Here is a 57,671-nt window from a genome sequence, read left to right on the forward strand (position 1 = left end):
CTTTTCTGGTGTTCTGCTTTATGCAGCTTTTACTTCTGCAGAACTTCCTGAATTGATGCCAATTGCTAATATAGCTAGTGTTATCAGTACTCTAGTCACTTCGCTTACCTGCATTGGTGAAGCATATAAAAACAATCGTTTTTATGTAGTTTGTACACCTTGGATCGTCTTGGTTGCCATTATCCACTGCTTGATTTATATCCAAACAGCACTAGGTATTTATCAAACGACGATCAATTGGTCTACGATTTTATTCATTATTATTTTGATTGTTATTATCAGTTACAATCTGATTGACCACATTCTGAACACAGATAAAGACCGAAGACAAGTAGATTTCTTAAAAATCAAAAACGATTTGCTGGAACAGCATTATGAGCAACTTCGACAGCATATCCAAGAAGTAAATACGCTTCGTTTAGAATTTGTTCAGGAAATGGAAAATCTGCAAGACTTAATGCATACGGATCAAGTAAAAGCAAAAAAATATGTGGAAACAATCTTGGAAGAAGCAAAAAATTTTGAAATGCTGTGTTCTTTTTGCAATCATCAGATGACAAATCTGATTTTCGCGCGCTATCAACAGTTAGCTGCTAAACGGAATATCCAGATCACCTTCCAAGCAGAACTTCCTGAGGATCTTCCTATCAAAGATGATGATCTAGCCCAGCTTTTGATTCATGCCCTAGAGCATTCCTTTAGAGAAACTCATGCCATCGAAAATCCGCTGTATCGAAAAATTCATTTGTCGATACACGAACAAGAGGATCATTTCATCATTTGTTGCGAACATAGTGCACATTATGATACGAATATATTCAGTCGAGGTATCACAGAAGAATTAGATGATCAGGAACGCTTTGATTTGATGATGATGAAAGATGTGGCAGATCGTTACACTGGAACACTAACGCAGGAAAAAGATACATTGATTGATCGAATCACTGTTCAGCTTTCCCGAAATTACTCGAATTCTATATAAAAAAGCAGTGGGATCCAATACATAAGGATTCCGCTGCTTTTTGTTTTTAATAAAGTAAGGTAAGCAATTCTTCTGATTCTATCGCACCAAAATATTTTTTCACATCAATTTGGTCAACTATTTTTGATAGAGATTCTTTATCATATTTCTGTCCCACCAATTTTTTTTCGACATCAGAGATATCTCCTAGTCCGAAGAAATCACCAAAGATTTTTGCTTCTTTAATCATTCCTTCTGATACATTCAAGTGGACTTCGATCGAACCGATAGAGAAACGTTTTTGACGAGAGAAATTGAAATCTGGGGACTTTCCGTAATTCCAATCCCAATTTCGGTAATATTCTTCAGAGATTCGATTGATTTTTTTCCAATCTTCGTCGGTCAATTCGTACGTTTTTACTTCCTCTACTGATTCTACACCAAAAATTTTCAACAAGATTTCTTGACGAAATTCTTCCGTTGTCATTTTTTGTTTTTCTTCGGGAAGAAACGGTTTGATATTCGTCACACGAGAACGGATCGATTTGATTCCTTTTGATTCGATTTTGTCTTTTTTTACTTTTAATGCATTGACTACTTCATTGATATCAGAGTCGAACATGATCGTTCCATGAGCAAACATTCGGCCATTGGTAGCATACATCGCATTACCGGAAAATTTCATACCATCAATGACTAAATCATTTCGGCCTTTCAACTCAGCCCCGGCAACACCCAATTCATGAAGTGCTTGGATGATTGGTTGTGTTACTTTCGCAAAATCACGGAAGGAATCACCATCATCAGGCATAATAAAACTAAAGTTCAAATTCCCAAAATCATGGTAGACAGCTCCGCCTCCGCTTAGACGGCGGACCACATGAATACCATGTTCTTCCACATAATCTCGATTGATTTCTTCAATCGTGTTCTGATTCCTACCGATGATGATTGAAGGTTCATTGATATAAAAGAGCAAAATGGGTTCATCTAATGGCATTTCTTGCAACAAGTATTGTTCAATTGCTAAATTGATTCTTGGGTCGTGGTTTTCATTTGGTACAAAAATCATGTTCTTCCTCCTAAATGTCAAACACTTTGTCAACTGCAGCAAGTTCTACATCTATCCCTTTACCTGCTGCTTTTTGCGCTTCATTTTTCAATTGTTCTAAGTCGCCAAACTGAGGTAGATGGGTAAGTACAAGTTTCTTTACGTTAGCTGATTTCGCCAGTTCTCCAGCTTCTTTTGAAGTGAAATGTGCATGATGATGTTCATTTCCTTCAAATAGATAGGTATCTGCTAGAAACAAATCAGCCTCTTTCGCAAAATCAGCGAAACTTTCCAAATAACCTGAATCTCCTGTAAATACGAATACTTTCCCCGTTGCTTCTTCTACGATTCGCATGGCGTAACATACTACTGGATGGATTGTTTCCATAAAAGTAATCAGAAAAGGACCAATTTTTAATTCTTCGGCTTCAAAATAAGGATGTCCTTTTGAGACATTCGCCATCGTCAATTCTTCAAAGTGGACAGAATCTTTTGTGTGCCCGTAAATTGAAAGCAATGTCTCCGGATCTCTCTTGGGATGAAGTTGCCAGTAATACTGTAATACACCAAGATCAGCAATATGATCATGATGATAATGGCTAAGGATCACAGCATCCAAATCAAGTGGATCAAGATGTTCTTGTAATTTGATCAGCGTAGCACTACCTGCATCAATCAACAAGTTGAAACCGTCAGATTGAAGTAAATAACCTGTTGTCCCTTGATTATTATAAGGATACGCCCCTAAGCAGCCTAAAACAGTTAATTTCATCATACATTCCCCCTCAAAGATTTATCCTACCACAAAAGTTATTTTTCTAATGAATGAACTGCTTACAGATTAAGCAAAATAGGCTTCTGGACCACCTTTTTCAATCCGTGCTTGTTCATAAAATTCTGCAACTGATACATTCACATAAACGATGACCCACAAAAGACCGATGAATAAAGCGATTGCCCCTAACAAATACCAGCCGATAAAAGATAGTTGCAACAAAATATACGTACCGATTCTATCTTTCAATAAGAACCAGCCATATTTTAAGCATTGTACGACCGACAAATCAGGATAGTCGAACTTCGTCCATGCAGCAAATTGGAACAATCCGCCAACGATGCTCATGATAAGTGCTGAAACAAAAATCATCCCTACCATTGATAAAACAAAGCTGATATCAAGAAAATCTCCTGGCATGACATCCGTAGGTACCGTACTTGAATTGAAAAGCAACTGCGTATAAGCACTCACTCCGCTGATTAAAAACATGGGCAGAAAGATCAAACTATTGAGCAACCAGTTGATGATTGAATTAATCAAATTGATGACAAGTATCGAACCAAAATATTTTTTTTGGAAAACTGAAAATAGAAGATTGCTTTTTGGTCTGCCACCTCGTACAACTACTAACGCAATATAAAACAATGCATAGTTGAATGCGAATAAAAGCAAATTATTGACTAGAAAACTCAATAGGTTTTGCTGCATGCTTTCTTCCGTAAAAGGACTGAAACCGTCAAAAAAATTCTGTATGACGCTTGTGAACAATATGGATAAGAAAACAAGCCAAGCATTGATTCCCCATTGATTCTCTAAAGAAGCTCGCGCTTTTTTTCGATATTCAGAAATAGGCATTTTATTATTCATTATTCATAACTCCGGATTTGTTCAACTGTTTCACTATCAAGCCGTTTCACTAACTCAGTAACTAGCTTCACTGTATTCAAATAATCATCTTCATGGATCACTGATGTGTGGGAATGCAAATAACGAACAGGAACAGTAATGGCTACAGAAGGAACACCGTCTCTTGTCAAATGCATTTGTCCTGCATCCGTTCCACCGCCAGAGATCACTGTATATTGGAATGGGATAGCCATTTCCTCTGCTACATCGATAACGAAATTCAATAATTTTTTGTGCGGAATCATCGATGCATCAAAAATCAAAATCTGTGGACCTTTTCCTAAAATCGAATCTGCTTCTTTTGGTGTCATTCCTGGAGTATCACCTGCTGTACCAGTATCTAAAGCAAAAGCAATATCCGGATTTACAAGGTGCGTGCTTGTTCGAGCGCCTCGCAAGCCCACTTCTTCTTGCACATCGCTTCCTGCAAATAAAACATTTGGATGTGCTTCTTTAGATAGATTCTCCAATACTCGCAAAGAAACAGCTGTCCCTATCCGATTATCCCATGCTTTTGCCAGTAAATATTTACTGCCATTCATTCGTTTGTATTCAATATATGGGGTGACCATATCTCCCGGACGTATGCCCCACTCTTTGGCTTCTTCTTGGTTTGATGCGCCGATATCAATAAACATATCTTTGATTTCATATGGTTTATTTCGTACCTGAGGTGTTAAAACATGCGGTGGTTTTGAACCAATTACCCCGTGAATGATTTTTCCTTCTCGTGTTTTGATTTCCACTTGTTGAGCAAGCATCACTTGTCCCCACCAGCCTCCAAGTGTTTGGAACTCCAAGAAGCCTTTTTCGGTTATTTTTGTTACCATAAAACCAACTTCGTCCATATGACCAGAAATAAAGACTTTTGGTCCTCCGCCAGCGCCATGCTTAGCAATCACACTGCCTAATCCGTCATAAAAAATATCATCAGCGAATGGTTTAGCATATTCTCTGAATACTTCTCTTACCTCTTCTTCATTCCCAGGTACTCCTTTTGCAGAAGTCAAATCAATTAGTAGCTGTTCTTCTTTTGTATCCAAATGTTTTCCCCCATTTCTATATTCATATTGTGATTATACCATTGCTTTTGTTTTTTGTTCAGGCAAACTTGGTATTTTTACTGTTTATTTCAGAATATTCTAAAATAAATAAAACAGGCAGATATCCTCCACCTGTTTTATTTATTTTAATCGTAGTTTATCTGGTACTTGCTGTTGCCAAGCTTTGCTGAAAAAAGCATCATCGAGATGGTACCTACTAGGAAGCTGGTTTTCTTCTAAAAACGGTCTAATCTGTTGATCTGCGGCCAGCCAGCCTTTCCACCCTAAATGGATCGTATCTTCCATAAAATAATTGGTACCAGCTTGATTGACAAAATCAGCTATTCGATTGAATCCTTGGCTATTTAATTGAAATTTGATTTTTTTGGCAAATCCTTGTAGCATTTCTTGAGATAGTCCGGTATAATCGCTCCATTTCTCGTTGACCGGTGGAATGATAAACAACACTTCATTATGGTTTTTTGCTAATTGATCCAAGATTAGCTGAAAATCAGAAAATTCTGGTGAAAAACGATAATCCCAATTTTTTTGTGACTGTTTGAGTTCTGGCTCGTGGGATCGGATACGATGTGTATAAAAATCGTTTTTCAAACCAAATGGATTATTTGTCGTTTCTTGTTTTCCAATCTCATCTGCCAAAATGGATAATTCTGTTTCTTGATAGTGGTCTGGTAATTGTTTTGATTCATGATCGATTTTTTGCTGACGATCTTTCAAACCGATATCACTGAATATCTCATCCTCACGCTTCAACATGTTCCATTGGCTGTGCAACTGATCCAAAGAATCAGGTAAAGGTAACTTTCCTTCTTTAATCGTTTGTAGAATTCCTGTCAGCGTATCGTTCTCTTTTACTTTTGAAAAAGTTAATAGTCTTCTAGCTAAATAGCGATCAGCTGATGTAACTTTTTTCAATGAGAACAACCAATCATAGGTCTGAAGTTCAGAATAGTAAGTGTTGAAATAATCTGTTTTTACACCATCTTTTACAAACCATTGAGGCGAGATGATAAACACCACTTTTTTGTTTTTCAAATCATCCCCTGCAGATCGCATCATCATATATTGACTTAATGATTGTGTTCCCGGCGCTCCTAGCAAGAAAGGACGATAACCTCTATCATATTTTTCAGCCAAAACAGACGGATGAAATGGACTGATCCTGCTTAATTCACTCGACCCAAAAAAGGGGATATATTGTTTTTCAGACAAAGCTTTGTTTTTTATTGCATCGCCCTTTAGTACATTTGCTGACATAGATGAAGACGCTCGCTTGATTACTTCCGGGTTATCAATATTTACTCGATAGGAAGAAGTGAAGAATAGGGCAAGCAGACCAAAAGCGAGAACAACAGGTCCAAAAATAGCAAAGAGTTTCTTTTTCATACTCAACCCTTCAATGCAGTTGCTTGTTGAATGATTTTATTCGGTGTGCGCCAATCCTCCCGCTCGAATTCAGAGACTGGGACTTGGATATCCAACTCTCCGTCTAGCTCGACTAATAATTGCACAGATGCTAAAGAATCAAGCAAACCTTCATCAAATAGATCAATATCACGATTTTTTCTTACTTCATCTGTTCCTGTTATTTCTTCTAAGATTGATAAAATTTGTTCTTCCATTTTCCTTTTCTCCTTTGTTATATAAATTAATATGTCACTATTCGTTAGCTAAAAAAAAGTTTATCTAAAAATCCTGAAAAAATCAGGAAGCTGAAACATACCGCTTGAAATGTCAAAAATACGGCTACGCCATGCGTAAATTTGTTAGAAGGCAACTGATCTTTATGCTTCTTCTTAAATCGGATCCATGCATCTGTCAGACAGATCAGACAAGCATGATACAGACCGTATACGATGTAGTACCACGTCAATCCATGCCAGACACCCATTAGAAGAAACAAAGCGAAATACCCGATATTTGACATCACGATCTTGCTTTTAAAGATTTTTTTCTTCATCATGAAGAACATCAACCGCATATACACGTAATCGCGGAACCAAAAAGACAAGGTCATATGCCATCGATTCCAGAATTCTTTGATATTCCATGATAAAAATGGTTTATTGAAATTGATTGGCGTCTGATACCCCATCATGTAGCTTGTACCGACTGCGAACAAACTGTAACCTGCAAAATCAAAAAATAAATACATGCTATACACGTACATGTAACCCACTAACGCCCATGAAATCCCACCATGCTGTAATGCGATGCGCCCTACTGCAGGGAGCAGTACTTGACCAAAATAATAACCGATAATGAACTTATATAAAAAACCGACAAAAATATTTTGGACGCCTTTTCCCAAGAGATCAACATATTTATCACGAACAGGTGGATGGAGCTGATCCTTTTCAAATCTCCTATAACGATCGATGGGTCCAGAAGATATTGTCGGGAAAAACAGCAGAAACTGGATATAACGAAATGGATTATATACTTTGATCATGCCATCTCTTATTTCCATGATCATTTGCACAGACTTAAAGGTTAAATAAGAGATTCCTAAAAAACCAAGTAGCGATGCTTTTCCATGTTCAAAAAAAGGAGTCACTTTCGTTAAAAACAGTGGAATTATTGCTAAAATAACGGCGGCGTAAAACCATCCTGTTTGATTTTTCCTTTGCCGGTGAACAAAATAGCCCCATACAAGGATTGTCTGCCAAAAAACATACCCAATCAGCGCCGCTCCCTGTTCCCAATAAGTACCTCCAAAGCTGACAAATAAAAAGAAAAGTGTCACCACTGATTGATAAATTGGTAATCTTTTTTTCCATATCAGTAAAGATAGAACGATTGGTATAAGCGCAATGGCTAAAAGAAAAAAATAAAACGGCTCTGCGTAAGGGATCATATGAGGAAACATCATTCAGGATTCACCTCAGCTGTTAATTTTTTTCGATCAATTTTTCCATTTACTGTCTGAGGCAGCAAATCGACATAATGGAACTTCTGAGGAATCATATACTCCATCACAACTTGCAGTAATTGTTCTTTGATCGATTTGGTCAGTTGAAAATCCGGTTGTTTCGTTGTGTTTTCTAATACGATGAAAGCAACAAGCTGCTGCACTTTTGTTCCTTGATATTTTGGTACGACAACGGCTTGTTTGATCCGGGAGTCTTGCAACAGATAATGTTCGATATCCCCTAACTCGATCCGGTAACCATGTAATTTGACTTGCTGATCCATACGGCCTTCATAAAATAAAAGCCCGTCTTCATCCAACCTTCCTGCATCCCCTGTATGGTAACTTGCTAAGTCATTTTGACAAAAGAACGCAGCTGCTGTTTTTTCTGGATTGTTCAGGTAACCTTTTGATACGCTTGGCCCTGCAATAATGATCTCACCTGTTTCTCCTTTTGGAACAAGTTTGTCTTCTTGGACAATAGAAACTTTGGTGTCTTTTTTTACATAGCCGATCGGTAGTCGGTCATATTTATCTAGTACGTGCTGATTAATCTGGATACTTGAAATAGCCACAGTTGCTTCTGTTGGGCCGTAAGTATTATATATCCGTGCATTTGGGAATCGATCAAGTAGTGTTTCTGCAGTTTTTTTTGTCAATTCTTCTCCGCAAAATAAAAACATGTCCAATTCTGGTACATTTTCTCCATTGAAGGTAGGCTCCATCAAGCAAATATCCATAAAAGATGGAGTAGAAACCCAAATATTCAACTTCAAGTTAGGCAATGTCGCGAATAATTGACGAAAATCTTGAATAACTGCTTTATTTAACGGCTTCAGCATTCCACCAGAAACTAATGCAGGATAAATAGAAAATACCGATAAATCAAAAGAAAATGGTGCTTGGGCTAAGAAATGCATACCAGGCTTGATCCCAAAGTCTTCCATCGTCCATTGAACAAAGCTGACTAGATTATCATGACTGATTTGTACGCCTTTTGGTTCTCCAGTAGTACCAGAAGTAAAAATAATATAAAAATTTTCTGTACCTTTTACGCTGTTTCTGGGATAAAATTCTACTGGTATCTTCTCGATTTCTTGAAATTCTTCTTTTGTTACGACAGGAACAGAAGGAATGTCTTCTATCCAATTCCCAATACTGATGACCATAGATGGTTTAGCCACCCGAAAGATCGACAGGATACGTTCTTTGGGTGTGTGTTCTTCAATTGGCAAATAGGCATGACCAGATTTGACAATTCCTAGAAATGCGACAATCATCTCAAATTCTAAATTACCAAAAACGACGATTGGTCCATCCCCTTCTACCTTTTCTTCTAAATAATAAGCAAGTGCGTCTGATGCTTGTTTCAATTCTCCAAAAGTATGCATCTCATCCGCCTGATAAGCAATTCGATCAGGTTCGCTTATTCCCCAATCATCGACTGCTTCAATAATCGTTTTGATTTCCATACTCTTCCTCCTAAAATTCGTTATAGATAAATGTTCCTCCTTGAATATTTTTATAGTGATACAGGTAGATCAGGAACAGCAGTACCGCACTATAAAAAATTGTTCGAATGATGAATTTTCCCCAATAATTCAATTTTGGATTAGACCACCATTTGTTCATTGGATTCCCTCCTCATATAACCTCACACAAAGTGTAACGAATTTTGACAAAAAGAAACATGTGTCTAGCTTACAGAAACCGTTTTTTTACTAACAGTTTTGTCACATAGCTTTTATAAAAATAGCACATCAAAACACTGCTTTTTTCTTTATAATTTCTAGTAATTTTAAAAAATATAAAAAATAAAGAGGTTGTGACAAAAAGCGTGTCACAACCTCTTCTTCCAAATAAACGGTGTGTAAAAGCTTGCATCTGCGGTAATAAGTCCAGCTAAATCAAAAACATGGGAAACTATTTTTGCTTGGCTGTTTCTTATTACTTGATGCAGGACAGCTTTTTCACAATCTCTTCTTTAAACGGTGTTTAAAATTTAGTACTTTTTATTATCTTGTCTTATTCCGCCTGTCATTCCTCGATAATCCGACAATATAACTGACTCGTAATGACATAAAGCAAAAGATAGATAAGGATCAATAAGCCACTGACAAGATAAGCCAACCAATAATCGGCAGTTTTGATATACTGAGTGAAAACATTGATTGCAAATACTGCATGAGTGATTCCTAATATCATGGGTGGAAAAAAGGTAAGTGCGTTTTGCTCGAAAATCATCCTTCTAATTCTTCTTTGTGGTATCCCCAGTTTAGTCAATAGGTGATAATTTTCTTTTTCTTCCTCTGCTTCTGCTAATTGTCGAACGGTCAGAATACTGCCAGTAGCAATAATGACGATCATTCCGACAAACAGTGTGACAAAAATATTGATACCAATCCGCCGGTTGACTGCACGCAATTTTGAATAGCTGGAGGAGAAGTTCAACCGAGAACCTTCTTGACTAAATTGCGCTTCCTTCATTTTGTCATCTGGCAGTTTCTTTGTACTAATTTCTCCTTGCAGACGCCCATTTACGATATCATAAGAATAATAAATAGCATTGAGCCACTTTATCGACATTTCACTGCTCAGTCGTTCATCTATCTTTTCATTATTCTCACCTGACACATCCACATTGACTACTTGATAATCTACACCTTTTGCTTTTTCAAAAACGTTATCATCCACGACTAGTACAGGACTTAGATATACCATCGTTTCGTCACCTAATACACTTGGAAGCATTTGTTGAATCTTCAACTCTTGATTATCTGGCAATCCAATACTAGAACCATATAATGAAATATTCCGGAAAAGAGTTTGCATTTGATCAAGCAAAACAGTATAGTTAGGAGATTTCAAAGAAACGTTTGGCAAATCCGGATTAACTTTTCTGAAGGCTTGATATTCTGTTTCTGTGATCAGATTAGCAGTTTGAAACATAGGTTCTTCGAGATCTGGTCTGTAGATACTACCTATGACTTTATAATGCAAGGTGATTTTTTTAGTTATCTTCTGTCCTTCCTCTGCCAGAATAGGCTTGATTTTTTTTTCTGTCTCGACATCAAACTGATAGTCCATCGGGGAGGATACTTTCTCCTGATACGATAAAATAGTAGAAATACTAGCCGTACCGCCAATCGTCATTAAAGAAATTCCAAGAATGACTGTAATTAGAGAATTCGTCCGCCAGCTTTTGAGCAGGTGCACTTGTGTATTACCTATTATTAAAAAATTGATCCCATAGTAATAGAGCTTCCATTTACTCAATATGATCAAAAAGAGTCGAAATGTATAGCAGAAAAACAAATAAGTACCAATCACACAAATGAAAAAGATCAGAAAAGGCAAAAAGAGAATGAATGTCTCAAGGTAATGATGACTGATCATCCATGAAGTGATTTCTCTAAAATGACTAGCCCCAAAATATCCGCTCGTTAAAAGCAATAACCCAATGACAGCGAGTAATCGATGCCTTGTTCTGAAACGCATCGTTGAACTATCTGCTTGTTCTTTTTCTCCAAAACTTCGAATCATCGGGTAGCGCCAGATTTTCCATATCGAATACACAGATACTGCTAAAAGGATGATGAAAAAAGCAAATAAAGTATCTGCGACTGATGGAATGGAGATAAAAAACGGACTATTAAGATCCATATCCATCATTCGAACCAAAATCATGGAAAAGAGTTTGGAGAAAATAATGCCGAGCAATATCCCAAAAATACAGGCAAATAACCCAATTATCATGATTTCCAATACATATATACCTGAAATTTGTAGTTTGTTCATACCAAAAAGTTGATAGATACCTATTTCTTTTTGTCTTCTATTCAAAAAAAATCGGTTGGCACTGAATACGAAAAAAAGTAAAACGACAGTAATGATCAGTCCGCCAAAACTCAATCCGCCATCTATCGAAGTATCTGGACTTGCTCTTCTAACTAAAGATTGATCATAGGTCATTGCGCTGAATGAATAATAAATCATCACGGATAAAGTCAAACTGAAAAAATAAACAAGATACCCTCGGGACTGCCGAAAAAAGCTTTTGACGGCTAATTTATACAGCATTCATTTTTCCTCCTCCACCAATCGTCGCCTGCATGTCGATTACTTTTTCAAAGAATTCTCTTCTTGTCCCTCTTCTCACAACTTCTGAAAAAATCACGCCGTCTTTGATAAATAAAATTCTGTCACAGTAGCTCGCTGTATATGGGTCATGGGTGACTAACAAGATTGTCGCTTTTTCTTTTTGATTCATAGTCTGTAAATAATTCAACAATTCTGTGGCCGACTTCGAATCTAGAGATCCAGTTGGTTCATCTGCAAAGATTACTTGTGGCTGAACAACAAGGGCTCTAGCGGCTGCAATTCGTTGTCGCTGACCGACAGAAAGCTCATCTGGATATCGTTTTAGCAGTTCTTCTATATTCAACAATTGAGCTACGTGTCTTACTCTCTTTTCCATCTCTTCCTTAGTCATCCGTTCAACTGCTAGGGGCAATAGGATATTGTCTTTTGCATTTAAAGTATCGATCAAATTGAATTCTTGAAAAATGAATCCTAGTTTTTTTCGGCGAAAGTCACTGAGCTCACTATTTTTCATTTTTGTGATTTCTTTTCCTTGGATCAAGACACTACCCATCGTAGGCAAATTGATCGTGGATAAAATATTCATCAACGTCGTCTTGCCTGCACCGCTTGGACCCATGATCCCAACAAATTCGCCTTCTTCTACTGTGAATGAGATATTATCTAAAGCTTTGACGGGAGAAAGTTTGCTACCGTAGCTTTTACTGAGATGTTTCACTTCGATCATCTTTTCCAATTCTTCTTCTCCTCTTTCATTTCTGTTTATTTGCATAGTAGCATATCTACGAACAATTTGCTCTTATGTTTTTGTCACTTTTTCTTAGCCCAAATAAAAAAATTTTATTCAATTATTTTATTCAGCTAAATTAAATATGCAAAAAATAAATCCATCAACTACAAGTTTTCACTTTTTTTCACAATAAAATATACACTACATATAGTATAGAAATCCAATTATACAGCGGATTGAATACTATATATAGCCGATAATTAGTTGCTCCTTCCTAAATTTTGTTTTATGATAGACAAGAACAATTTAGCAGGAGTTGAAGATAATGAAAGTAAATTATGAAGAGAAAACAGTCGTTACTCAGCAACCAGAGGCACACCAGATGAAAGTTATCAAACGAGATGGCCGCCATGTTGATTTCGATGAACAAAAGATCAACGAAGCACTAATCAAAGCTGAAAAGAAAATTCACGGCTCATTATCCCCACTTACTTACGAAAAAATCCAAATGATTGCAGACTTGGTTGTCCAAGAAATCAAAAGCCGGTTTGCTGAAAATGTCAAGATCTATGAGATTCAAAACATCGTGGAACATATCTTATTAGAAAAAAACGAATATGAATTAGCAGAAGAGTATATCAATTACCGTACAAAACGGGATTTTGCTCGCAGTAAAGCGACAGATATCAACTTTTCGATTGAAAAACTAATCAACAAAGACCAGACTGTCGTGAATGAAAATGCAAATAAAGACAGTAATGTTTTCAATACACAGCGTGATCTAACAGCCGGCATCGTCGGAAAATCGATCGGACTGAAAATGTTGCCGCCACATATAGCAAATGCCCATCAAAAAGGTGATATCCATTACCATGATTTGGATTATCATCCTTACACACCGATGACAAATTGCTGCTTGATTGATTTCAAAGGTATGCTGAACAACGGTTTCAAAATTGGAAATGCGGAAGTGGAATCACCTAAATCTATCCAAACAGCGACAGCACAAATCTCACAGATCATTGCTAATGTTGCGTCAAGTCAATATGGTGGCTGTTCTGCCGACCGAACAGATGAATTGCTGGCTCCTTTTGCAGAATTGAACTATAAAAAACATCTAAAAGACGCGGAAGAATGGATCGATTCGCCAGAACGCCAAAAAGAATATGCAAAAGCAAAAACCAAAAAAGATATCTTCGATGCTATGCAAAGTTTGGAATATGAAATCAATACCTTATTTACTTCAAATGGGCAAACCCCTTTCACTTCATTAGGGTTTGGTTTGGGGGAAAATTGGTTTGAAAGAGAAATCCAAAAAGCGATTTTACAGATCCGAATCAATGGATTAGGGAGTGAAAAGCGAACAGCTATCTTCCCTAAACTGATCTTCACTTTAAAAAAAGGTGTAAACTTAAACCCTGAAGATCCTAATTACGACATCAAACAACTAGCATTGGAATGTGCAACGAAACGAATGTATCCTGATATTCTGAATTACGACAAAATCGTCGAATTAACTGGAAGTTTCAAAGTACCTATGGGCTGTCGTTCATTCTTGCAAGGATGGAAAGACGAAAATGGTCAAGAAGTAAATGTCGGACGAATGAATTTAGGTGTGGTTACATTGAATTTACCAAGAATCGCGATCGAATCAAAAGGAGATCAGAACAAATTCTGGCAGCTATTGTCTGACCGTTTAGAAATCATGAAAGATGCGCTTCTCTATCGTGTAGAACGTTGTAAAGAAGCCATTCCAGCAAATGCGCCAATCTTATACATGTATGGTGCTTTCGGAAAACGTCTTTCACGTACCGATTCTGTCAATGAATTATTCAAAAACCGCCGAGCTACTGTATCATTAGGCTACATTGGATTATATGAAGTTGCTTCAGCTTTCTTCGGTGGCGAATGGGAAACAAACCCAGAGGCAAAAGCTTTCACACTTGACATCGTCAAAGAATTAAAAGCCAATGCGGATGCATGGGGTGATGAATACGGTTATCATTTCAGCGTCTATTCAACACCAAGTGAAAGTCTGACTGATCGTTTCTGTCGTTTAGATACAGAAAAATTTGGTATCATCGAAAATATCACAGATAAAGAATATTATACAAACAGTTTCCACTATGATGTACGTAAAAACCCAACGCCATTTGAAAAATTGGAATTTGAGAAGGATTATCCAAAATATTGTTCAGGTGGATTCATCCACTACTGTGAATACCCTATGCTCCAACAAAACCCGAAAGCCTTAGAAGCTGTATGGGATTTTGCATATGATAAAATCGGGTATCTTGGTACGAATACGCCAATTGACCATTGCTATCAATGTGGTTTTGAAGGTGATTTCAAACCAACAGAACGAGGCTTCGAATGTCCAGAATGTGGAAATCATGACCCAAAAACATGTGATGTAGTCAAACGTACTTGTGGTTATTTAGGAAATCCACAAGCTCGTCCGATGGTACATGGACGCCACAAAGAAATTTCCTCACGTGTGAAACACATGAAATGAGGTTGTGAAAAAGCTGTCCTGCATCAAGTAATAAGAACAGCTAAACAAAAATAGCTCCTCATATTTTTCGTTTAGTTGGGCTTATTACCGCAGATGCAAGCTTTTGAACACCGTTTATTCAGAATAAGAGGCAGTGACAAATCTTTTTTCACCACTCTCTTTCGATGCTTTGTACCTTTGAACGCTCTCTATCAAAATAAGAACAAGCTTTTTTTGAACAATGGATTTAGGTCGGTTTGTTCTTATTTATGTGGTCGAGTAGATTTTATCTTCAATAGCTATATCTTTGAACCTTAAATGAAAGAAGTTTTTTTATGAGAAATCCAAAACCAAAAGAATGGTTAGCAAAAGACTACAGTCAAAACTATATTGCTGACTACAAACCGTTTAATTTTGTCGATGGTGAAGGTGTCCGTAACAGTCTTTACGTTAGTGGCTGCTTATTCGCCTGCGAAGGTTGCTTCAACAAAGCGGCGCAAAATTTTCGATATGGCAAACCATTCACACCTGAATTAGAAGAACAAATCATCGCTGACTTGCGCAACGATTACGTACAAGGACTGACTTTATTGGGCGGCGAGCCTTTTTTGAATACAGATGTTTGTTTGCAAGTCGTACGACGTATCCGAAAAGAGTTCGGTACGACAAAAGATATCTGGTCATGGACAGGCTATACCTTTGATGAATTGTTACAAGATTCAGAAGATAAATTAGAACTCCTTTCGCAAATCGATATCCTTGTTGACGGACGCTTTGAATTGAGCAAACGTGACCTAAAACTACAATTTCGCGGAAGCAGCAACCAGCGAATCATTGATGTCCAAAAATCTTTAGAATCCAACCAAGTTATGATTTGGGAAAAATGTACGGATGCAACAGAAACCTATGAACAAATCAAAAAACAAGACTTGATATAAAAACAGCTTTGAGAGAGAAAACGGATTTCCATTTTCAACTCTCAAAGCTGTTTTTATATTTCTTGATTTCCCCATAACGGAAGGACGATATTTTCATAGTTCATCGGGTCAAGATTCGTCAAGGTGATTCCTAACAATCGGATCCCTTTTTCTACTCCCAAGATTTCCTCCCATATAAGACTTGCTTGATAAAAGAGCGCTTCTTTTTTATAGATGTATTCTGGCAATGTCACTCTTTTGGTCACAGTAGAATAATCCGTGTACCTGACCTTCAAAACCACTGTTTTCCCATGTTTTTGGACTCTTCTCAGTGCTTCTTCTACTTTTTCAGCTAGTTGGCGCAACTGAGCCAGCACGGCTTCCTCCGTTTGCAATGGCTGTCCATACGTATGCTCTTTTCCCACAGATTTTCGCTCTCTTGTAACATTTACTGGAGAATCATGGATTCCTCTCACTTTACGATAAAGAGAATAGCCCATTTTTCCAAAATTTCGAATCAACATCATTTCTGTGCATTCATATAGGTCTTTTCCTGTATAAATCCCTAACTCATGCATTCTAGGTACAGTTTTCTTTCCTACTCCATGAAATTTTTCAATTGGCAAAGCTTTTAAAAATGGCACAGCATCTTGAGGTGCAACTACTGTGATCCCTCTAGGTTTTTGATAGTCTGATGCTAATTTGGCCAAAAACTTATTGTAACTTACTCCCGCAGAACATGTTAGCTGGACTCTTTCCCAAATATCTGCCTGGATCATTCGGGCGATTTTGATGGCTGACTTGCAATTGATTTTATTTTCGGTCACATCAAGATACGCTTCATCGATACTAACTGGTTCCACAATGTCTGTATAATGATAGAATACTTCCCGTACTTGTTTGGAAATCTCGCTGTATTTATGATGGTCGCCAGGCTTAAAGATGGCTTGCGGGCAAAGTTCATACGCTTTTTGTGCACTCATTGCTGAATGAATTCCGAATTTTCTTGCTTCATAATTTGCCGTAGTCACTACTCCACGCCCACCAGTGTCATTGGGATGTCTAGCAATTACTAATGGGTGCCCACGAAACTCAGGATGATCTCGTTCTTCAACAGAAGCGAAAAAAGCATCCATATCGATATGAATGATTTTTCTTGATGTATCATTATGTAAAGGAAATTGCAGCTCCATCATCCTCACCTCTTAGCCATTATACAGGAACGTTCGTTCGCGTTCAAGAGGTTTGAGAAGTTAGTAGCTGTTTTCCACATTGCCGCTTCATTGTATACTACTTATACTATTTCAGTCTAATTCGTGATATTGACGGTAAACTTCTTGTTTTTTCAGTCCATTTTTAAGCGCTACTGCTTTGATAGCAGCATTTGGCTTTTCGCCTGATGCAATCTTTGCTTCTACTTGTTCTTTTAAGGATCCCTGCTCTTCATCCACTTCTGTCCCTGTCGTTTCAAACAAATTTCCTTCTACAAGCAGACAACATTCCCCCTTTACTGGATGTTCTTCGATATATGCAAGTAGTTCTTCTGTACTTCCTCTAAGGTATTCTTCATGGATCTTTGTCAATTCTCGACACAAAACGACTTGGCGATTACCAAAAATGTCTAAGAAATTCGTCAACGTAGCTGTGATCCGATAAGGTGACTCATAGAAAATCAGCGTAGCTGTTTGTTCTTTTAGCTTTTCCAATGTTTCTTTCTGTTCTTTTTTCTTGCGTGGAAGGAAGCCATAAAATAAAAATGGTTGAGGCACTAGCCCTGAAGCAATCAAAGCCGTCATCCCAGCTGTAGGTCCTGGGATAGAGATCACAGAAATCCCTTCTTTTATGCAGGCTAAAACTAGCTCATGTCCAGGATCGCTGATGGAAGGCATTCCTGCGTCACTGACTTGAGCAATCGTTTTTCCTTCTTTTAACAAAGCAATCAATTGAGGGACACGTTCTTTATAATTATGTTCATGTAAACTTTTTTGGGGCGTAGGAATCTCGAAGTGATTCAATAATTTTTGTGTATTACGCGTATCTTCGCTTGCGATAAGGTCTGCTTCTTGTAGCATACGAACACTTCTGTAGCTCATATCTTCTAGATTTCCGATTGGCGTCGGTACAAGATATAAATTCCCGTATACTGGATTTCCTTTGAAACTTTTTTGATTATACATCTGTCACAATCTCCTTAATAAAAAAACTGGAGCAGTCTTTCTCCGCTCCAGTCTCCTCTTGTTATTGATCATCGACCGCTTTCGCGATAGATCACTTCTAGACAAAACGCACAAGGCTCGTCATTGTCCCGTCTTGATCCATATAAATCGTAGCAGACATGGAAGCCTTCTTCATAAATTTTTTCAAGATTCATACGAGACTTGGAAAGTTCTTGCTTCACATTTTCAGCTGGAGCTTGTGCAACTTGGTTCAATTCCCGAAGATGTTCTCGCAAACGTTGATTTTCCATCTCCAAAGTCGTATTTTTTTCTACGATTTCATGCAAAGCATGCTTCATTTCAACAAGTTCTGTTAATGTATTTCTCAACTCTGATTCTAACTGATTCAATCCGTCGTATAATGATCTCTTATCCATTTATCTCACCTACTTGGATAAATTCTTTCAATTCATCCCATTCATATTCGACAGGATTTTCCCGTCCAGTCAGCCGAATACTAACGATACGGCTAAGCAGATTCAACCCTACGACTTTCCCTTTACCATCAGGTGTAACAATTACTTTTCCAAAGTCAGGGAGTTCTTTTTTTGCTGTCTCGTATTCTTCGCTCTCATATTGTAGACAGCACATCAAGCGTCCGCATAAACCGGAAATTTTTGTTGGGTTCAAAGATAAGCTTTGATCTTTTGCCATTTTGATCGATACGGGCACGAAATCGCCTAAAAAAGAAGAACAGCATAATGGACGCCCACATGGACCAATTCCGCCTATTATCTTCGCTTCATCGCGTACACCAATTTGTCGAAGCTCAATACGAGTACGAAATACAGCGGCTAGATCCTTTACCAATTCTCTAAAGTCGATTCGCCCGTCCGCCGTAAAAGAAAAAATCAGTTTGTTTCGATCAAATGTATATTCAGCTTTGATTATTTTCATTTCCAGCTCACGCAACTGCACTTTTTCTTTTGCGATTTGCAATGCATCACGCGCATCTTCTTTATTTTTTTTGTCTTTTTCTAGTTCAGCTTTTGATGCTTTATGCAAGATTGGACGAATAGCTTCAGGAAGGTCATTGGGATCAATCTCTTTTTTAGGAAGGACAACAGTAGCAATATGTAAGGATTGCTGAGATTCGACTAATACCTTGTCATTATAAATATATTCAGAGTCTCCTGGTGCAAAATAATAGATATGACCTGCATCTCTATATCGGACACCTACTACTTCTACCATTTCCATCCTCCTCGATTCTCGTCCTCTGCGGCAAGCTAAAAAATCGTCTGCAAAACGAACTGTTCCGCAACAGCTTGAAAACCGACATTGCTACGTAGTTTCTGCTCTGCGATCAATATTCGTTCAATTATCTGGTTTATCTGTTTCACTTTGCCATATTCGCCTTTCGCTACTGCTTGACGCTGTGCTTCCTGATAATAAAACATCAGGACAGATAATCCTGTAAACTGCTGTGTTTTTTCTTTAAATGATTTCACTAATTTTTTTTGGACATAGATAAAGGCTTGAGTGTCTTGCTTTTGCAAGTAAACGAACCATTGATAAATCAAGTCCTTAGCATCATTAAACCATTCATCTTGAGAGATTTCAACTGCTTTTCCTAAACTGTTTGTTAAGAAAGCCAAAAGTTTTGATTTTTCTAATGGAATCTGCTCTTCTTGCAATCGATGGATCAATGCTTCTTTTGAAAGTTCTTGAAAATGCAGCACTTGACAACGGGATTGAATAGTAGGGAGAATCCTTCCTACTGCATCTGTCTCTAATACCGCTAAAAAATCTCCCGGTGGTTCTTCCAAAAATTTCAACAGACTGTTTGCCGCACTGCTATTCATTTTTTCAGCTTCTTTAATCAAAAAAACCTTTTTTCTTGATTCATATCCGCTGCGACTGAATTCCGTCTGCAAACGTCTGATCTGGTCAACTTTGATTGTTTGTCCGTCCGGTTCGATAACCAGAACATCTGGATGTTCTTTCTTTTCGATCCGCTGACAATTGTTGCATTTTCCGCAAGGCTGATTGTCTTCCATTTGGGTACAGAACAGGTGCTGTGCGAGCCACACACCTACTTCATGTTTTCCTGTTCCTTTTTCTCCTTCAAAAAGATAAGCATGAGCGAGACGCCCATGCTCAAAACTCCGTTGAAGCTGCTGATACACGATCGGTTGCATTTGAGCCAAGTTTATTTCTTGATTCATAGCTCAGCTCCTCCTAAAATTGATGGAATCCTTCAACAGGTAAGACGAAGACTGTTGCACCGCCTACTTCTACTTCTACTGGATAAGGGACGCCACCATCCATCGAGATATCCAATGTAACAGGTGTAGATACAAATTGTTTTCTTGATTCACACGTTTTTTTGATGATTTCCAATGCTTCTTCTACTCGATCATCTTCAATACCCACGATAAACGTGCTGTTTCCAGCCTTAAGGAAGCCGCCTGTCGATGATAATTTTGTGGCACGGATATTTGCATCAATCAATTCATTTGATAAACGGTTGCTGTCTTTGTCTTGGATAATCGCTAAAATAATTTTCATAAACGTTCACCTTCCTAGTTTTCAAAAAATTGCGGATATTGTTCAATAATTGTATGATAACTTGTTTGCAGCACTTCTTCAAAGCTTTTTCTTGCATCAACTTTGTGGATTCTTTCCGGATTCTCTTCTGCCAGCTTTAAGTAAGCATGTCGTACACGCTGGTGGAATTCCAAACCTTCCGAATCTAAACGGTCGATTTGGTTTTGTCTGTTTTTCTTGATTCTTCTTAATCCGGTGTCTGAATCTACGTCAAGATAAAGGGTAAAATCTGGCGTAGTACCTTCTGTAGCAAACTCATTCAACCGAGCAATCTCGGTAACGCCGATGCGTCGGCCTGCACCTTGATAAGCAAGAGAACTGTCGACAAATCTGTCGCATAAAACGATTTTCCCTTTTGCCAGAGCAGGCAAGACCTTTTCGACTAGATGCTGTCTTCTTGCCGCCGCATAAAGTAGTGCTTCCGTGCGTTCATCCATCCGATCATTTTTTGGATCCAGGATCACCGCTCGAATCTCTTCAGCAATCGGGATGCCTCCCGGTTCTCTTGTTTGAATGATTTCTGTTTTTGCTACTTCTTTCAAAAGAGGGAAAAGTTCATTCAAGATGCTGGTTTTTCCTGCACCATCAGGCCCCTCGATTGTAATAAATAGTCCGTTCACATTGTTGCCCCCATCTCTTATGCTGCTTCTATATTGTATCTGAAAAAACATTTAATTAGAAATTTATAACTCGCGTCTTCCTTCGACAGCTTTCAATAACGTGACTTCATCTGCGTACTCGATATCAGAGCCTACAGACAACCCATGTGCTAAACGTGTTACTTTGATACCGGCTGGTTTAATTAGACGTGAGAGATACATTGCTGTTGCTTCTCCTTCTGTTGTCGCATTTGTTGCGATGATCACTTCTTTTACATCTGCATCATGCAGCCGCTGCAGCAGCGAAGAAATATTGATATCTTCTGGACCTGTCCCTTCCATCGGTGATAACACACCATGGAGTACATGATAAAGTCCGTGATATTCCCGCATTTTTTCCATTGCCATTACATCTTTCGGCTCTTCGACCACTAGGATAATGCTGCGATCACGTGAAGGGTTTCTACATATTTCGCAAGGATCTTCTTCTGTGATGTTTCCGCAGATACTGCAAAAGTGTAAATCTCGTTTTACACTTAACAAAGATTTAGCAAATTCATTCACTACTTCATCTTTCATATCGATTGTATAAAACGCGAGTCTTGTCGCTGTTTTCTGGCCGATTCCTGGAAGTTTCATATAGCTGTCGATCAGTTTCGCAATTGGTTCTGGATATTGCATATTCATTACTCCTTCAGTTTAAAACTAAAATCCTGGTAACCCTTTTGCGTATTTCCCTAATTTTTTCTCAGTTTCCACATCAATTTGTGTGATTGCGTCATTGACTGCCATTACGACAAGATCTTGAAGCATCTCAATATCATCAGGATCAACGACTTCTTCATTGATTTGGATATCCTTCATGCGGCGATCACCTGTAAATACGGCTTTGACCAATTCATTAGTGGCTTTACCTGTAAATTCTGTTTTATTTAGCAGCTCTTGTGCTTCCGCCATTTCTTTTTGCATTTTTTGTACTTGTTTCATCATGCCTTGCATATTGCCCATTCCACGCATCATAATTATCTACTCCTTTTTTCTTAGTCATCTACTACTGTAACAGCCTCGGAACCAAAAAGTTCCTCTGCTTTTACTACAAGTGTTTCTTCTGGTACTTCCTGTTCTTGAGGGAGTAATTCGATTTCTCCTTCTGATTCTTCAGAAGCAAAAGAATTTTCTGTTCCCTCTTCTTGTGCTTGCGTCAAATAATTTTTTCGAAGTTCCGGCCAACTTTCTCTTGTGATATAAACCGGATCAGGCGCATAGTCTTTGATCATTCGGCTTAAATTATTGTGTACCGAAAGCTGCAGTTCTTCGTCGTTTGCTGCTCTTTGACAAACAATCTCATAATCAAATGCAATCACTAATCCTGTAGGGCCAGCTGCAACTGGTTCACTTGCTTTAAGCATTGCCCGCTGAGTGACAGAGAGGCTCATCAGCAAATCTTCCCATACTTCTTTTACTTGGTTCAGATGCTGTCTTGTCGCTTCCCGCAGAACTTTATATACCCGTTCCGTCGGTACCCGATACGTACTTGTTTGTTTTTTGTGATTCGTCTGCTGTACTGGCTGTACTTTTGTATTCGCAGTTCCTGTGTTACTGCGAAGTTCTTTGATTTCGTTTCTCAGTTCCTTGATCTCTTGTTGCAGCTGTTTTACTATCTGATCATCTGCTGATGCCATTTTTGCTGAAGGAACAGAAGCAGACGGTAGCTGTGCGAGTTTGACTGTAGCGACTTCCAAATAAATAGCGGCACTATTAGTAAATCGGATTTCATTTTGTGTATCGCTTAAAATCTTTATCATTGAAAATAGCTGTTCCGCTGAAACAGTTTGTGCCAATTCTGTAAATGTACTTCTGATCGTACTTGATTGTTCTTCAACTAGATTGGGCGCTTGCTGATACATCAGCAGATCACGGCAGTATTGTAACATATCCTCTAGAAAGCGACGTGATTCTTTGCCGGCTGCGAGAATTTGATTCAACGCTTCCAATGCTTCTGGTACTTCTTTTTTCACGCAAGCACTCAAGTAGCTGTCCATCATTTCGTCTGTCAAGCTGCCTGTTACTTGCATGGCATCATCTAAAGTAATCGTTCCTTCACTAAATGAGATTGCCTGATCGAGAATACTCAATGCATCCCGCATCCCGCCTTCTGCAGAACGGGCAATCACATTCAATGCAGCTGGTTCATAGCTGATAGTCGATTCTTTTAAGATAAATTCAAGATGTTCGACAATATCTGCCGTATTGATCCGTTTAAAATCAAATCGTTGGGTTCGTGAAATGATCGTAGCTGGTATTTTGTGAGGTTCGGTCGTTGCTAAGATGAATATGACACTTTCTTTTGGCTCTTCCAATGTTTTCAACAAGGCATTGAAAGCTCCTGTTGAAAGCATATGTACCTCATCAATAATGTACACTTTGTACGCTGCCTTTGTAGGCGCATAATTTGCCCGATCACGGATAAATCGGATTTCTTCGACTCCATTATTGCTGGCAGCATCGATTTCGATCACATCTTCTTGTGTACCAGCAGTGATTGATCGACACATTTCGCATTCGTTGCATGGTTCACCGTCTTTACTGTTCGGACAGTTGATTGCTTTTGCGAAAATCTTTGCTGCACTTGTCTTTCCGGTTCCTCTGGGTCCTGTAAACAAATAGGCATGTGAGGTTTTGTGGGAAACAATAGCATTTTTTAGTGTCTGTGTCACAGCTTTTTGTCCAACGATGTCTTCGAAACGCTGCGAACGCCAGACTCGATAAAGTGCTTGATATGCCATAAGGATCCCCCTTTTTTAAAAAATTCACTATCTCTTATTATACGTGATATTTGGGAAAAAAACTACTATCCTTCTCGGCTTTTTCAGGTATTTAATCAATACGCAAGTTTCCATTTCAATTCCGTCTCTAGTCCGAGAAGTTTCACTTCTTCCTATGGTATAATAAATAAACAATAATTGTTTGGCATTAGCTGAATCAGAGGAGGAATTTTTTATGGGTCTTATCAAAGCAGCAACAAGTATGGTCGGCGGCGGTCTGGCAGATCAATGGCTAGAAGTCATCGAACCAGACAATATGAGTGATACAACGGTTATGACGAAAGGTGTCAAAGTTCGCAAAGATGACAAACGTGGCTCCAATCGTAAAGGAACAGAAGATGTTTTGACAGACGGAACAGTCGTCCATGTCTATCCAAACATGATGATGCTTTTAGTCGATGGTGGAAAAATCATTGATTATACCGCTGAGGAAGGGTATTACACCATTAAAAACGACGCAGCTCCTTCCATGTTCAACGGAACACTGAAAGAAGCAATTGCTGAAACATTTGACCGATTTAAATTTGGTGGCGTTACACCGCAGAAACAACAAGTTTTTTATATCAACCTCCAAGAAATAAAGGGAATCAAATTCGGTACGAGTGCGCCATTGAACTACTTTGATAATTTCTATAACGCAGAATTATTCTTACGGGCACATGGTACTTATTCTATTCGTGTCGTTGACCCGATTTTATTTTATACAAACGCAATTCCTAAAAACAAAACACAAGTAGAAATCAATGATATCAACGAGCAATACTTAGCTGAATTCCTAACAGCATTGCAATCAGCAATCAATCAGATGTCTGCGGATGGACAACGGATTTCTTATGTACCATCTAAGAGTCTGGAGTTAAGCAAATACATGGATACTGCACTGGATGATTCTTGGCGCGAGTTGCGAGGGATGGAGATCGTCTCTGTCGCTGTGGCCAGCATTTCTTACACAGATGATTCTGTGAAACTAATCAATATGCGTAATGAAGGGGCAATGCTAGGTGATCCTAGCGTGCGTGAAGGATACGTACAAGGTTCCATTGCCCGTGGAATGGAAGCAGCCGGAAAAAATGAAGCAGGAGCAATGACTGGCTTTATGGGCGTAGGTATGGGAATGAATGCAAATGGCTCTTACCTTTCCCAAGCGGCTCAAAACAACCAAGAACAAATCAAGCAACAAGCTGAAAAACAAAATCAACAAGCCGCACAAGGGAATGCAGATACTTGGACGTGTCCAGTCTGTGGGACAGAAAATTCCGGAAAATTCTGTTCCAACTGTGGCGCTGCCAAACCAGTAGAAAACGCTCAACCTAAGCTACAGATGCGTTGCAGCGAATGCAACGAGATTGTGAATCTTTCCAACGGCATCCCTAAATTCTGTCCAAACTGCGGCAAACCGTTTAAAGGAATCCCCGTTGATTAATTTATTGAGAAAGGTGTGCAGCTGATGGATGTTCTGACACATAAATGTCCTAATTGCGGCGGTCCGTTGACTTTTGATCCTAAAGACCAAAAATTTCATTGCGAATACTGCCTGAATATCTATACCGAAGAAGAAGTCAGCCAATATGAGCAGAAGCAAAAAGAAGCGCGTATGGCTGGCGAAGAGAACAAAGAAGAACCTTCGCCTACAGAAGATTTTACTTTTACAGCCCAAGAACAGCTTACCGACATGAGTGAAGCCGAGCGCAAAGCGTTTGACGAGGCAGGCGGTTTTTCAGATACAGCGGACGAAGCTGCAGGTAATACTGTAGCGATGGATCTTTTCCTTTGTCCCAACTGTGGTGCAGAGATTGTGACCGATGCGACCACTGCTGCGACTTATTGTTACTACTGCCATAATCCCGTCGTACTATCGGGACGTTTAAGCGGAGAATTCTTGCCAAACAAAGTACTTCCTTTTGCTGTCGAGAAAGAAGAAGCAATCAATAGATTTCTCGCTTGGACCAAGAAAAAATGGTTTGTTCCAAAAGCTTTTTTCAATAAAGACCAAATCGATAAGCTGACGGGTGTATATTTCCCTTATTGGGCTACAGATGCTGAAGTAGATGGCACAATGCAGGCAAACGGCACCGTTATCCGCATTTGGCGAATAGGTGACATCGAATACACAGAAACGAAGCAATTTGCTGTTTCAAGAGCAGGCAAGCTTTCTTTTAAAGAACTAGTAAAAAATGCCTTATCAAAAAATACGCAACAAAAGATGGTCGAAGGTGTGCAACCTTTCCCGTTAGATAAAGCAATTGATTTTAAAAGCCAGTATTTAGCCGGGTTCCAAGCAGAAAAAAGAGATATCGAATACGAGGCAATCAAATCGCAAATCCAATCTGAATTAAAAGACTATTCAGAGAAGCTGTTAAAAGATACTGCCAATGGGTATACAACATTGACAGGTGTCCGAACCTCTGCTTCAATCACAAATGAAGTAAATAATTACGTATTGTTGCCGGTATGGCTCGTTACTTATCGAAGCAATGACTCAAGTAAAAAAGTCTACTACTATGCAATGAATGGACAAACAGGAAAAGTCAGCGGTGTCCTGCCGATTAGCCAGAAAAAATTAGGACTGACTGCTCTTGGGATTTTCGTTGGACTAGCGATCCTCTTTCTGATCGGAGGTTACTTGATATGATGAAAAAATTCTTTTTGTTCTTTCTTTTGCTAGTAAGTGTTAGTTGGCCAGTGGCTACTCATGCGGATACAGCAACGGTAAATGACGAGGCTGGGTTGTTCACTACAGATCAAATCCAATCTTTGGAACAACAGGCAGAAAAGCTGAATGAAAAAATCAAGGGACGAGTCTTGATCGTCACAACTACTTCTAATTCAGAAGAACCAAGAGACTTTGCCGATAATTACTTAAGAAAGGCAGTCGGAAATGATCAAAATGGCTCAGTTTTGCTATTGGATATGGGACAGCGTGAAATCTACATTTCGACTTCTGGTAATATGATCGATTATTTGACTGACAGTAGAATCGATTCGATCTTAGATGATGTTTATGATCAGATGACGAATGATGCCTACTACGATGCTGCAAAAGCGTACTTGTCTAAATCAGCCACATATGTGGAAGACGGAGTTCCAGGAGGACATTATCGTGTAGATGAAGAAACTGGCAAAATCACACGCTATAAAGTTTTGACGACAGTGGAAATCATCATTGCTGTTGTTTTGGCTCTTATCCTTAGTCTTGTCTTTTATTTTGTGACTGTTTCGCGTTATCAATTGAAATCAGGCATCTACAAATATCCGTTCCGAGAAAAATCCAGTATCAAATTAACTGAAAAAACCGATCGTCTGACAAATTCTTTTGTCACGACAAGAAGAATCCCCAAAAGCCCACCTCCTGGAAGCGGCGGTGGCGGAAGTACTACCCACTCTAGCGGTGGCGGGACTTTTGGCGGTGGCGGCAGAAGTTTCTAAAAATAGCTAAATGAATGTTCGCAAAAAGGGCTGTGACACGATTTTTGTCACAGCCCTTTTGTTGCGAATAAACGGTGTTCAAAAGCTTGCATCCGCGGTAATAAGTCCAGCCAAGTAAAAACATTAGGAGCTGTTTTTACTTGGCTGTTCTTATTACTTGATGCAGAACAGCTTTTTTACAACCTCTTGGTAAACGGTGTTCTATCAGCTGACCCTCGGTATTAGCTCAAAACGCTGATTTCACAACCTCTTATTCACGGTGTTCCAGAAGTAGCTTCTTCGAAAATAAGCCGAAATTTGACAAAAATTTGAGTAACAATTTTCGTAAATTCCTTCTTATTTCTTGAAGCTGACCACTTCTGTTACAACCTCTTTGTTCATCAAAAGATAATATTGTCTTCTAACAAGTCCATATTCAAAATAACGATATGATGATCTTTCACTGTGATAATACCATCTTTTTTCAACTGCTTTAAAATTCTGTTCACACTGCTAGCAGTTGAAATACCACAAAATTTGGCGATTTCTTCATTTGTGATCGAAAAATCGATCAGCATCCCCTCTTCTGTTCGCACACCGAATAAATCATATAATTCGTAAAGTTGCGTACAAACAGCTCCCAGTTTTCCATTTAACAGCATTTGTTGCATTTTTTTCATCGAATAAAGCAAGCGATAGCGGTAATACTCTTTTACATAGTGTTGCAGCTTTGGATCTTGGTTGATATTTTGCCAAAATCGTACACGATTGATTCGATAAAACTCTGCATATTCTGATTCAACTCGAATATTATACGGCGAATCGATGAATTGTGAATATTCGTCTTTTAAAAGAGAGACGATTTCAAGATCTTTGATATAGCGAAGGTTAAATTCTCTCCCATCATTTGAAATAACACTTGCTTTTACCGTTCCCTCTTTCAAGATATACGTATGGGAATCTTCCATCCCTTCGAATGTCAAATATTTATGATATCCTTTGCGTATTATCGGAAAATCATTTTTATCCAAATATTCCTTTAAGACTCTACTATCCAATGATGCTCCCCCATCCAAACTTTCATCTAAAAAGATCATACAGTACTTTAAAACTTTTTAAAGTCCAAAGGTATTTTACTAATGATATTAACATTTGTTAAGTACCTTTTTCTATCACTTATGCGATTTTTTTCCTTTTTTTTATTCGTTATACTGCAGAAGTAAAATTTTTTAAGAATAGAGGGAAAAAACATGAATTACTGGATGAAAACAATCATTAATCGATTAGAAACAGCGTATCAAACAAGATTTGACATGAAAGCTTCTTTAGTCTTTTTAAATGATGCGTATCAAAACTCGATCGAATTGATCAAAGCAGTGGATGAGAATCCAACAAACGAATGCGAAGAATTTTTAAACCTGTTTATGTCTACACGGGATTTATTTATTCGCCAACTTGTTGATCGCTATCCATCCAATTATCACGATGTAGAAGTCCAAATACAAAAATTAAAAGCATATTCAGCTTAAGGGGAATGTATAACATACATGGAAAAGAAATTATTTAATAAATATTTTATCGGAATCACATTGATCAATTTTATTGTCTACCTGATTTATTATCTATTGATGGTCATCATGGCAGTCATTGCGCAAGACACATTACACGCCAGCTTGAGCCAAGCAGGTTTTGCTTCTGGAATATATATCATCGGAACATTGCTGGCACGCTTATTCATGGGGAAACAGTTAGAACTATTTGGTCGGAAGTTTACCTTAAGAGGCGGCGCGATTTTCTATCTTCTGACAACATTAGCTTATCTTTATACACCAACTATCGGGGCATTGTATTTAGTTCGATTCTTGAATGGATTTGGTTACGGTACAGTTTCTACAGCTACAAATGCTATCGTTACTGCATATATCCCTGCATCTAAAAAAGGGGAAGGCATCAATTATTACGGATTAAGTACTAGTTTAGCTGCCGCTGTTGGACCATTTTTAGGAATGATTTTGCTGAACATGACTGACTTTCGTTTCATTATTTGGTTTTCAATTGTACTGGTCTTCTTTGTTACGATTGCCTGCCTTGTCTTTCCTGTAAAAAATATTCCATTATCTGAAGAACAAAAAACATCTCTTCGTTCATGGAATATCAATAGTTTTATTGAAAAGAAAGCACTTTTCATTACAGGAATCGCCTTTTTGATGGGTCTTTCTTATTCAAGTGTTTTATCATTTTTATCTTCTTATACAAAAGTAATCCACTTAGTTGCTGCTGGGTCATTTTTCTTCGTCGTATATGCTTTGGTCATCACGTTTACACGTCCATTAACTGGAAGGATTTTCGATGTCAAAGGAGAACAATACGTGATGTATCCTAGCTATTTATTCTTAACAGCAGGATTATTTTTACTGAGTGTAACGACAAATAGTGTGACATTGCTTATTTCTGGAGCATTAGTCGGCTTAGGTTATGGTACGTTCATGTCAAATGGACAAGCTGTCTGTTTGAAGATCGTAAAAGAACACCGCATCAGTATTGCTTTGTCTACCTACTTTATTGGTTTAGACCTAGGCTTAGGGGTTGGTCCTTATTTGATGGGGATGCTAAAATCTCTTACTTCATTTAGAGGATTGTATGTGATTGCCGGAGTCATTCCATTGATATGTACAGCGCTCTATCTTGCGAATGGCCGAAAACATAGTCATGAAGCAGAGGGCGAATTGATTGAATCATTGAAAAATGAAATTTAATCTTGATGAATAGATAAAAAAACCGTTCAGATCTGAAAATGATCTGAGCGGTTTTTTGATAAAAACAACTGATGTTTTATTCCATTTTTCGTTCGTCTGGTACGATTCCTTGACTTAACAACCACTTGTGGAAGAACCATTCTGCCACACCGATCAATAGAGCAGGAATCAAGACTTTCATCCAAATATCGACTGTATCATTCATAAAGTATAGATAGAGCCACAAGATAACTGCAGCTGAACCAGCATCTGCGATTGTCGCTGCGATGTTCCCTACTTTACGTAAGATCAACAGATCCCCTAGCACATAGACCATCACTACGATAATTACCCCAACAATCGTTGAATCCATAAAGCTAACACCGTATAAACCGGTCAGCACGACCCACAGAATTGCCCAGATCATGATTGCCTTCACTACCAACGCCTTCACATGTTTCATTTTCTGCACTCCTTTCTTCTGGATAAAAAAGTAAGATTATCTAACAAGATAACCTTTTCATTATTATACCATCGGCTAAGAGAAGCGAGCAAAGATAAGATCCTATCTAAGAAAATGAAAAATGGGAAAACACCTTAGAATATTCACGCAATAATTCATCCATACAAACATTCGATATGGTGTTCCTTTACTTTCGCATACTGTTCTTTTGCCAGTTCGTTACTTGTCACCAGATAATCGATTTCATGAAAAGCAATGGCTTGATGCATGAATTTATGTGCGATTTTTTGCTGTGTAACTAAAACGGCAAGCCGGTCTGCTTGTTTTCTAAAAGCTTTTTTGACCATTGCCTCTCCTTCATGAGTTTCTGTTACTCCTTGGCTGAAATCTAGCCCGCGACAACTGATTACCGCTAAATCCGCATAATATGACAATGCATCATTATAAGCTTTTGAACCGTTGATTGTTGCTCGTTTCGGAACAATTGCCCCACCCAGTACAGATACTTTTGCCGTTGTGTATTCACTCAACATAGCAGCTGTGACTATGCCATTCGTAATAATCTGCAAACCATCAAATCTTGCTAAGTTTCGGACTAAATGTAAAGAGGTTGTACTGGAATCCAAGAACAAGACCATATCATCTCGAATCAAAGAAGAAGCTGTATCTGCAATCTTACGTTTTTCTGTTTCTTCTTCTAATTTGGTAATCTTCATCAGGTAAGGCACGTCAATTTTTCGATTGTCAACAAGCATGGCGCCACCGCGAACTCTACGGATCAATCCACTTTTTTCCAGAAAAACAAGGTCACGTTTAATCGTGGCTTCGCTATAATTTACTAACTCGATCAAATCGATGACTCTTGCAAATTGATTGTTTTTTAGATAATTCACAATCTCCTGCTGTCTATTCTCCACTTCATTCAACATAAAATCACCCCATTTACTTTATATAGTAACAGGAAAAAAGAGGTTGTGACAGAAGTGATTGGCTTCAAGAAGTAAGAAGAAACTTTTCGAAAAAACTACTTCTGAACATCATGTATCCAAAAGAGGGTATGACAAGACTATTGTCACACCCTTTTGATTACACATTTTTATTTTTAGTATAAACTAGCCTTGCCTACTGTGTTCAAAATTTCCATTTTATGTTTGACTACTTCTTGTACCTTTTTATTAGCTGCTGGATAAATTGCATTCGGCTCGTACATCGATGGATGTTCACTCAATATTTCTCTCAAAGCATTGAAAAAGACACTTTTAAGATCAGAGCTCAAATTCACTTTGGCAACTCCGTATTTTACAGCTTCGCTGACTTCTGCGTCCGGATTACCTGAACCGCCATGCAAAACAAATGGAAGATCGATTTGTTGGTTCAATTCTTTCAGTAAGTCGATATTTAATTTTGGAGTTCTGTTTTTCGGATACAAGCCATGCGCTGTTCCAATTGCTACAGCAAGTGTATCGATTCCTGTTTCTTTCACAAAAATCTTCGCTTGATCAGGATCTGTATAAATGATTGTTTCAGCACCCCCTTCAGCAGAACCATTATTCCCAATCGTTCCAAGCTCAGCTTCCACTGAGACATTTACCGCATGAGCTAACGCAACCACTTTTTTCGTAATCTGTACATTGTCGTCGAATGATTTCAAAGACGCATCAATCATCACGGAAGAATAGCCGTTTCGAATCGCCCGTAAGACATCTTCTATCGTACCGCCATGATCCAAGTGGATAACAATCGGCAGCTTACTTGTATAAGCATAAGCTCTTACTGCCGCAACAAATTCATCACTCAAATAGGCGATTTCATCAGGATGAATTTCTAAGATTACTGGTGCTTCTAATCTCTCTGCTTCTTCGATGATTGCTTTCATCATATCATAGCTGCAAATATTGAAGGCTGGTACTGCAAATTGATTCTCTTTAGCCACTTTCAATAACTCTTTCATTGTATATAACATTACGCTTCCACCTCATTTGTTAGATTTTCATTTTTCGTCCACTTGTCTTGTTTTTTCTCTTTCACTATTTTTTTCAATAGTCCAAGCATAAAGGCTGTAGTGACTGTACCTGCTGCAATTGCCAAGACATACATAGGTAAATTGTTCATGACATTTGGAATTAGCATCACCCAAATTCCTCCATGAGGTGCCATTGAAGTTACTCCTGCTGCCATAGAAATCCCTGCAGCAACTGCTGAACCTGTCATCAAACTAGGTATCACGCGGATCGGGTCAGATACCGCAAACGGTATAGCACCTTCTGTAATATACGAAGCGCCTAAAATCCAGCATGATTGACCTGAAGTCCGTTCTTCTTTAGTAAATTTATGTTTGAATAATAAAGTAGCTAAAGCAATACCTAGGGGAGGCGTCATTCCTGCAGCCATACAGGCAGCAATCGGTGCATTTACCCCAGCTGACATCAAACCGATTGAGAAAGTCGAAATCGATTTATTGATCGGCCCACCCATATCAGCTGCCATCATGATACCGATAAGTAATCCGAACAATAGCCCGGATGTATTTCCCAAGCTATTCAGCCAATTTGTCAAAGCATCCAACACCCATGTGATTGGTTGTTCAATCACAAATACCATTAACAGCCCAATTATTAAGATCGATAAAAGGGGAACGACAATCAGCTGATAAATAGCAGAAAATTCTTTTTTTACGCTGATTTTATTTGCCAGAAAATCACAGATATACCCTGCTATCACGCCGCCAATCATTCCGCCAAGAAAACCTGAACCACCTGTAGAGGCCAGTAATCCGGCAACAATTCCTGGGGCAAAACCAGCTTTTCCAGCAATCGATGTAGCAATCCCCGCGCCTAACGCAGGAACCATCATGACAAACGCTGTATCTCCTCCGATCCTTGAAAATGCAGCTGCTAACACATTATAGTCTGCTGAGTTGGGATCAGCCGCTGTAATCCCAAAGGCAAAACTCAGTGCGATGATGATTCCGCCTGCGATCACAAATGGAAGCATGTAATTCACACCATTCATGAAATGATTATAGATTGTCGGCTTTTTCTCATTTGCAACTTGTTCTTTTTCATTAGACACAACGAATACGCCAATATTTCTCAATGCTTCGTCTATCACTACTTGCGGTTCTTTGATTGCTCGGCTTGTAGAGACACGCTTTACTTTTTTCCCGGCAAATCGGTCCAATTCGATTTCTTTATCTACTGCAAGAATGATTGCATCTGCCTCTTTGATTTCTTGTTCAGATAACTGATTTTCTGTTTTTACACCTTGTGTTTCGAATTTTGCTTGATGGTTTAGATTTCTTGCTGTTACTTCTAATTTTTCTGCCGACATATAAGTATGAGCAATTCCAGTTGGACAAGCAGTTACACCAACGATTTTCATGGTTGTTTTCCTCCTTTTTCTTTACTATCGCTACTCGGACAAAGACTCTACTATTTTCATTCTTGACTAATCTGTCTGATGATATCTGCTGGCGTAGTGGCTTCTTTTATTCCCTTTCTAAAATCTGCATTCATCAATCGTCTGGAGAGTGTGCTGAGAATCTCTAGATGCATATCTGCTGATTTTTCAGGAACTGCGATGGCAAAAATATATTCAATTGGCATTCCGTCTATCCCGCTATAGTCCGTTAATTTGGCTGTATGAAAAAAACACAGCGCTGGTTTTGTCACATACTTGCTTTTTGCATGGGGAATCCCAAATCCATCTTCTATCCCTGTGGAGATCTCCTCCTCTCGTTTGAATAGTGCCTTAACGACTTTTTGAACATTTCTTACCTTATTTGTTTTTTCCAACACATCCCCTATTCGCTCAAATAATGATCCTTTTGAATCTATCGATGGATCGAAAACAATCAGTTCTTCTGCGATCAATTGATCAAACCTCATATAAAACCTCTCCCCCACAAAAAATGTTAACGTTTTCTTGGAACTGAGGTCAGTATAGCATCGCTAGCTGTACCGTTCAATATTATGAATGAACAGAGGAAAAAGACCCATCATCCTAGTGTTTCAGTCATCAAAATGAACGGTTCAGCTCATAAACAATCGCAATTCTATAACAAAACAAAAAGCCTTCCTTGAAAGGAAAGCTTAGCTTCTAATTTTAGGTAAGTTGTTTTTACTGGAAATAGGTATTCGTCATTCAATCGCGCTTTGCTTCATCAAAATAAACAACTCACAACAGAACGAATTTCCTTGCTTTAAATATCAATAAAGCAAAAATTTCTTAAACAGAAATCTATTAAACAAATACTTTTTTGTTTAATATTATCCTGTTCTTGATATACATTACTTACATACTCCATTAAATGATCCCCTTTATGAAAGATTAATAAAACAATTTCCGTGGACAGCACATAGGTTGATTAAACACAATCTCGGGTCCACATCAGATATTTGATTTGATGTATCGGAAACATATAGATTTGAAATATAATCCATTTTTGACTCCTCCATTATATAAATTTAATTAATAACACATGCATTCGCAGAACAAAAATGTGCGCCGCAAAGCTTAAGACCACAAACTTGAAGACATAAATTCAATCCACATAAGCAAACAATTCCGCGTGAGTCTGTCTCATTTTCATAACAATTAGCAACATAATTCATACTCATTTACTCCTTTTCTATAGTTGTTTATTATTAAGTGAAAAAAGTAATTGTTTTTCGATAACGCCTTTCACTTGATAACATCCTGCTGCTTTATATGTTCTACTTTGATTATAGGAATTTACACTGCATCCTCCGCCACAAGAACCTAGATATTTACAAGAAGCACATTCTGCTATCTCAACCGGATTTTTGTTCATCCAATCATAATAATTCTCGTTATTTACAATAAGCATTCCATCATCTCTCAAATAGCCAAAATTATGCTCGTCATCCCCTAGATGTTCCCAACATTTATAAAAATTCATATCTGGTGAAAAAGTATAGCTATTTTCTCTATTTAAACCACAGTAAGTATAACGCTTAGATGGAATTACCTTCATATTAAACCCCTGTTTTACAGCATAACTCCATAAACGATATAGTATTTCTCCTAACTCTTCATCCGGATAACAAATATTTGAGATATTTCCACAAGATGTGGCTTCATCTCTGATAATCCCAAAATCTACAGTCATTATGTTTAATTTTTTTTCTTTCAGGTATATTAAAAGTTCTTGAATGTATTCATAGTTTTCTTTATCAACATTAATTCGTATACAAACCATTAAGGAAGGAAAATTATCTCTAATGAATATCAATTTATCTATGATTCGATCAAATGTTGGATTCCCATTGGGATATATTCTTTTTTTGTCATGTAAATTTTTAGGTCCATCTAGAGTTATTTGAATCATCTTTAAATCATTTTCAATCATAAAATTCAAATTACTTTTATTCAGTAATAACCCATTACTAACCATATTTATACCTAATAATACTTTATTTTTCTCACAAAATTCTTTAAGTTTAGGTAGTAAGTATTTAATCCCCCGATAATTAACCATTGGTTCACCGCCAAAAAGTGTGAGTGACAAGTACTTAAATTGATTCTTTTCATATTTCTTTTCGATAAATAACAACATTTTATCTATATCAGAAGTCTTGGAAATGATTTTTGTATCTTTTTTATCTCCTTCAAAGCAATAAGTACACTCTAAATTACAGCCCCATGTCGTTAGTCACGTAATTGACAATATAGAACTATCGTATTTATAAAGATTATGTTCATAGTTGAATCGCTCCAATTGCGACTCTCCTTCTCCTACTATAATGCCTTCTTTTTCTAGCAATAGTGTTTCATCATCTGTTAGATTTTCTAAATTTTTTTCCTCAATTATTTTTTTGTATTCCTCATTTAGCTTGAACACTGCTCCTGTAAGCGTATTAAATAGTATTGTTTTCCCATTTTCGTTTTCTGTAAACATAATAGTATATTTTGATAATTTCATTTTCGTCCCCCTACTCTAGTCTTTAGTGAAAATATATTACCTATGCACATTAAACATGCAACTAAAAAACTTATAGTAATTATCACCCAAAACCATTCATAGGACTCAATGATGCCATCAATTGCACTAAACATATTTATCTTATTATTTACTATTCCATCCATCTCTAATATACCCTCTTTTACTTGAGAAAATTGAGGATGCTTCCCTAAGCTTATGGTATTTTCTCCGTATGCAATATTTCCTAACGCCCATTTTCCAAACACAATATTTCCGAAAGATTGAAACCCAATTGCGATATTCCCTAACGCTAAGTAGCCGATAGGAATAGTTCCCACAGCAATGATTCCTAATGGAACAATCCCTGCACTTAAAATCCCTGAACTAGATAATCCAAAGGTGAAAAAGCCCAATCCCATAATTCCGAAAGAAACTATTCCAATTGAAATCGGTCCAATTGCAATTATCCCTCTTGCAATTGGTACAGTAGACATTCGTCTACTATTTTGATTAAAAACTGGGTACACAATATGAATCAACGAAATTTTTCCTATTTTTTTCCTATATTGCATAAAGCTAATTACTTTTTTCATTGTTTTCGCCCCCTATTCTTTTGTATGATTTTTCTATTAATTTTTTCTCGTTAATGATAAACACCTTGTCAAAAGTACTCTCTTTTATGTGATGTTCGACGCATATTATCGTCATATCAAACACGTCACTTATTTGATAAATAATCTTTTGACTTGACTCTTCATCAATGTTTGTTAATACTTCATCTAAAATCAAAACTTTCGGCTCACGCATCAAAGCACGAGCTATCCTTAACCTTTGGATTTCTCCGGTACTTAAATATAACTCTAGATCTAAGCAACTTTCTTCTAAACCATTTTTAAGTTTTTGTATAATACGATCAAGGTTAAGTATTTCAATAACTTGATTCGCTATGTTGTCATTAAGATTTAAGTTTAATTCTTCTTTAAGGCTCTCAAGAACAAACCCTTCATTTTTAGATACATAAATCAAACTCCGAGTAAACTCAATGTATTCCATATAACTTATAGATTTATTGTTTAAATAAATTTCTCCAGAAAAACCACCATATATTTGTGCAATACTCTTCAAAAATAAACTTTTACCAGTCCCATTTTTTCCTTTTAATAAAATTATCTCTCCTTTTTTGATATACAATTTATCTACTTTTAGCATTGGTTGGTTGTTTACACATATGCAGAAGTTTTCTATAACTAGGAAAGTATTTTCCGGCAATAAAACTTTTTGCTTTTTTTGATTCTCCGCTTTAATTAGCTTTTTTCTTAAATTATCTGCTATTCTTTTCTCATAAACTTTGGTGACCTGAACACTGCTTATTAGATTTACTAAATTAGCTAACGGTGACAGTAATTGTACTGATACTGTATTGAAAGCCACCAGTTCACCAACTGACAAATTATTACTGCGAACATAAAAAGCACCTACGAACAAAGGTATAAATTGTATAAATAGCATCACTACTTGATTGATAATTTGTATGTAATTCTGAAAAAGCGCCATATTAATATTTGTTTTTTTCACTTCATCTGCTTTAACATGAAACATACTTTTTGCTTGTTTAAAGTAGTTAAAAATGTGTATTGTAGTCACGTTATTTAAACTTTTATTCAAATTTAACTGAAGTTCTTGTTTTTTATTTTGACAATCTGTTTGTTATTTTTTTATTTTACTAGAAGACTTGCTAATCCACCAAATTTGAATGGGTATAAGTAGGAAAGTGATAATTGAGAGAGTTAAATTAGTGTAAAGTAATAAAGTTACGTACCCAATAACCAACGTAGTATTTGAAAATATAGAAACTGTTATCAAGCTATAATTACCTATTAAATTTTCTAAATCTGAAAAAATAACTGTTTGAATATTTGAGAACTTGTTTTGTGTTATTTCAAGATTGATTATCGCATATCTAAATATTTTTTTTCTTAAATACATTAGAGTTTCCTGAAAGAAATTGGAATTCACGTACACCATTATCCTGGAAATGACACTTTGTAAGACAAGCAGCCCAACAAAAATTATCACTACATATTTCAAGTTTTTAAACTCAGATGAAATTAATACATCATCTATAATATATTTCGATATATACGAAAAAGGGACCATTAAAATTGATTGTATAACTAACAAAATACATAATAAAAAATACTTATGCTTGTTTCTAACAATGATACTTTGAAATAATGACTTATCCTTTTCTGCCATTATTTAGCTCCCCTCGCAATAATTTTTTACATCAAATCATTTTTGTAAATGAATGAATTTATTGGATACATTCTCTCTATATTTTCTACTGATTGGTAATTCTATTCCTCGATGATTATTTAAGATAACTTTCGTTCTACTTGCTTGTCTAACAAAATTTATATTGATAATGAAAGAAGTATGTATTTGTGTAAAACAGGCATCTAATTGTTCTAATATCTGATCCGTATTCATATAAAAAACTTTACTCATACCAGATACATGGTGAAGCATTGTTTGTCTTTTATGCTTTTCAAAATATATAATTTCTCCAAAAGAAATATAATTATTCATATTATTAACTGAAAAAACAAATTGCTTTTTGTTTAGATTGAGCAGACGGGAAATATCATCCATAATTCTAAAAATCCGTTCTTTAGTAACAGGTTTCAACACATAATCAAACGTACGTATCTCAAATATTTCACTCATATATTTCTTATGATTTGCGAGAAACACAATAAAAGCATTGAGATTATATTTCCTCACCGTTTTGGCTACCTCTATTCCTTGATTATCTTTCTCAATGTTAAGAAAATATAACATATGATCATTATTTTTTAGTGATTGAATCAGTGAATAAGAATCAGAAAAGACATCTACTTTATACGAATCGAGACTATATGCATGAATAAATGCTTCAATTTGCGAATTTATTTCTTCCGCATCATTACAAATAGCAATTTTAAACATCTTTTTCTCCTTTTTCATTTATCTTCTATATAAAATTTTCTTCATTTTATCATATTTAAAACAGCGTTTAAGCTCTATGTAATAAAATACCTTTCTACTGTAAAAAAAAGCAAAGTGATCATTATACCTTTCGATAGGTAGATTGGTAACACCTCATTCCTACAAGGTACTACACAAAAAGAGACTGGAAGCAGAAGCGTTTAACTCCAAGAAATAAGCTGAAATTCACGAAAATTACTTTTCAAATTTTTGTGAATTTCAGCTTATTTCCGAAGGAGTTGATTCTACTTCCGCCGTTCATACGTGTTTAGAGCGTGAGACAAAAACTATAAAGTTCTTGTCTTATAGCAAACTCTTAAATTTGCTCTCACTTATAATTATTCTAATTTCTTTACTTTTTTATTAACTCTATTCCCATCGCATTTGAAGTCGTTCCAGAATCTAGCTTACTGCGTATAACGAATATCCGCTCATCATCTCTCTTATCCAATGTGTAGGCCCATTGATTATCTTCACAATATATCGTCAACCCATCATTTACTTTTATGCCTGTGAAAGCACCATTAAACTGGTGTTTATCATACGAAATGTCTATTGAATGTTTATCAACGTTGATTGTCCACATTGATTCATCTCCCGTATATACCCATTCTCCACAAAAAAAAGTTAGCTGCTCCCATTCTTCCTTTGATAATTCTAGTTCTTTTTTCTTCGGTTGACTAGCGGGAGAAGAACAAGCCGTACATAATAATATTGTTACTAGAATAAGAGAAGAAATTTTTTTATACTTCACTCCTAACACCCCTAATGCTATTTGTAGTAGCGTATGCTGCACACCATGAAGTTTTCCCTTGATTTTCAAGAAAATCCAAGTTTAGATACTTTTGTCCATATGCTTTGGATAACCTATCAATAGTTTGACTATCCGTAAATAAGCTAAAAATAAATTTGTTCTCGCACTCATTTGTCAATGTACGAAAATTGAAATTACTTAATTTTAATTCGCTAGGACTGATAAAGCATCCAGAGACAAACGAAACCGCTAACAAAAACACTCGCTTAGAATAATTATCTAAGTAACGTAAATCCACCATTTTAATTATTTTCCCTAATTTTTTCCAAGATCAACTCAATATCTTTTCTTAATTGTGCTATTTGTCGTCGCGTATCATCATTATTTTTTTGAAGTATTTTCAGAGCGTAAAGACAAAATACTAAAAATAAGCCTAGAAGTATCATGCTATATATAGGGATAAACAACTATGCATCCTCCTCAAAAATAGTTTTATTATTTTCTAAAAATTCAGAAATAGCTTTTTCAGTGTAAACACCATCTAATCTATCAACTAAAACACCTTTAGGAATGATTAATAATGAGGGTACTACAGTTAAATCAAGCTTTTCAGCTACTTCCTCTAAGCTCTTTTCATCTTCGTTTCGAGCTATATCAGTTCTATAGTAGCTGGCTTTTATTTCTACACTTTTTAATATGTTCCGAAGGGTAGGTTCGATTTCTTGGCATTGAATACAAGTCGGTCTACCTACATATAATAAGAAAGTATCAGAACCTTCAAGCTTTGATTTTAACATTTCTGTCTTTATCACAGGTAGAATATTATTCATACCAAATCTGCCTGTTTGAAAAAAAATCAACGAGAATGCTACTACAAAGAGACATAGAAACTATATAATTATTCTGCTAGTTTTAATCGACTTTTTCACATCTCATCAATTCAATCAAAGTTTAAAACAAGCCACTACGAAACTCATCGTCCCAGTGCCTAAAGCTGCAAAACCTCCAATACAAGCAGCACAAATAACTTGTATAGCTGGGCACGGAGCAACACAAGCTCCTGCAATGATAGTCGCAACGTATTTACTAATACCAAGAACAACAACAATACAAGCAATTTTAGCAGCAACACCTCTACTCTGAGGTAACAAAACTCCTTGCTTTTATACATTTTGCATGTCCTTCTTAATTTGCTCGTTAGATAAAAACTCTTCATTAAGTAAATCAGATTTCATCAATTTACCGTTTACATAAGATTCAATTTGAATTTTATTGTTCAACCCTCGACTAATAATAGTTTCTTGATATCCTTCATTTTCTCCATTCTGACTGTAAGTAACCGTCAAATTACTAAATAAATTATAATCATCATCTACTATGGGCACCGTGATCGTATATAAATCCTTTGAATTTTCTGTAACTTGTAGAACTTTTGCGTTTGTTAAATCCAACGAGCTTTTTGGTACATGAATAATCATATTTCTATTGCGTAATTCATTTGAAATCTTGACTTCATATCATTAGTTACTATTGTACTTACTAACTTTGTAGTTTCCGTAATATCAAACAACTTCGTGAATATATCTAATTTTTCATCCGTAAAATCTGAAATCATTTTTTCATTTGTTGTCTTAGAATTAACTACTTTGCTTGCAGAAACATTTAGAACTGGGATAAATAATCGATCGACAATCTATCCACCATCCAAGTAACAACCTATCTCCGATTTTCAATATTAAATACACACCTCCCGTGTTTTTATTTTATCTACTATGTTATTATGATTAAAAATACGTATTATTATCATTTTGTGATTAATTTGCGCATAACAATTATAAAAGAACGGAGCGGTGATATGGATAGCGGGGAATTGCTTAAGAAGTTGCGTGTAGAAAGAGGTATCTCTCAAAAAAATTTAGCTCACAATATAACAACAAGAAATACATTATCTAGATATGAAACTGGAAAAAATAGCATACCTTTTGTTATTTTATTGGAATTTCTTGATAAATTGAATATAACCATGGATGAATTTGTCTTATATCTAGAACTTGATAGCATACGAAAGAAAAATAAAAAGATAAAAGATTTTATTAAAGCTACTAGAGAGAATAGAGGATCACGGAAGTATACTTTAGAAATCATTCGAAAAAAAGCAAATACTACACGAGACATTGTTGATATTCGCAACTATTTAATCATAAAAACTTTTGATTGGTATACTCTGCCCATAGAAAAACGTAAGCTGAATAAAAATGATAAAGAACACCTGGATCACTTTGCCAATTATTTAGAAAAAGTAAATGAGTGGGGAAGATTTGAAATGATCAGTTTTAGCTCATTACTGTTTCTTTTTGATACAAACTATATTTCCCAAAGGCTTACAGAAATCGAACGCAAAATTGAAAAATACAACGATTTTGAAATATTTCATCCGATATTATCCAGTCTTTATAATAATGCTTTCCTTTTAATGTTAGAACGCAAAAATATTCACTTTTCTAAACAATACTTACAAAAATTTGAAGCTACTCATCATAGATTATTGTTTGCAAAAGATACTCAGATATCCATTCAATTTTATAAGGCATTAATCTGTCATATAGAAGGAGATAGCATCAAAGGACGAAAACGAATAATGAAAATTTTACAAGGACTAGAATTATTAGAGATGGATAGTTTAATCAATGAATTTAAATTTGATTTAATAAAATTCGAAAAAATTTACTGTATCCCACCCATTTTTGAGTAACGATATCCATCTATTCATTATGGTCAAAAACGAAAAAAACAGACTATCCCTATCGGATAGTCTGCTAAACGTTGAGTTATCAGCGTTTTTATTATTCCGCAGCGTTTGCGTCTTTGAGACCGTATTTTTTGTTGAAACGGTCCACACGTCCGTCTGCTTGTGTGAATTTTTGACGTCCAGTGTAGAATGGATGTGAGTCAGAAGTTACTTCGACACGGATGACTGGGTATGTATTACCGTCTTCCCATTCAACTGTTTCTTGTGAAGTTTTTGTTGAACCTGACAAGAATTTGAAACCAGTTGTTGAATCCATGAATACTACTGGGTGGTAATCTGGATGGATGTTTTCTTTCATGATTTTTTCGCTCCTTTGCCCTGCTCCATTTGCTGAACCAGAGTTGATTTGTCGATTTACAACATTAACATCTTAACATGTTTCAGTCAAGGTTGCAATTATCTTTTCAGATTTCTGGTCGGATTTTTTTTACCAAAGGAGACATCTTGAAATTCTTTGAAAAATTGCTGATTGTTTTTTGTTTTACGCAAAAAGCGGATCAGTTGTTCCGTATATTCTAATGAATCTCCAGTCATATTTTTTCGAAGTTTCCAAATTTCTTCTAGTTCTTCACTTGGCATCAATAATTCTTCTTTTCGGGTACCTGATTTTTTGATATCGATGGCTGGGAAGATCCGACGTTCGGATAACTCGCGTGAAAGTTGTAATTCTAGATTTCCAGTTCCTTTGAATTCTTCATAGATCACGTCATCCATGCGGCTTCCTGTATCGACTAAAGCGGTCGCTAAAATCGTCAAACTGCCACCTTCTTCGATGTTTCTTGCCGCCCCGAAAAACTTCTTAGGTTTATACAATGCGGCTGGGTCAATCCCGCCACTCAATGTACGTCCGCTTGGTGGAACGACTAAGTTATAGGCCCGAGCAAGTCTAGTAATACTATCCATCAAGATAACGACATCTCGTTTATCTTCGACCAAACGCATGGCGCGTTCCAATACTAATTCAGAAACTCGAGTATGGTTTTGCGGCTGCAGATCAAATGTAGAAGATACCACGTCGCCTTTCACGCTTCGTTCTAAATCCGTTACTTCTTCCGGACGTTCATCAATCAGTAGAACGATCAATTCTACTTCCGGATAGTTTTCGGTGATACCATTTGCGATTTCTTTTAATACAGAAGTTTTCCCTGCTTTTGGTGGTGCGACGATCAATCCACGCTGACCAAAACCGATTGGAGAGAAGATATCGATCATTCGGGTAGATAGTCTTTGCGGTGTTGTTTCCAGTTGAAGCTGTCTTTGCGGATAAAGAGGTGTTAAGGCTGGAAAATGCGGACGTTCTTTTGCTTCTTCCGGATCTTTTCCATTAACGCTTTCCACGTGCATCAAACCATAATAACGTTCCGATTCTTTAGGTGGACGGGCTTTTCCTGCCACTTTGTCCCCATTTCTCAAACTGAATCGTCTGATTTGTGAGGCAGAAATATAGATATCTTCTGCACTTGGTCCATAGTTAATTGGCCGTAAAAAACCGTAACCATCTTGACCAACGATATCTAATATCCCTTCCATATAATAAAATCCTTGTTTCTCAGCTTGTGCACGAATCACAGCTAGAGATAATTCCTTTTTGTTCATCTTACTGTAATAAGGAATTTTAAATTCTTTGGCATAACTATAAACTTCTTTTAACGTTTTGTTCTCTAGTTCTGCCATTGTCAAATAATCGCTCATTCAGCTCCCACTTCCTCTATCATTTCGATTGATGCCCCTAAGGCTGTTAGTTTCTCGATAATATGATCATAACCGCGTAAGATATAATCTACGTTATAAATCGTCGTTGTTCCTTCTGCTAATAGTCCGGCAATCACTAAACAAGCACCTGCCCGAAGATCGGAAGCCACGACTTCTGTCCCGTGAAGTTTATTTGGACCATTCACGATGATCATATTTCCTTCCACGGTAATATCAGCGCCCATTCGAGCTAATTCAGGCACGTGATTCACCCGTTTCGCATAGATCGTATCGATGATTTCTGAAGTGCCTGCGGTCATCAATAGCAACGCAGTGAGTGGTTGCTGCAGATCTGTGGCAAATCCTGGATAAGGATAGGTCATGATATTTACAGCTTTTAATTCTTTTGAGGGGTAAACTTCGATTTCATCTTCGCTGATTTTCATATGGACGCCAATTTCCTGCAATTTTGCTATAAAACTTTCCAAATGTTCAAAAATCACATTTTTCACTTTGATACCTTTTCCTGCTGCAGCTGCTAATGCCAGATAGGTTCCTGCTTCGATACGGTCAGGAATCATGAAATGACGACAGCCATGTAATGCTTCGACTCCTTCGATACGGATCACATCTGTACCCGCTCCTCGAACTTTTGCCCCCATATTATTCAGTAAAGTTGCCACGTCGATGATTTCCGGTTCTCGTGCAGCGTTTTCAATTACTGTCTGTCCCTTTGCTTTTACAGCAGCTAACATCACATTGATTGTAGCTCCGACTGAAACCACGTCCATAAAAATCCGATTGCCATGCAACCCTTCATTTTTTGTCCGTAAATACATGGCACCATGTTCATTTGTCACTTCAGCACCTAGAGCTTCAAATCCTTTGACGTGTAAATCAATCGGTCTAGGACCTAAATAACAGCCTCCAGGCAGGCCTACTACCGCTTCGCCAAATTTACCAAGCAGTGTTCCCATAAAATAATAAGACGCACGCAAACTATTGATTTTTCCGTGCGGCATCGGAACCGATACGATTTCCCGCGGGTCAATTTCTAATATGTTGTTGGAAAAATGGACCGTTGCGCCCATGATCTCTAATATTTCAATTAATGAATGAACATCTTGTATGTCCGGCACACCTTCCAAAATCACTGGGGAATCAGCTAAGATTGCAGCCGGAATCAATGCGACTGCACTATTTTTTGCACCGCTGATCGTTACTTCACCAGCTAAAGGTTGGTTTCCTTTGATTACGATTTTTTTCATCTGTTTCCACCTTGTTTATTAATCTTTTTTCATGGATATGCTTGTATTTTATCATAGATAAAAAAAAGAAACGAGCATGGTCTGCCGTTTTAAGTAAAAAAGAATGGAGAACGACTTCAAAAGTCGTTCTCCATTCCTATACATCGTATCTGTTATGTGGATGCTTACGCTTTGTTAGCTGAACCAAACCAGTCGATATGAGCTTTCGCATCTTCAACGATTGCTGCTTTACCTGGAGCTAATAATTTACGAGGGTCGAATCCTTTACCTTCTTTGTCTTTACCAGCTTCGATATATTTACGAGTAGCTGCAGCAAATGATAATTGGAATTCAGTGTTAACATTTACTTTTGAGATACCCATTGAGATAGCTTTTTCGATTTGATCTTGAGGAATACCTGATCCGCCATGTAATACTAAAGGCATGTCTGGACCTACAGCATCAGCAATTGCTTGTAAGTGGTCAAATGCTAATCCTTTCCAGTTTTCTGGATATTGACCGTGGATGTTACCGATACCGCAAGCTAAGTAGTCGATACCTGTAGCAACCATTTGTTTGCATTCTTCGATGTCAGCTAATTCGCCGTTACCGATGATTCCGTCTTCTTCTCCGCCGATTGAACCAACTTCACATTCAACTGAGATACCTTTTGCGTGTGCTTTTTCAACAACGTCTTTAGCTAATTTCAAGTTTTCTTCGAATGGTAGATGTGAACCATCGAACATTACTGAAGTGTAGCCTAGTTCGATACATTCCAAAGCAGCTTCGTAGTCACCATGGTCTAAGTGGATAGCAACTGGAACAGTGATGTTCATTGCTTCAACTAAATCAGTGATCAAATCTTTACAGATTTTGTAACCACCCATGTATTTAGCTGCACCCATTGATGTTTGGATAAGTACTGGTGCTTGTTTTGCTTCAGCCGCTTCAAGAATTGCTTGAGTCCATTCCAAGTTGTTTGTGTTGAACCCGCCGACAGCGTAACCGCCTTTACGAGCAGCTTTTAAAAATTCAGCTCCTGATACTACTGGCATAATAAAATTCCTCCTAAGTTTTGTAAAACTAAATTTGTTAAGACAATTCTTAACCAACGACCCTATTTTACCAAACATTTCGGTAGTTTTCTACTAAAATCAATGAAAATGAAAATTTTCAAGAAGTTTTTTGCAAAAAATAAAATGCTTAATCGCTCTTTACTCAAAAAAAGTCTTTTACTTCCTATCTTTTTTCCTATAAATAATAACAAATCAGAAAAAGAGAAAAGTGACAAGAAAATTGCTTATCCCCTTCTCTCGCTGCTTTTCTCTTTCTATCAAGCTAAAAAATTATTTTGTTTCATGATCTGCTAATGATGCTCCGACAAATGCTTTGATTAATTTTTGCGGACGATTTGGACGAGAAATCAATTCTGGGTGGAATTGGCATCCCACAAAGAATTTCTTCTCTGGCAGTTCTACGATTTCTACTAAACGGTTATCTGGTGAGACACCTGAAAAGACTAACCCTTGTTCTTCAAACATTTGACGATATTTGTTGTTGAACTCATAGCGGTGACGGTGACGTTCTTGCACAACATCAGCTCCATCATATGCTTTAGCCGTCTTCGTTCCTTTTTTGATTTTACATGGGTATAATCCAAGGCGTAAAGTTCCACCCAAATTCTCGATGTTTTCTTGGTCAGCCATTAAATCAATAATGTTGTTTGCTGTATCTGGATTCGTTTCAGCTGATGCCGCATCTTCCAACCCAACGACGTTACGTGCAAATTCGACACAAGCCATCTGCATACCAAGACAAATCCCTAAAAACGGAACGTCATTTTCGCGAGCATAACGAATCGCTTCGATTTTCCCTTCTACTCCGCGATCGCCGAAACCGCCAGGAACTAAGATTCCATCTGCATCTTTCAAACGTTCTTCTACATTTTCTCTCGTCAATTCTTGTGCTTTGATCCAATCGATCTCGATGTCTGAGTTATAGGCGAAACCAGAATGTTTCAATGCTTCAACTACTGAGATATACGCATCTGGTAACTCGACGTATTTACCGACAAGTGCGATCCGTACTTTTTTCTTCAAGTTCAAGACACGTTCTTCTAATTCTTTCCATTCTGTCATGTCTGCTTCTGGTGTATCTAGTTTCAAATGGTCGCAAACGATTTGATCCATTCCTTGTACTTGTAAAACTAACGGGATGGAGTAAAGTGTATCTACATCTGGCGACTCGATGACTGCTTCTGGCTCGACATCACAAAATTGTGCCAATTTGTTTTTCACGCTTTGAGAAACAGGTTGCTCTGTACGTACCACCAAAATATTCGGTTGGATACCTAAACCGCGTAGCTCTTTTACACTGTGCTGCGTTGGTTTAGTTTTCATTTCTCCAGCAGCTTTCAAGTAAGGAATCAATGTTGTATGGATATACATAACATTATCTGTACCGACATCTGCTTTCATTTGACGAAGTGCTTCAAGGAATGGCAAAGATTCTATATCTCCTACCGTTCCTCCTACTTCTGTAATGATCACATCTGAATCAGTCATTTTAGCTGCCCGCATGATTTTTTCTTTGATCTCATTTGTAATATGAGGAATAACTTGAACTGTTGCTCCCAAGTATTCGCCCTTACGTTCTTTACGCAAAACTTCAGAATAGATTTTTCCTGTCGTCACGTTGGAGTATTTGTTCAAATTGATGTCAATAAAACGTTCGTAGTGGCCCAGATCCAAATCTGTTTCAGCACCATCATCTGTTACGAATACTTCTCCGTGCTGATATGGGCTCATCGTCCCTGGATCCACATTGATGTATGGATCAAATTTTTGGATAGTTACTTTTAAGCCGCGGTTTTTCAATAAGCGTCCTAAAGAAGCTGCAACAATCCCTTTTCCGATTGATGAAACGACACCGCCGGTCACAAAAATATATTTTGTCATAAGTTCAAAAACTCCTTTTTAATTTATGTGCAGGAAAAGTCTCAGAAAATAAACAAAGCTCCCTATTCTTCAATAAGAATAGGGAGCCGAAATTTCTGTAAACTTCTGACCCTTTAAAAGGGTGCCCAAGGTGTATAATACAAGCTGACTGAGGGAAAGTCAAGTACTCAAATGAAGACTATCCGCTTACAATTTTTCTTTTTCGGTATCCTTTGAGAAATTATTTCTTAAGTCCTTTATGAGTGCAAAAAAATTTAACCCACATAATAGGCTTGAGATAAACATGGCTAACGTTAAACTTAAGCAAGTCAGGAAATCTTTACTGAAAAATTTTAAGTGAAACAATAGATAAAAAAATAAGGAGGGCGACAAACGTCGTGCCCCCCTTATTTCTAAATAAACGGTGTTCAATCAGCTGACCCTCGGTATTAGCTCAAAAAACGGCAAAATATGAGGAACTATTTTGCCGTTTGTTTCTCTAATACTCAGGTCAAAACGCTGATTTCACAACCTCTAATTCACGTTATTCCTGTTTTAATAAAGTTCTAGATATTGTTCTCTTTCCCACTCGGAAACAGTTTGTCTGAATGACGCCCATTCGAGACGTTTTGCTTCAACAAAATTTGAGAAGATATGTTGTCCTAATGCATCAATCATTACATTATCCTTACGTAATTCCTTGATAGCATTATGGATAGTTGAAGGTAAGTCTTGGATATGTGCAGCTTCTCTTTCTTCCTCATCCATGACATAAATGTTACGGTCAACAGCGGCTGGCGGTGTGATCTGATTACGGATACCGTCTAGTCCTGCTTGCAACAACACTGCCATTGCCAAGTATGGGTTTGCAGATGGATCAACTGAACGCAATTCCAAACGTGTGGACAATCCGCGAGATTCTGGTACACGTACTAATGGCGAACGATTACGACCGCTCCACGCGACATAAACAGGCGCTTCATAACCTGGAACGAGACGTTTATACGAATTGACTGTTGGATTGCAAACGGCTGTATAGGCACGAGCATGTTTCAGCAAACCGCCTAAGAAATGATACGCTGTTTCACTTAGTTCCAATTCACCGTCTTTATCATAGAAGACATTACCTTCATCATTGAACAAAGACATATTGCAATGCATACCAGAACCATTGATTCCAAATAACGGTTTCGGCATGAAAGTTGCGTGAAGTCCGTGCTTGCGTGCAATCGTTTTGACAACGAGCTTGAAGGTTTGGATATTATCACAAGCATCTACCACATCTGCATATTTAAAGTCAATTTCATGCTGTCCTGGCGCTACTTCATGATGTGAAGCTTCCACTTCAAAGCCTAAGCTTTCTAATTCCAACACGATGTCACGGCGGCAATTTTCACCTAAATCTGTTGGTGCAAAATCAAAATAACCACCTTTATCATTCAAGGTCGTTGTAATCCCACCGTCTTCGTCTAATTTAAATAAGAAGAATTCTGGTTCAGGTCCTAAATTGAAAGAGGTAAAACCAAGGTCGCGCATGTCTTTCAATGCTCGCTTCAAATTCCCGCGAGGATCGCCGGCAAATGGTGTTCCATCCGGATTATAGATATCACAAATTAAACGAGCAACTTTTCCATGAGCACTTTCCCATGGGAAGATCATCCAAGTAGAGAGATCTGGATACAAATACATATCGCTTTCTTCAATTCGAACAAATCCTTCAATCGAAGAACCATCAAACATCATTTTGTTTTCTAACACTTTATCGATCTGGCTCACTGGAACTTCTACATTTTTAATCGTACCTAAGATGTCTGTGAACATCAATCGTAAAAATCGTACGTTTTCTTCCTCAATGATTCGTTTGATCTCTTCACCTGTTATCTGTTTCTTTACCATGGTATCCCTCTTCCTTTTTTAATTTATTCAGTCAAAGAATTGTCTTTGCAATCCTTGCGACTGATAATGACCTGTTTTGCTTAACCCACCTTGCGCCAAAATCTCATCACGAAAAATTTGTCGAACGTCATGATCTGTCAACGGCTTCTTGCTTTTTGCTTCTTGTTTTTTCGCCTGTGCCATTTCGTATACACGTTTGATCCCAGCCATGTTTAACCCGTCTGAAAGATAATCTTTGATCTCAAGCAGCATATCGATATCATTCAACGAATACATGCGGCGATTTCCTTCACTTCGTTCCGGATGAACTAAATCTTGTTCTTCATAGTAGCGAATTTGCCGAGCAGATAAATCAGTCAGCTTCATAACTGTACCAATTGGAAATACGGACATAGATCGGCGCAATTCCTTTTCTCCCATCAGACGTCCCCTTTCGTTTTATAAGTTGGCTAAAGTGTACCAATTAAAAAAAATATTGTCAACTGCATATGTTAGGTTTTCTAACATGAGACCTCTATTTTTTTATAAAATAACAAAAAAACATGAACGCAAAAAAAGGTATCTAGTTGATTTTCGTACCAGATACCTTTTACTTTTATTGTACTATGCTGTTCTTTCCCAGTGATTTTTATTGTAAAAAAACAAAATTTTATTTGCTTTTTCTCAGCCATTTTGAATCATTTTTTGCAAATCCTCTCACTTCATACTCGTTTGATTCTTCCATGTAGGCTTCGTCCAAAACCATCGTTTGTCTTCTCAACTCACTTAATTTCTGTCCTTCATTGCTTGGCACAGACAGTGTATAAGGTGTCATCAGTTCCATCAGTTGACGCTTGATTGCTTCGATCAATGCCGTCTTCCCTTCTTTCGTTTGAGCAGAAATCAATACATTAGGGAATAATGTGGGCGTAAACATCGCTGGATCAATCTGGTCTGCCTTATTGTAAACAGTCAGTATCGGCATTTCTTTCATATTCAATTCATCCATCAATTTTAGTACAGTCTGCTCCTGTAAAATGCGATCTGGAGAACTGGCATCGACTACATGCAACAAAAGATCCATATTCTGACTTTCTTCTAGTGTAGAATGGAAAGCATCGATCAGTTGCGTAGGCAGATCTTGGATGAACCCGACGGTATCTGTTACTGTAATCTCAAATCCTTCAGCAAAACGCCATCTTTTAGTCAATGGATCTAACGTTGCAAACAACTGGTCTTTTGAATAAGTATCCGCTTGTGTCAATAAATTCAAGATGGTTGATTTCCCAGCATTCGTGTAGCCTATAAGACCAATCTGAAAAACCTCACTGTTTTTTCTTTTTTGACGGTTGCGCTCTCGATGGGCTTCTACTTCTTTCAATTCTTTCTTAACAGCAAAAATTTTATTCCGTATATGTCGGCGGTCTGTTTCTAACTTTGTTTCACCTGGTCCTCTTGTTCCAATCCCACCACCAAGACGAGACAATGTTTTCCCTTGCCCCACTAAACGAGGCAGAAGGTATTCTAACTGAGCAAGCTCAACTTGCAGCTTTCCTTCTTTCGAACGAGCACGCATCGCAAAAATATCTAGGATCAGCTGTACTCGATCAATCACCGGAAGGCCAACAGCATCCGTAATCAGTTGACTCTGTCTCGGAGTCAGTTCATGATTAAAGATGATCAAATCCGCTTCATGCGCATCTGCTTGTTGAACTAATTCTTGTAATTTCCCTTTACCGATAATCGTTTGCCGATCTACTTGTGGTCTTTTCTGTGTAATTGTGAATACGACTTCTCCTGATGCGGTGTTCGTCAGCTGAACTAGCTCTTCCATTGACTCTGAAAAGTAACGCTGGTTTGCTTCGGTTTCTACCCCTACGATGATCACTTTTTCTTCCATTTTATTCCGCCTCCAGCCATTTTTTGATTGTTTGCTCAATCTGACTTTTTTGATTTGGCTCACTTATAAGATCAAACCACTGTGCATCCAAACGGTTACGAAACCACGTTAACTGACGTTTCGCGTATCTTCTCGAATGTAGTTTGACTTGTTCTGTTGCTTCTTCCAATGTTTCTTTCCCTTCAAAATATGGGAAAAATTCTTTATATCCAATTCCTTGACTGGCTTGGACTTCTCCAAGCTCATATACCTTACGTGCTTCTGCTACCAAGCCTTCTGCTAGCATCAAATCGACTCTGTGATTGATTCGATCATACAGGACATCACGCTTCGTATCTAACCCAATCATGAGGTAATCATATAATCGCTTTGGCTCTTCTTTAGGTGCCGTGATACTATGCCCTGTCGTCTCCAAAACTTCCAGAGCTCTTATCACTTTGCGTTGATTGTTCCAGTGGATTTTCTCAGCAGCTGCCGGGTCTTTTTCTTTCAACTGATTCCATAACGCTTGGGAACCAATTGTCTCGGCTAACGTTTCATACTTTTTTCTAATCTCAGGATTCGCTTCTTCCGTCGCCCCTAACTGGTAATCGTATAGAAGGGATTGGATATACAGACCCGTGCCACCAGCTATGATAGGTAGATGATCTCGGTTCGCAATCTCAGTAATCAATTGTCGACCTGAATGCTGAAAATCAGCGGCTGAGTAATGTTGAGTAGGTTCGATCACATCAATCAAATGATGCGGAACATCATTCATCTCTTCTTCTTTGATTTTTGCTGTACCGATATCCAGATTTTTATAGATTTGCAATGAATCACCGCTGATGATCTCTCCACCAAATAGTTGTGCGAGTTCCACACTTAGCGCTGTTTTACCGACTGCTGTCGGACCGACGATCACTAATACTTTTTCCATATTTTACCTACTTTTCGTTGTTTGTTTCCACCGAAGAGCTTTCTCCGGAAAATCAGTTATTATTCCATCTATTTTGAGTTCTTGACATTTGGCCATTTCTTCTTCATCGTTGATCGTCCATGCACGAATTGCTTTTGGAAAATCAGCTGCCTGGACAGGATGTTCGAACAACCAAGTATTTTTTGGATGTACTCCTTCTATGTAAGGGGTTTCTGCTGCTAGTTGGATCTTTTTATCAGAAGTACTCATCAATAAGTCCAGCTGTATCTCTGGTTCCAATAACGCGATTTTTTCCAAAGAAGCCAAATGAAAGCTGCAATATGCATGTTGAAAAGGCCACTCTCTGCTTTTTAATGTTTCGGCCAATTTTTCTTCGATACCGGGATATTCATACTGATCAGTTTTAATTTCGATCATCAGCATCCCTCGGTAATTTTTTTGGAGAAGCAGTCCTAAAACTTCTTTCAATTCAGGGACTTTAGCTGCTGGAAATTCTTTGCTGAATTTGCCTCCTGCATTCAATGTTTTGAGTTCTTCCAATGTTTTTTCTCGAATCAGCCCTTTACCGTTAGTCGTCCGATCCACTTCTTCATCATGCATAACGATCAAATAACCATCTTTGCTTAGATGAACATCTAGTTCGATACCATCTGCACCTACTCGTACAGCTTCTGCAAATGCAGGAAGCGTATTTTCTGGGTGGGTACCGCTGCTTCCGCGATGAGCATAGATTTGTAACATCTTTCTTCACTCCGTTCAATTCTATTGTATCATTAAGAAAAAAAGAAAGCATTGCCACGCTCTCATGTGCAACGGCAATACTTCAAAATATCAGCTCCAAACATCATCTTTCGAGAAGAAACCAATCGGCTGGCGCGTCATAGTCTTCAACTGTGCTTTTTTTTCATTGATCATTTCAGTCAAACTATCCGTAAAATTCTCTAAAATCACGCGTCCGCCTTTATAAGCATATCCACCAATCTTCATTGTTTCATCTGGAGATAAAATCACTTTTCGATGGGAGATGTTCTTAAACAGCTCGTCTAAAATATAATTTGGCAGATAAAAACTATTCTGCGCTGAAAATGATTGGAGATATGCAAAATCGTCAATCGTGATATAACAATCATCGAATGCATCAAAGCTGACATATTCTTCCATCAGCGTCGTCCGTTTTTGCAAAATCTCGTTGATCTTTTTATTTAATTGGTTCAGCGTCTCGATTTCTTTGACTTTCAATTCCAATTCACGTCTACGCTGTTCTTTATTTTCTAAGTGACGCATTTGCAGTATCATGCCGATATAGACAACTACAGCACCCGTCAACACGCCGATAAGACCGGTAATACCAACTATCAATCTGTTGTTCCTCCTTGTTTTGCTTCTCTGCTTATCATACCATAAAGCAGGTTTATGCGACTAATTTGCCTAAGTTTTTTATTTGACCTTTTTTGACCAAAAATGTATACTACTTTTTAGGTATTAGAAACTAAATTATGGTACACTATTTCTAAACGAAACCAAGGAGGAACTCTATTATGAATTTAATTCCTACAGTCATTGAACAATCATCACGAGGCGAAAGAGCTTACGATATCTACTCACGTTTATTGAAAGACCGTATCATCATGTTAAGCGGCCAAGTAACTGATGATCTTGCTAATTCGATCATCGCCCAATTGCTTTTCTTAGATGCTCAAGATTCTGAAAAAGATATCTATCTTTATATCAATTCTCCTGGTGGTTCAGTTACAGCAGGTATGGCTATCTACGACACAATGAACTTTGTCAAAGCAGATGTCCAAACAATCGTTATGGGTATGGCTGCTTCAATGGGAAGCTTCTTGCTGACAGCTGGTACAAAAGGGAAACGATTTGCTTTACCAAATGCTGAGATCATGATCCATCAACCTCTTGGCGGCGCTCAAGGTCAAGCAACTGAAATCGAAATTGCGGCACGTCATATTTTACAAACACGCGAACGCTTAAACAAAATTTTAGCTGAACGCACTGGTCAACCGCTTGAAGTGATTGAAAAAGATACAGACCGTGACAACTATATGACAGCTGAACAAGCAAAAGCATATGGATTGATTGATGAAGTCATGGAAAACAGTTCTTCATTAAATTAATCTGTTTCAAAGGAAGTTTTTAAGACTTCTTATCTAAACCAAATAAAAAAGGATGGTCAGTTTGAGCTGGCCATCCTTTTTTATTTTTATGGATGCTACTGCCTATCTTTGCTCCTTGAATTTTCCTTGCGCATGCATCCGACCTATTTCGACATAATGCTGGATGTTTTCTTTGTTTTTTTGGATTTCTTCTTTTGTCAAAGGTCGGATCACTTTAGCTGGACGACCAAAAGCCAAGACATTAGGAGGAATAACTTTTCCTTCTGTTACTAATGATCCAGCACCAATCAAACTATTCTCACCAATAACCGCATGATTCAATATCGTGGTTCCCATCCCGATCAGCGCCCCTTTTTCGATTGTACAGCCGTGTAGCATGCACTGATGTCCTACCGTCACATTCTCCGCAATATCTACAGGTGCATCATGATCGACATGGACGATTGTACCATCTTGGATATTCGTTCTTTGTCCTACTTTTATCCAATTACTGTCCCCGCGTAAAACTGCTTGATACCAGATCGTCACATCTTCTGACAATGTCACGTCACCAATCACTGTAGCATTTGATGCTATAAACCGTTCCATCTCTATTTTCTCCTTTCGTTTTTTTGTAGAAACTAATCCTATTGAATAAATGTATCATAGCATATATTTATTTTATAAGAAAAAACAGGTAAAACCTGCTCAGTCCAGATGCCTATTTGCGCTATCTGGTAAACTGACGTTTTACCTGTTTATTGTACCTCTATCTTTTCTTCTATTACTTTCTTCAAAACTAATTCGTACACTTCGATTTGTGCTGCCAAGCGTTCGATTTGAAACTCATTTTCAAAAAAATCAGCTGAATCAAATGGTTTTGTCTGACAGACGTGCGTTAAACGATCAATTTCTCTTTTGGCTTCAGTGATTTTTTCATTTAAAAACTGTTCCATCTCCGTGCCCTCACTTTTTTTGATAACCTTACTTTACCATTATCAAGAAAGGAGAACAAAAAATAAGTTTCAAACTGTTTTATCCTTCTATGATTTATCCTGCTTCCTCAGCAAATTGGCTGTTATACAGTTTTTCATAAAATCCGCCTTGTGCCAATAAACTCTCATGTGTTCCTTTTTCAATGATCTGACCTTGGTCCATCACTAGAATCAGATCTGCATCGCGTATCGTCGATAAACGGTGAGCAATGACAAAACTTGTCCGCCCCTCCATCACGCGATCCATCGCTTTTTGAATCAACGCTTCTAAACGAGTGTCTACTGAACTTGTCGCTTCATCCAAAATCAAAATTTTAGGATCTGAAACCACTGCTCGGGCAATCGTCAGCAACTGTTTTTGTCCTAAAGACACATTGTCTCCCTCAGCATTGATGGCCATCTCATATCCATCTGGCATTGTCCGGATAAAATGGTCTACGTTTGCTGTTTTTGCAGCATCTACTACTTCATAATCTGTCGCATCAAGCTTTCCAAAACGGATATTATCGGCAATCGTTCCTTGATAGAGCCATGCATCTTGTAAGACCATACCAAACAGGGAACGGACATCACTACGGCTCATTGATTTGGTATCAATCCCGTCGATCCTGATAGCTCCTTTGTCTACGTCGTAAAAACGCATCAATAGATTGATCAAGGTCGTCTTGCCGGCACCGGTTGGACCGACGACAGCCACGGTTTGACCTGCTTTCACTTCAAAGTTCAAATCTTGAATCAATGGTTTCTTCGGATCAT

At 37.6% G+C, this 57,671-nt stretch carries 60 protein-coding genes and 2 pseudogenes (2 of these 62 cut by a window edge); 11 read left to right on the forward strand and 51 right to left on the reverse strand.

The window, feature by feature from the left end:
- A protein-coding gene (locus IGK53_RS09370; protein WP_430604688.1) for a hypothetical protein crosses the window boundary here: on the forward strand, positions 1 to 982 show its 3' portion. Its footprint begins 863 nt before the window's first position; the window shows 982 of its 1,845 coding nt (coding positions 864-1,845); the start codon falls outside the window, past its left edge; the stop codon is at positions 980 to 982.
- Between the two features lie 46 nt (positions 983 to 1,028).
- Here the strand turns inward: IGK53_RS09370 and IGK53_RS09375 are convergent, their stop codons facing one another.
- The 11 genes from IGK53_RS09375 to IGK53_RS09425 all read right to left on the reverse strand — a co-directional run bounded on the left by IGK53_RS09375 (position 1,029) and on the right by IGK53_RS09425 (position 12,508).
- Positions 1,029 to 2,033 carry a lipoate--protein ligase gene (locus tag IGK53_RS09375; RefSeq protein WP_002310251.1) on the reverse strand — a complete coding sequence of 335 codons (1,005 nt, stop codon included), beginning with the start codon at positions 2,031 to 2,033 and terminating at the stop codon, positions 1,029 to 1,031.
- Between the two features lie 10 nt (positions 2,034 to 2,043).
- On the reverse strand, positions 2,044 to 2,784 hold the full coding sequence (locus tag IGK53_RS09380) for an MBL fold metallo-hydrolase (RefSeq protein ID WP_016853388.1): 741 nt from the start codon (positions 2,782 to 2,784) through the stop codon (positions 2,044 to 2,046).
- A gap of 69 nt (positions 2,785 to 2,853) precedes the next feature.
- Positions 2,854 to 3,657 (reverse strand): DUF975 family protein, encoded by an 804-nt coding sequence (locus tag IGK53_RS09385; RefSeq protein WP_002292359.1) that lies wholly within the window; start codon positions 3,655 to 3,657, stop codon positions 2,854 to 2,856.
- On the reverse strand, positions 3,657 to 4,739 hold the full coding sequence (locus IGK53_RS09390; protein ID WP_002292358.1) for a M42 family metallopeptidase: 1,083 nt from the start codon (positions 4,737 to 4,739) through the stop codon (positions 3,657 to 3,659). The genes IGK53_RS09385 and IGK53_RS09390 overlap by 1 nt, the downstream gene beginning before the upstream one ends.
- A 141-nt stretch (positions 4,740 to 4,880) precedes the next feature.
- Positions 4,881 to 6,146: a D-alanyl-lipoteichoic acid biosynthesis protein DltD gene (dltD, locus tag IGK53_RS09395; protein WP_002292357.1), complete on the reverse strand. Its 1,266-nt coding sequence runs from the start codon at positions 6,144 to 6,146 to the stop codon at positions 4,881 to 4,883.
- 2 nt (positions 6,147 to 6,148) lie between these two features.
- A complete protein-coding gene (dltC, locus tag IGK53_RS09400) occupies positions 6,149 to 6,382 on the reverse strand; it encodes a D-alanine--poly(phosphoribitol) ligase subunit DltC (RefSeq protein WP_002292356.1) in 234 nt (77 codons plus the stop codon).
- A gap of 44 nt (positions 6,383 to 6,426) precedes the next feature.
- Positions 6,427 to 7,632, reverse strand: coding sequence for a D-alanyl-lipoteichoic acid biosynthesis protein DltB (dltB, locus tag IGK53_RS09405; RefSeq protein WP_002329012.1), 1,206 nt, complete (start codon positions 7,630 to 7,632; stop codon positions 6,427 to 6,429).
- Complete coding sequence (dltA, locus tag IGK53_RS09410) at positions 7,629 to 9,143, reverse strand: D-alanine--poly(phosphoribitol) ligase subunit DltA (RefSeq protein WP_002292354.1); 1,515 nt, start codon at positions 9,141 to 9,143, stop codon at positions 7,629 to 7,631. The genes dltB and dltA overlap by 4 nt, the downstream gene beginning before the upstream one ends.
- A gap of 10 nt (positions 9,144 to 9,153) precedes the next feature.
- On the reverse strand, positions 9,154 to 9,303 hold the full coding sequence (locus tag IGK53_RS09415) for a teichoic acid D-Ala incorporation-associated protein DltX (protein WP_002292353.1): 150 nt from the start codon (positions 9,301 to 9,303) through the stop codon (positions 9,154 to 9,156).
- 405 nt (positions 9,304 to 9,708) lie between these two features.
- Entirely contained in the window at positions 9,709 to 11,751 is a 2,043-nt protein-coding gene (locus IGK53_RS09420; protein WP_002292351.1) for an ABC transporter permease, read from the reverse strand.
- The gene (locus IGK53_RS09425; RefSeq protein WP_002310242.1) at positions 11,741 to 12,508 is read right to left on the reverse strand and encodes an ABC transporter ATP-binding protein; all 768 of its coding nucleotides are present in this window, start codon (positions 12,506 to 12,508) and stop codon (positions 11,741 to 11,743) included. The genes IGK53_RS09420 and IGK53_RS09425 overlap by 11 nt, the downstream gene beginning before the upstream one ends.
- 319 nt (positions 12,509 to 12,827) lie before the next feature.
- On the opposite strand from IGK53_RS09425, the gene nrdD reads away from it, so the two are divergent.
- Positions 12,828 to 15,017, forward strand: a complete 2,190-nt coding sequence (gene nrdD / locus IGK53_RS09430) for an anaerobic ribonucleoside-triphosphate reductase (protein WP_002292349.1) — start codon at positions 12,828 to 12,830, stop codon at positions 15,015 to 15,017.
- A 314-nt stretch (positions 15,018 to 15,331) separates the two neighbouring features.
- Positions 15,332 to 15,934, forward strand: coding sequence for an anaerobic ribonucleoside-triphosphate reductase activating protein (gene nrdG, locus IGK53_RS09435; protein ID WP_002292348.1), 603 nt, complete (start codon positions 15,332 to 15,334; stop codon positions 15,932 to 15,934).
- 53 nt (positions 15,935 to 15,987) lie between these two features.
- Here the strand turns inward: nrdG and dinB are convergent, their stop codons facing one another.
- From dinB to dnaX, 10 genes are all read right to left on the reverse strand, one after another.
- Positions 15,988 to 17,109 (reverse strand): DNA polymerase IV, encoded by a 1,122-nt coding sequence (gene dinB, locus IGK53_RS09440; RefSeq protein WP_430604689.1) that lies wholly within the window; start codon positions 17,107 to 17,109, stop codon positions 15,988 to 15,990.
- A gap of 108 nt (positions 17,110 to 17,217) precedes the next feature.
- On the reverse strand, positions 17,218 to 18,090 hold the full coding sequence (gene rsmI / locus IGK53_RS09445) for a 16S rRNA (cytidine(1402)-2'-O)-methyltransferase (protein WP_002292345.1): 873 nt from the start codon (positions 18,088 to 18,090) through the stop codon (positions 17,218 to 17,220).
- Between the two features lie 68 nt (positions 18,091 to 18,158).
- Positions 18,159 to 18,506 (reverse strand): DNA replication initiation control protein YabA, encoded by a 348-nt coding sequence (locus IGK53_RS09450; protein WP_002288076.1) that lies wholly within the window; start codon positions 18,504 to 18,506, stop codon positions 18,159 to 18,161.
- The gene (locus tag IGK53_RS09455) at positions 18,499 to 19,323 is read right to left on the reverse strand and encodes a PSP1 domain-containing protein (protein ID WP_002292343.1); all 825 of its coding nucleotides are present in this window, start codon (positions 19,321 to 19,323) and stop codon (positions 18,499 to 18,501) included. The genes IGK53_RS09450 and IGK53_RS09455 overlap by 8 nt, the downstream gene beginning before the upstream one ends.
- A 35-nt stretch (positions 19,324 to 19,358) precedes the next feature.
- Positions 19,359 to 20,297 (reverse strand): DNA polymerase III subunit delta', encoded by a 939-nt coding sequence (gene holB / locus IGK53_RS09460; protein WP_002292342.1) that lies wholly within the window; start codon positions 20,295 to 20,297, stop codon positions 19,359 to 19,361.
- Between the two features lie 13 nt (positions 20,298 to 20,310).
- Positions 20,311 to 20,640 carry a cyclic-di-AMP receptor gene (locus tag IGK53_RS09465; RefSeq protein ID WP_002292340.1) on the reverse strand — a complete coding sequence of 110 codons (330 nt, stop codon included), beginning with the start codon at positions 20,638 to 20,640 and terminating at the stop codon, positions 20,311 to 20,313.
- A 14-nt stretch (positions 20,641 to 20,654) separates the two neighbouring features.
- Positions 20,655 to 21,299, reverse strand: coding sequence for a dTMP kinase (gene tmk, locus IGK53_RS09470; RefSeq protein ID WP_002292339.1), 645 nt, complete (start codon positions 21,297 to 21,299; stop codon positions 20,655 to 20,657).
- 63 nt (positions 21,300 to 21,362) lie between these two features.
- On the reverse strand, positions 21,363 to 21,959 hold the full coding sequence (gene recR, locus IGK53_RS09475) for a recombination mediator RecR (protein WP_002292338.1): 597 nt from the start codon (positions 21,957 to 21,959) through the stop codon (positions 21,363 to 21,365).
- A 24-nt stretch (positions 21,960 to 21,983) separates the two neighbouring features.
- Complete coding sequence (locus tag IGK53_RS09480) at positions 21,984 to 22,298, reverse strand: YbaB/EbfC family nucleoid-associated protein (protein ID WP_002329006.1); 315 nt, start codon at positions 22,296 to 22,298, stop codon at positions 21,984 to 21,986.
- A gap of 20 nt (positions 22,299 to 22,318) precedes the next feature.
- Positions 22,319 to 24,064, reverse strand: a complete 1,746-nt coding sequence (dnaX, locus tag IGK53_RS09485; protein WP_002329005.1) for a DNA polymerase III subunit gamma/tau — start codon at positions 24,062 to 24,064, stop codon at positions 22,319 to 22,321.
- Between the two features lie 214 nt (positions 24,065 to 24,278).
- Here dnaX and IGK53_RS09490 point away from each other — a divergent pair, with 214 nt between their 5' ends.
- The 3 genes from IGK53_RS09490 to IGK53_RS09500 are packed head-to-tail and all read left to right on the forward strand — an operon-like array spanning position 24,279 to position 27,529.
- Positions 24,279 to 25,526 (forward strand): SPFH domain-containing protein, encoded by a 1,248-nt coding sequence (locus tag IGK53_RS09490; RefSeq protein WP_025481555.1) that lies wholly within the window; start codon positions 24,279 to 24,281, stop codon positions 25,524 to 25,526.
- Between the two features lie 24 nt (positions 25,527 to 25,550).
- Positions 25,551 to 26,735: a hypothetical protein gene (locus IGK53_RS09495; protein WP_002315433.1), complete on the forward strand. Its 1,185-nt coding sequence runs from the start codon at positions 25,551 to 25,553 to the stop codon at positions 26,733 to 26,735.
- A complete protein-coding gene (locus IGK53_RS09500) occupies positions 26,732 to 27,529 on the forward strand; it encodes a TPM domain-containing protein (RefSeq protein ID WP_002335525.1) in 798 nt (265 codons plus the stop codon). Before IGK53_RS09495 ends, IGK53_RS09500 begins: the two co-directional genes overlap by 4 nt.
- A 380-nt stretch (positions 27,530 to 27,909) precedes the next feature.
- Here the strand turns inward: IGK53_RS09500 and IGK53_RS09505 are convergent, their stop codons facing one another.
- Positions 27,910 to 28,566: a Crp/Fnr family transcriptional regulator gene (locus tag IGK53_RS09505; protein WP_002289231.1), complete on the reverse strand. Its 657-nt coding sequence runs from the start codon at positions 28,564 to 28,566 to the stop codon at positions 27,910 to 27,912.
- A 192-nt stretch (positions 28,567 to 28,758) separates the two neighbouring features.
- On the opposite strand from IGK53_RS09505, the gene IGK53_RS09510 reads away from it, so the two are divergent.
- Both IGK53_RS09510 and IGK53_RS09515 read left to right on the forward strand, forming a co-directional pair.
- Positions 28,759 to 29,037, forward strand: coding sequence for a hypothetical protein (locus IGK53_RS09510; protein ID WP_002335524.1), 279 nt, complete (start codon positions 28,759 to 28,761; stop codon positions 29,035 to 29,037).
- Between the two features lie 18 nt (positions 29,038 to 29,055).
- Positions 29,056 to 30,264 carry an MFS transporter gene (locus tag IGK53_RS09515; RefSeq protein WP_002315436.1) on the forward strand — a complete coding sequence of 403 codons (1,209 nt, stop codon included), beginning with the start codon at positions 29,056 to 29,058 and terminating at the stop codon, positions 30,262 to 30,264.
- A gap of 76 nt (positions 30,265 to 30,340) precedes the next feature.
- On the opposite strand, the gene IGK53_RS09520 is transcribed toward IGK53_RS09515, so the two are convergent.
- From IGK53_RS09520 to IGK53_RS09590, 15 genes and pseudogenes are all read right to left on the reverse strand, one after another.
- On the reverse strand, positions 30,341 to 30,706 hold the full coding sequence (locus IGK53_RS09520; protein WP_073357512.1) for a DUF2512 family protein: 366 nt from the start codon (positions 30,704 to 30,706) through the stop codon (positions 30,341 to 30,343).
- Between the two features lie 155 nt (positions 30,707 to 30,861).
- Positions 30,862 to 31,635: a DeoR/GlpR family DNA-binding transcription regulator gene (locus IGK53_RS09525; protein WP_016628870.1), complete on the reverse strand. Its 774-nt coding sequence runs from the start codon at positions 31,633 to 31,635 to the stop codon at positions 30,862 to 30,864.
- 173 nt (positions 31,636 to 31,808) lie between these two features.
- On the reverse strand, positions 31,809 to 32,669 hold the full coding sequence (locus tag IGK53_RS09530; protein WP_002328999.1) for a ketose-bisphosphate aldolase: 861 nt from the start codon (positions 32,667 to 32,669) through the stop codon (positions 31,809 to 31,811).
- Positions 32,669 to 34,087, reverse strand: a complete 1,419-nt coding sequence (locus IGK53_RS09535; protein ID WP_430604691.1) for a PTS fructose transporter subunit IIC — start codon at positions 34,085 to 34,087, stop codon at positions 32,669 to 32,671. Before IGK53_RS09535 ends, IGK53_RS09530 begins: the two co-directional genes overlap by 1 nt.
- A 56-nt stretch (positions 34,088 to 34,143) precedes the next feature.
- Positions 34,144 to 34,593: a PTS sugar transporter subunit IIA gene (locus IGK53_RS09540; RefSeq protein WP_002335521.1), complete on the reverse strand. Its 450-nt coding sequence runs from the start codon at positions 34,591 to 34,593 to the stop codon at positions 34,144 to 34,146.
- Positions 34,594 to 35,336: 743 nt separating this feature from the next.
- Entirely contained in the window at positions 35,337 to 35,837 is a 501-nt protein-coding gene (locus IGK53_RS09545; protein ID WP_223261099.1) for an SPASM domain-containing protein, read from the reverse strand.
- Positions 35,838 to 35,879: 42 nt separating this feature from the next.
- Positions 35,880 to 36,356, reverse strand: a pseudogene (locus IGK53_RS09550) (radical SAM protein); the annotation flags it as partial.
- A 24-nt stretch (positions 36,357 to 36,380) separates the two neighbouring features.
- Positions 36,381 to 36,650: a hypothetical protein gene (locus IGK53_RS09555; protein ID WP_016628873.1), complete on the reverse strand. Its 270-nt coding sequence runs from the start codon at positions 36,648 to 36,650 to the stop codon at positions 36,381 to 36,383.
- Positions 36,647 to 37,243 (reverse strand): hypothetical protein, encoded by a 597-nt coding sequence (locus IGK53_RS09560; protein WP_016628874.1) that lies wholly within the window; start codon positions 37,241 to 37,243, stop codon positions 36,647 to 36,649. Before IGK53_RS09560 ends, IGK53_RS09555 begins: the two co-directional genes overlap by 4 nt.
- The gene (locus tag IGK53_RS09565; RefSeq protein WP_223261098.1) at positions 37,227 to 37,859 is read right to left on the reverse strand and encodes an ATP-binding cassette domain-containing protein; all 633 of its coding nucleotides are present in this window, start codon (positions 37,857 to 37,859) and stop codon (positions 37,227 to 37,229) included. The genes IGK53_RS09560 and IGK53_RS09565 overlap by 17 nt, the downstream gene beginning before the upstream one ends.
- Before the next feature lie 192 nt (positions 37,860 to 38,051).
- Positions 38,052 to 38,906 (reverse strand): annotated as a pseudogene (locus IGK53_RS09570) (ABC transporter transmembrane domain-containing protein); the annotation flags it as partial.
- Between the two features lie 36 nt (positions 38,907 to 38,942).
- Complete coding sequence (locus IGK53_RS09575) at positions 38,943 to 39,638, reverse strand: LytR/AlgR family response regulator transcription factor (RefSeq protein WP_002335514.1); 696 nt, start codon at positions 39,636 to 39,638, stop codon at positions 38,943 to 38,945.
- Positions 39,639 to 40,029: 391 nt separating this feature from the next.
- Complete coding sequence (locus tag IGK53_RS09580) at positions 40,030 to 40,431, reverse strand: hypothetical protein (protein WP_223261106.1); 402 nt, start codon at positions 40,429 to 40,431, stop codon at positions 40,030 to 40,032.
- 467 nt (positions 40,432 to 40,898) lie between these two features.
- The gene (locus IGK53_RS09585; RefSeq protein ID WP_016628879.1) at positions 40,899 to 41,261 is read right to left on the reverse strand and encodes a thioredoxin family protein; all 363 of its coding nucleotides are present in this window, start codon (positions 41,259 to 41,261) and stop codon (positions 40,899 to 40,901) included.
- Positions 41,262 to 41,594: 333 nt separating this feature from the next.
- On the reverse strand, positions 41,595 to 41,909 hold the full coding sequence (locus tag IGK53_RS09590; RefSeq protein ID WP_002328993.1) for a hypothetical protein: 315 nt from the start codon (positions 41,907 to 41,909) through the stop codon (positions 41,595 to 41,597).
- A gap of 377 nt (positions 41,910 to 42,286) precedes the next feature.
- On the opposite strand from IGK53_RS09590, the gene IGK53_RS09595 reads away from it, so the two are divergent.
- Entirely contained in the window at positions 42,287 to 43,183 is an 897-nt protein-coding gene (locus tag IGK53_RS09595; protein WP_002310228.1) for a helix-turn-helix domain-containing protein, read from the forward strand.
- A 91-nt stretch (positions 43,184 to 43,274) separates the two neighbouring features.
- On the opposite strand, the gene IGK53_RS09600 is transcribed toward IGK53_RS09595, so the two are convergent.
- The 4 genes from IGK53_RS09600 to IGK53_RS09615 all read right to left on the reverse strand — a co-directional run bounded on the left by IGK53_RS09600 (position 43,275) and on the right by IGK53_RS09615 (position 47,234).
- On the reverse strand, positions 43,275 to 43,538 hold the full coding sequence (locus IGK53_RS09600) for a type B 50S ribosomal protein L31 (protein ID WP_002290330.1): 264 nt from the start codon (positions 43,536 to 43,538) through the stop codon (positions 43,275 to 43,277).
- A gap of 98 nt (positions 43,539 to 43,636) precedes the next feature.
- On the reverse strand, positions 43,637 to 44,932 hold the full coding sequence (gene rho / locus IGK53_RS09605; protein ID WP_002290332.1) for a transcription termination factor Rho: 1,296 nt from the start codon (positions 44,930 to 44,932) through the stop codon (positions 43,637 to 43,639).
- Entirely contained in the window at positions 44,929 to 46,200 is a 1,272-nt protein-coding gene (locus IGK53_RS09610; RefSeq protein ID WP_002341220.1) for a UDP-N-acetylglucosamine 1-carboxyvinyltransferase, read from the reverse strand. Before IGK53_RS09610 ends, rho begins: the two co-directional genes overlap by 4 nt.
- Before the next feature lie 164 nt (positions 46,201 to 46,364).
- The gene (locus IGK53_RS09615) at positions 46,365 to 47,234 is read right to left on the reverse strand and encodes a class II fructose-bisphosphate aldolase (protein WP_002290335.1); all 870 of its coding nucleotides are present in this window, start codon (positions 47,232 to 47,234) and stop codon (positions 46,365 to 46,367) included.
- 102 nt (positions 47,235 to 47,336) lie between these two features.
- Between IGK53_RS09615 and IGK53_RS09620 the strand changes: the two genes are divergently transcribed.
- On the forward strand, positions 47,337 to 47,549 hold the full coding sequence (locus IGK53_RS09620) for a hypothetical protein (protein WP_016628881.1): 213 nt from the start codon (positions 47,337 to 47,339) through the stop codon (positions 47,547 to 47,549).
- Here IGK53_RS09620 and IGK53_RS09625 read toward each other — a convergent pair.
- The 7 genes from IGK53_RS09625 to IGK53_RS09655 form a co-directional block, all read right to left on the reverse strand.
- A complete protein-coding gene (locus tag IGK53_RS09625; protein ID WP_073357712.1) occupies positions 47,526 to 49,136 on the reverse strand; it encodes a CTP synthase in 1,611 nt (536 codons plus the stop codon). The genes IGK53_RS09620 and IGK53_RS09625 overlap by 24 nt on opposite strands.
- A 534-nt stretch (positions 49,137 to 49,670) precedes the next feature.
- Positions 49,671 to 51,011, reverse strand: a complete 1,341-nt coding sequence (gene glnA / locus IGK53_RS09630; RefSeq protein ID WP_016628883.1) for a type I glutamate--ammonia ligase — start codon at positions 51,009 to 51,011, stop codon at positions 49,671 to 49,673.
- Between the two features lie 27 nt (positions 51,012 to 51,038).
- Positions 51,039 to 51,431, reverse strand: a complete 393-nt coding sequence (locus tag IGK53_RS09635) for a MerR family transcriptional regulator (protein WP_002290339.1) — start codon at positions 51,429 to 51,431, stop codon at positions 51,039 to 51,041.
- 229 nt (positions 51,432 to 51,660) lie between these two features.
- Positions 51,661 to 52,890, reverse strand: coding sequence for a GTPase HflX (hflX, locus tag IGK53_RS09640; RefSeq protein ID WP_016628885.1), 1,230 nt, complete (start codon positions 52,888 to 52,890; stop codon positions 51,661 to 51,663).
- A 1-nt stretch (position 52,891) separates the two neighbouring features.
- Positions 52,892 to 53,809 carry a tRNA (adenosine(37)-N6)-dimethylallyltransferase MiaA gene (gene miaA / locus IGK53_RS09645; RefSeq protein ID WP_002335507.1) on the reverse strand — a complete coding sequence of 306 codons (918 nt, stop codon included), beginning with the start codon at positions 53,807 to 53,809 and terminating at the stop codon, positions 52,892 to 52,894.
- A gap of 3 nt (positions 53,810 to 53,812) precedes the next feature.
- Positions 53,813 to 54,550, reverse strand: a complete 738-nt coding sequence (locus IGK53_RS09650) for a glycerophosphodiester phosphodiesterase (protein ID WP_016628886.1) — start codon at positions 54,548 to 54,550, stop codon at positions 53,813 to 53,815.
- A 90-nt stretch (positions 54,551 to 54,640) separates the two neighbouring features.
- Positions 54,641 to 55,168, reverse strand: coding sequence for a hypothetical protein (locus IGK53_RS09655; protein ID WP_002289403.1), 528 nt, complete (start codon positions 55,166 to 55,168; stop codon positions 54,641 to 54,643).
- Between the two features lie 179 nt (positions 55,169 to 55,347).
- On the opposite strand from IGK53_RS09655, the gene clpP reads away from it, so the two are divergent.
- Entirely contained in the window at positions 55,348 to 55,941 is a 594-nt protein-coding gene (gene clpP, locus IGK53_RS09660; RefSeq protein ID WP_002289402.1) for an ATP-dependent Clp endopeptidase proteolytic subunit ClpP, read from the forward strand.
- 102 nt (positions 55,942 to 56,043) lie between these two features.
- On the opposite strand, the gene IGK53_RS09665 is transcribed toward clpP, so the two are convergent.
- The 3 genes from IGK53_RS09665 to efrB form a co-directional block, all read right to left on the reverse strand.
- Positions 56,044 to 56,529 (reverse strand): gamma carbonic anhydrase family protein, encoded by a 486-nt coding sequence (locus IGK53_RS09665; RefSeq protein ID WP_002310223.1) that lies wholly within the window; start codon positions 56,527 to 56,529, stop codon positions 56,044 to 56,046.
- Positions 56,530 to 56,678: 149 nt separating this feature from the next.
- On the reverse strand, positions 56,679 to 56,876 hold the full coding sequence (locus tag IGK53_RS09670) for a hypothetical protein (RefSeq protein WP_002315450.1): 198 nt from the start codon (positions 56,874 to 56,876) through the stop codon (positions 56,679 to 56,681).
- Between the two features lie 94 nt (positions 56,877 to 56,970).
- Positions 56,971 to 57,671, reverse strand: the end of a protein-coding gene (efrB, locus tag IGK53_RS09675) for a multidrug efflux ABC transporter subunit EfrB (RefSeq protein WP_002335505.1). Its footprint extends 1,060 nt past the window's final position; only the last 701 of its 1,761 coding nucleotides appear in the window; the start codon falls outside the window, past its right edge; it ends in the stop codon at positions 56,971 to 56,973.

This window comes from Enterococcus sp. DIV1224 (assembly GCF_050555455.1).
In the GTDB taxonomy this organism is placed as follows: Bacteria; Bacillota; Bacilli; order Lactobacillales; family Enterococcaceae; genus Enterococcus_B; species Enterococcus_B lactis.

Excerpts from the sequence above, each read along its gene's own strand:
- clpP (WP_002289402.1), top strand. The coding sequence starts at position 55,348 with ATGAATTTAATTCCTACAGTCATTGAACAATCATCACGAGGCGAAAGA.
- dltB (WP_002329012.1), bottom strand. The coding sequence starts at position 7,632 with ATGATGTTTCCTCATATGATCCCTTACGCAGAGCCGTTTTATTTTTTT.
- IGK53_RS09495 (WP_002315433.1), top strand. The coding sequence starts at position 25,551 with ATGGATGTTCTGACACATAAATGTCCTAATTGCGGCGGTCCGTTGACT.
- IGK53_RS09595 (WP_002310228.1), top strand. The coding sequence starts at position 42,287 with ATGGATAGCGGGGAATTGCTTAAGAAGTTGCGTGTAGAAAGAGGTATC.
- rsmI (WP_002292345.1), bottom strand. The coding sequence starts at position 18,090 with ATGTATAATCAAAAAAGTTTCAAAGGAAATCCAGTATACGGGAATTTA.
- IGK53_RS09540 (WP_002335521.1), bottom strand. The coding sequence starts at position 34,593 with ATGAGGTTTGATCAATTGATCGCAGAAGAACTGATTGTTTTCGATCCA.
- IGK53_RS09670 (WP_002315450.1), bottom strand. The coding sequence starts at position 56,876 with ATGGAACAGTTTTTAAATGAAAAAATCACTGAAGCCAAAAGAGAAATT.
- IGK53_RS09510 (WP_002335524.1), top strand. The coding sequence starts at position 28,759 with ATGAATTACTGGATGAAAACAATCATTAATCGATTAGAAACAGCGTAT.
- IGK53_RS09610 (WP_002341220.1), bottom strand. The coding sequence starts at position 46,200 with ATGAAAAAAATCGTAATCAAAGGAAACCAACCTTTAGCTGGTGAAGTA.
- IGK53_RS09465 (WP_002292340.1), bottom strand. The coding sequence starts at position 20,640 with ATGAAAATTATTTTAGCGATTATCCAAGACAAAGACAGCAACCGTTTA.
- IGK53_RS09385 (WP_002292359.1), bottom strand. The coding sequence starts at position 3,657 with ATGAATAATAAAATGCCTATTTCTGAATATCGAAAAAAAGCGCGAGCT.
- IGK53_RS09590 (WP_002328993.1), bottom strand. The coding sequence starts at position 41,909 with ATGATTATTCATGTACCAAAAAGCTCGTTGGATTTAACAAACGCAAAA.
- recR (WP_002292338.1), bottom strand. The coding sequence starts at position 21,959 with ATGCAATATCCAGAACCAATTGCGAAACTGATCGACAGCTATATGAAA.
- IGK53_RS09415 (WP_002292353.1), bottom strand. The coding sequence starts at position 9,303 with ATGAACAAATGGTGGTCTAATCCAAAATTGAATTATTGGGGAAAATTC.
- IGK53_RS09500 (WP_002335525.1), top strand. The coding sequence starts at position 26,732 with ATGATGAAAAAATTCTTTTTGTTCTTTCTTTTGCTAGTAAGTGTTAGT.
- IGK53_RS09635 (WP_002290339.1), bottom strand. The coding sequence starts at position 51,431 with ATGGGAGAAAAGGAATTGCGCCGATCTATGTCCGTATTTCCAATTGGT.
- IGK53_RS09585 (WP_016628879.1), bottom strand. The coding sequence starts at position 41,261 with ATGAATAATATTCTACCTGTGATAAAGACAGAAATGTTAAAATCAAAG.
- IGK53_RS09560 (WP_016628874.1), bottom strand. The coding sequence starts at position 37,243 with ATGAAAAAAGTAATTAGCTTTATGCAATATAGGAAAAAAATAGGAAAA.
- glnA (WP_016628883.1), bottom strand. The coding sequence starts at position 51,011 with ATGGTAAAGAAACAGATAACAGGTGAAGAGATCAAACGAATCATTGAG.
- IGK53_RS09380 (WP_016853388.1), bottom strand. The coding sequence starts at position 2,784 with ATGAAATTAACTGTTTTAGGCTGCTTAGGGGCGTATCCTTATAATAAT.
- IGK53_RS09490 (WP_025481555.1), top strand. The coding sequence starts at position 24,279 with ATGGGTCTTATCAAAGCAGCAACAAGTATGGTCGGCGGCGGTCTGGCA.
- IGK53_RS09620 (WP_016628881.1), top strand. The coding sequence starts at position 47,337 with ATGAAAATGAAAATTTTCAAGAAGTTTTTTGCAAAAAATAAAATGCTT.
- IGK53_RS09615 (WP_002290335.1), bottom strand. The coding sequence starts at position 47,234 with ATGCCAGTAGTATCAGGAGCTGAATTTTTAAAAGCTGCTCGTAAAGGC.
- IGK53_RS09545 (WP_223261099.1), bottom strand. The coding sequence starts at position 35,837 with ATGACTGTAGATTTTGGGATTATCAGAGATGAAGCCACATCTTGTGGA.
- dnaX (WP_002329005.1), bottom strand. The coding sequence starts at position 24,064 with ATGGCATATCAAGCACTTTATCGAGTCTGGCGTTCGCAGCGTTTCGAA.
- IGK53_RS09535 (WP_430604691.1), bottom strand. The coding sequence starts at position 34,087 with ATGAAAATCGTTGGTGTAACTGCTTGTCCAACTGGAATTGCTCATACT.
- hflX (WP_016628885.1), bottom strand. The coding sequence starts at position 52,890 with ATGGAAGAAAAAGTGATCATCGTAGGGGTAGAAACCGAAGCAAACCAG.
- IGK53_RS09450 (WP_002288076.1), bottom strand. The coding sequence starts at position 18,506 with ATGGATAAGAGATCATTATACGACGGATTGAATCAGTTAGAATCAGAG.
- nrdD (WP_002292349.1), top strand. The coding sequence starts at position 12,828 with ATGAAAGTAAATTATGAAGAGAAAACAGTCGTTACTCAGCAACCAGAG.
- dltC (WP_002292356.1), bottom strand. The coding sequence starts at position 6,382 with ATGGAAGAACAAATTTTATCAATCTTAGAAGAAATAACAGGAACAGAT.
- IGK53_RS09455 (WP_002292343.1), bottom strand. The coding sequence starts at position 19,323 with ATGGTAGAAGTAGTAGGTGTCCGATATAGAGATGCAGGTCATATCTAT.
- IGK53_RS09375 (WP_002310251.1), bottom strand. The coding sequence starts at position 2,033 with ATGATTTTTGTACCAAATGAAAACCACGACCCAAGAATCAATTTAGCA.
- IGK53_RS09480 (WP_002329006.1), bottom strand. The coding sequence starts at position 22,298 with ATGATGCGTGGAATGGGCAATATGCAAGGCATGATGAAACAAGTACAA.
- dltA (WP_002292354.1), bottom strand. The coding sequence starts at position 9,143 with ATGGAAATCAAAACGATTATTGAAGCAGTCGATGATTGGGGAATAAGC.
- IGK53_RS09530 (WP_002328999.1), bottom strand. The coding sequence starts at position 32,669 with ATGTTATATACAATGAAAGAGTTATTGAAAGTGGCTAAAGAGAATCAA.
- IGK53_RS09555 (WP_016628873.1), bottom strand. The coding sequence starts at position 36,650 with ATGAAATTATCAAAATATACTATTATGTTTACAGAAAACGAAAATGGG.
- rho (WP_002290332.1), bottom strand. The coding sequence starts at position 44,932 with ATGAGCGATTATTTGACAATGGCAGAACTAGAGAACAAAACGTTAAAA.
- IGK53_RS09625 (WP_073357712.1), bottom strand. The coding sequence starts at position 49,136 with ATGACAAAATATATTTTTGTGACCGGCGGTGTCGTTTCATCAATCGGA.
- IGK53_RS09525 (WP_016628870.1), bottom strand. The coding sequence starts at position 31,635 with ATGTTGAATGAAGTGGAGAATAGACAGCAGGAGATTGTGAATTATCTA.
- dltD (WP_002292357.1), bottom strand. The coding sequence starts at position 6,146 with ATGAAAAAGAAACTCTTTGCTATTTTTGGACCTGTTGTTCTCGCTTTT.
- IGK53_RS09520 (WP_073357512.1), bottom strand. The coding sequence starts at position 30,706 with ATGAAACATGTGAAGGCGTTGGTAGTGAAGGCAATCATGATCTGGGCA.
- IGK53_RS09565 (WP_223261098.1), bottom strand. The coding sequence starts at position 37,859 with ATGCTAAAAGTAGATAAATTGTATATCAAAAAAGGAGAGATAATTTTA.
- IGK53_RS09665 (WP_002310223.1), bottom strand. The coding sequence starts at position 56,529 with ATGGAACGGTTTATAGCATCAAATGCTACAGTGATTGGTGACGTGACA.
- miaA (WP_002335507.1), bottom strand. The coding sequence starts at position 53,809 with ATGGAAAAAGTATTAGTGATCGTCGGTCCGACAGCAGTCGGTAAAACA.
- IGK53_RS09420 (WP_002292351.1), bottom strand. The coding sequence starts at position 11,751 with ATGCTGTATAAATTAGCCGTCAAAAGCTTTTTTCGGCAGTCCCGAGGG.
- IGK53_RS09515 (WP_002315436.1), top strand. The coding sequence starts at position 29,056 with ATGGAAAAGAAATTATTTAATAAATATTTTATCGGAATCACATTGATC.
- IGK53_RS09650 (WP_016628886.1), bottom strand. The coding sequence starts at position 54,550 with ATGTTACAAATCTATGCTCATCGCGGAAGCAGCGGTACCCACCCAGAA.
- IGK53_RS09600 (WP_002290330.1), bottom strand. The coding sequence starts at position 43,538 with ATGAAAGAAAACATCCATCCAGATTACCACCCAGTAGTATTCATGGAT.
- IGK53_RS09575 (WP_002335514.1), bottom strand. The coding sequence starts at position 39,638 with ATGTTTAAAATTGCTATTTGTAATGATGCGGAAGAAATAAATTCGCAA.
- holB (WP_002292342.1), bottom strand. The coding sequence starts at position 20,297 with ATGAATCAAGAAATAAACTTGGCTCAAATGCAACCGATCGTGTATCAG.
- nrdG (WP_002292348.1), top strand. The coding sequence starts at position 15,332 with ATGAGAAATCCAAAACCAAAAGAATGGTTAGCAAAAGACTACAGTCAA.
- dinB (WP_430604689.1), bottom strand. The coding sequence starts at position 17,109 with ATGATGGAGCTGCAATTTCCTTTACATAATGATACATCAAGAAAAATC.